Source organism: Nocardia sp. NPDC052254 (assembly GCF_040679495.1).
Classification (GTDB): Bacteria; Actinomycetota; Actinomycetes; order Mycobacteriales; family Mycobacteriaceae; genus Nocardia.
Genome location: NZ_JBFAUW010000008.1, coordinates 287,649 through 345,319 on the forward strand (window position 1 = coordinate 287,649; position 57,671 = coordinate 345,319).

Consider the following 57,671-nt stretch of genomic DNA (forward strand, 5'->3'; position numbering starts at 1 on the left):
AGGTCGTCTGTCATCCTCGCTCGCTTCGAGATCGGTGGTACCCGGGCCCGCACCCGAGAATTAGGTGAATCCTCCCATGAATCGTGGCGAACGTGCCGATACCGCTACGTTATACGGGAATTCGGACAGGGCGTGCGCTGGTGTGGCCCGGTGACGGGAAAGGGCCCGGGTGCGGATGGCGGGTTGCGGACGCGGTCTGGCATTAGTTGACCAGAGCGAGATAGGCTCCGGGTGATCGCCGAATCAATCCGAGCGGCCGCGGGGGTCGTTCTCGTCGAAAGGGGACCGCTGTGTCGGTGCCGGCCGCGGTGAAATCCGAGATCCAGACCATCGGGGGCGCGTTCATGTTCTCCCGCGAGACGAAGGCGTTCGGTGCGAGGACCGGGGTGGCGGGTTTCATCGGCCCGTACACCCGGGGCCGCGGTGGTGTGCTCGGTGATGTCGACGCCGATGTGGTGACTGCGGCGTTCGGGTTCTTCGAACCGGCGACCGTGCGTGCCGCGTGGGAGTCGGTGTCGATGCCGGCGGCCGAGGCCGCGGCCGGCTATCTGGCCGCGTGCCAGGATTTCGGCCGCCGCACACTGGCCGGATTCGATTCCGCCGAACGGCTGGCCGAACTGTTGCGGGTCGTGGTCGCCGGTGCCGATGTCGCGGGGGTGGGCTTGTTCGCGGGCTGGCGGGCGCTGCCGGCGGCGACGGATGCGCCCGGGCAGGTGCTGCAGCTGATCCACTGTCTTCGGGAATTGCGCGGTGGTGTGCATCTGATGGCGGTGCGAGCCGTGGGATTGTCGCCCTTCGAGGCGGTCCTGATCGGTGGTTCGCCGTTGGCCGACGGTCCCACACAGGCGCGCAGGTTCGGGTGGGGGCAGCGGGTCGACTCGACGGAGGTGACCGCGGCGATGCGACAGCGCTGGGAAGCGGCGGAGTCACTGACCGACGAGCTGATCGCACCGGCGTTCGCGGAGCTGGACGAAGCGGCCGCCAAGGAGCTCGTCGCGCTGTTGCAGGAGGCGAACGCCACGGTGTTCACGCGCTGACGGCGCGCCGGTGCCGACCCCCGGTGACCTGCGGCCACACCTCGCCATACTGACGTACGCTGACAGTATGGCGGAGACGAAGAAGGTGACGATCTCGGTCCCGAAGGAGGATGTGTCCACCCTGCAGCGGTGGAAGGCCTCGGGGCGGATCGACAATGTGTCCGCGTACGTGTCGGCCGCGCTGCGCGACCGGATGGATCGCGACATCTCCTTGGACGCGATCGAATCCACCTTCGGGGGTGTACCGCCGCTGGACCTGGTGAATCAGGCTCGTGGCATGCAGGGATTGCCGCCGTTGACGGTGGAGGATCTGCGGCGTCCCAGCGCCGGCGCCGCGTGAGCCCGGCTGCTCTGGGCGGCGTGGTGTTCGACACCGCCGCGGTGGTGGGTTGGACACGGCGGCTGCCGTATGTGCACGCGGTGGCGTGGGCGACGGCGGAGGCCGGGCACACGATCGTCGTACCCGCTGCGGTCGCGGCGGCGGGTCAGGCTCTGATTCGACCGGATCGACTGGATATCCTCACGGTGTTGCTGAAGTTGCCGCACACCGTGGTCACCGGCCTGGACACCGGGGCGGCGTCGCGGGTGGCGGCTCTGCTGGCCGGCCGGTCGGACGCCGACGCGCTGATCACGGCCGGACAAGCCGCCGGTGAAGCGGTGGCGCGCAATTGGCCGTGTCTGACCGCACGGCCGGATATGTTGCGGCGCATCGACCATCAGGTTCTGGTCGATCCGCTGCCCTGACGACGGCCGCGTGAGCAAGAGGAGAGGACCGCGATGATGGCACCGGCCCTGAGCCCCAGGATTTCCCGGTTGCGTCGGCTGATCGACCATCCAGCCACACCGCCGGCCGAACGCGATGCGGCCCAGCGGATGCTGGATCGTATCCTGGCCAAACATCCGTCGTCGGGGCCGGTGGGCGATCGCGACTACGGGCAGCGGTATCACCGGATCGGCCGGCATGCCACGTTGGCGAGCATCGCCGAGATGATCGGTCAGGACATCGCTTTCGCGAAGATCTTCAGCATGCCGCAGCATCGTGCCGAGATCGCCGAGCGGTCACCGATCCGCGACGCACCGGTGGAGATCGGATATTCGGTGGCAGCGCCGTATGTCGGCAAGATCATCGTGACGATCGAGGGGGTGCCGCGGGAGTGGGGATGGGTGAGCGATTGCGGGATCGACGATCCGAGTCCGGCGCTGCAGGACCTGGCCGACGAGGTGGCCGAGATCATGAACTCCTACAACCACGACGGCAGCGATATCGGCAAACGTTTCTTCGCCGGGGTGCGCGTTCCGGAGCGCACGCTGATCTGGTGAGCCGCCGGGAATCACACCACTGCCCGATTGGGTAATACCCGCGTATTATGGTGGCTGCGTGGAATACGCATGGTGGATCGGAGTCCACTCGTTCCTGGCTCGGGCGGATGTGGCGCCCTGGGAGGTGATGGAGGTGCTGTACTCGTCTCGGCGCTGGCCGCGCCCGGCCCGCACCGCCTCCGGACTTCCGGTCGCCACGGTGTGGGGTCGTACCGAGGACGGACGGCCGCTGGTGGTGTTGCTCCGGGAGCTGCCGATATCCGCCCATATTCAGCAGATACAGTCTCGGGGCACGTGGGAGATCCTCATGGCCGCACAGATGCGCTCGCAACAGCTCGAGGAATTCACGGCATGGGAGGCGAACCGATGAGCGACGAACACACCTTCGAACCGAACCCCGGCGCCGACCCGCAGTCGCTGGTGGACGCGCTGGTATTCGACGACACCGCGCCCGCGCCCGTGTTGCCGCCGACCGGTGCGGAGATCGAGCGCGGCATGGTGACCACGTCACTGAAGTTGCCGAAGGAACTGCGCGACCGTGTCCGCGAGGCGGCCGCCGAGCATTGCATCACGCCGTCGATGCTGATCCGCCAGTACATCGAGATGGGGTTGCTGGCCGAACAGCCCGGCCGGATGATTCCGCTGTCGGATGCGATCCGGGTACTGAGCAGCCTGCGTCCTTCCGCCTGAGCGCGTTCCTCACATCCGGGCGAGGATGTCGAGCGCGATCCGGGTCGCCGCCGCATTGCTCTGCTCGTCGTCGAGGTCCAGATCGCCCATCATCGACAGGCTCCAGCTCACCGCGAGCAGTGCTTGGCGGGCGTGGAACACCGCCAGTGGTGACTGCTGCGGTGCCGCGACCAGGTCGCCCAGTACCCGGAACTGGTAGCGCAGCCCGGTGCCGATGTCCAGTGCCCGGAACGCGGACTGGTTCTCGGTCCAGAACCGGATCATGCTCTTGCCGAGATCGTGCAGCAGCGCGCCGTAACGCAGCACGATCTGCTCGGACCGCCGCGGGCCCGGCGATTCGGCGCGCGCCCAGGCGACGATGTCGTCGATACCGTCGCGCAGATCCTGCGACAGGCTGACGACGATGTCCTCCTTGCTGCGGAAGTGGTAGTAGAGCGCGGCCTTGGTCACCCCGAGCCGCTCGGCGATCTCACGCAGCGAGGTCTTGTCGTAGCCGTGTTCGGCGAACAGTTCCATGGCCACCGCGCGGATCCGTTCCCGCGTATCACTGCGACGCCTGTCCATCGACCCTCTCAGATTACTTGACGACCGGTAAGGCAAATATTACCGTGGCCGCAACGACGCAGCGGAATCGGAGGGGCGATCATGACCGGGCAGACCTCGAATGTGCCGGTGGCTGGTGTGGCGATGACCGCCGTGGGGGTCGCGGTCATCAGGGCGCGCGAAACCGCGCGTGCCGACCGGCTCTACGCCGACCCGCTGGCCCAGGCGTTCGCCGACGCGGCGCGGGCCGGATTCGGCGAACAGCGGTGGGCGCGGCTGACAGCGCTGGCCGATCAGTTCTACGAGGGTCGCACCGTCGGCGTCCGACTGGTCGACGACCGGTTCCGTGCCGCGGTCGATGCCGGTATCGGCCAGTTCGTGCTGCTCGGTGCCGGGCTCGACACCCGGGCGTTCCGGATGGATCTGCCGGCGCGGGTGCGGATCTTCGAAATCGATCTGCCCGAGACCTTCGCCTTCAAGGAGCCGGTGCTCGACCGGGTGGGAGCGGTGGCGAGCTGCGGGCGCCACGTCGTGGTCGCCGATCTGCGATCGGATTGGCAGAAAGCTCTGCTGGACAGTGGCTTTCGCACAGATCTGCCGACCTCGTGGATCGACGAGGGGAGCCTGGGGCGGCTGACGCAGCAATGGAATCAGCGAGTGGTCACCACGCTGTCGGGACTGTCGGCGCCGGGCAGTCTGTTCGGGGCGAGCCGGCTGATCGCCGAGCCCGATGGTGCGCGATACCGGGAGCTGCGACGCATGGTCGCCGATGTCGCTCCCGATGTCGAAGTGCCCCTCGAGCCGGTCGCCGAAGCGGACTTCGATATCGAGCGGTGGCTGGGAGAACTGGGCTGGGATACCGAATTTCGCAGCTGGAACGAGATGGTCGCCGGGCTCGGGCGCCCCGTGACCCTGCCCGACCCGCGCATCGGCACCATCGCCGCGGTTCGCCGCGCCGACTGACTTCGCGGGCTCGATAGTTATTAAGCCAACTGTTCAGCTGGCTTAATAAAGTGTACGGTGGAGACATGAGCCGAGAACCCGTTGTGACAGCGTCCGCGGTGGCCGGTGACCTCCGCGTCGCCGTCAGCGGACTCCTGCGGCAGTTGCGTGCCCAGGCCGAGGGCAGCGATCTCACCAAATCGCAGAGCTCGGTACTCATCCGCCTCGAACAGGGCGGGCCCGCCACCGCCACCGAACTCGCCAATGCCGCCGGGATGCGCCCGCAATCGATGGCGAAAATCGTTCGCACACTGGAAGATGCGGGCTTGATCGCCGGGGCACCGGATCCCGCCGACGGCCGCAAAACCGTTCTCGACCTCACCGACGCCGCCCGCGAGGAATTCCGCACCGGACGCCGCGCCAAAGAGGACTGGCTCACCCGCGTCATCGAAGCGGAATTCGACGACGCCGAAATCGAGCAGCTCGCCACCGCGGTCGCTCTGCTCGAACGCATCGCCCGCGCCACCTGAGCGGGCTACCGACGACCCCAGCGCGCCCCCATCCCGGGCCGCGCCGATCGACGCTGCGCGCCACCGCTGGTGACGCCACAAAAACCTCAGCACAGCAAAGGAATTCGTCATGCCCATCAGCACCCTGGACGCCAACACCGCGCTCATCGTCATCGACCTGCAGCACGGCATCGTCGGCCGGGTGCCCGCCGAGGGGGTCGTCACCCACGCCACCACTCTGGTTCAGGCATTCCGGCACCGCGACCTGCCCGTCGTCCTGGTCAACGTCGCGGGCACGCCGCCCGGGCGCACCGATGCCGGCCCCACCGGCCTGGGGGACCTGCCCGCGGACTGGGCCACTCTCATCCCCGAACTCGACCAGCAGCCCGGTGACATCCTCGTCACCAAATATGCCCGCAGCGCCTTCGCCGGCACCGGACTGGCCGACCGTCTGCGCGCCGACGGCGTCACCCAGGTCGTGGTCATCGGCATCGCCACCGGCGCGGGAGTCGAATCCACCGCCCGTGACGCGCACGAACTGGGTTTCCACGTGACCCTGCCCGTCGACGCCATGATCGATCCCGATACCGAACGTCACGACCACAGCGTCGCCCACATCTTCGGTCGCATCGCCGAAACCGGCACCACCGACGACGTGCTACACATCCTGGCGGCGCGCTCGTGACAGCAGCTTCGATCGACACCACCGCATCCGCCCGCAGCGACCCGTTCACCACCCGTTTCGTCGGTCCGCTGCTGCTGGGCTCCACCCTCAATCCGATCAACACCTCCACCATCGCCACCGCCCTGGTCGGAATCGGGGTGGACTTCCACCGCGGTCCGGCCACCACCGCCGTGCTCATCTCGGTGCTGTATCTGTGCAGTGCGGTCGCGCAACCCACCATGGGCAAACTGGCCACTCTGTTCGGGCCGCGCCGCATCTTCGTCAGCGGACTGATCATCCTCATCGCCGCGGGCGTCATCGGTACCGCCGCACCGGCTTTCGGATTCCTGGTCGTGTCGCGCGCGCTCATCGGCATCGGTACCTCGGCGGCGTTTCCCACCGCGATGGCGCTGGTTCGCCGGCGCGCCGACACCACGGGCACCGGTGTGCCCGCGCGGGTGCTGGGAAACTTCTCCATCGCCGCACAGGTCACCACCGTCGTCGGTCTGCCGCTCGGTGGTGTGCTGGCCGGTGTGTTCGGCTGGCGCGCAATCTTTTTCGTCAACATACCGCTGGCGGTCGTCGCGCTCGTGGCGACCCTGCGCGGGGTGCCCGAGGACGAGCACACGCCCGCCCGCCCGGCCTCGCTGCTGGCCGCGGTCGATCTCGCCGGGATCGCGCTGTTCGCCGGCACCGTGATCAGTGTGCTGATCCTGTTGTCGGATCTGGACTCACCACACTGGGCGCTGCTGCCGATCGCGATCGTCCTCGGCGCCGCGCTGATCGGATGGGAACTGCGCAGCCGCAGCCCGCTCATCGACGTGCGCATGCTCAGCCGCCACAGCAACCTGCTACGCACCTACCTGCGCCAGGCCGTCGTCTCGCTGGGCACCTACACCGCGCTCTACGGCACCAGTCAATGGATGGAACAGGCCGCGGGGTACAGCGCCTCCCAGGTCGGGCTGATCCTGCTGCCGCTGTCGGCGATCAGCATCGTCGTGGCCCGGCTGGTGTCCGACCGCGGCTGGATCCGCTGGCCCCTGATCGTCAGCGGTATCGCGCTGGCCGCCACCGGTGTCATGATGCGGTTCATCACCCACGCCTCGCCGGTTCTCGTGCTGATCGCGATGTCGCTGCTGTTCGGGTTGGCCAGTGGGTTCTCCGGATTCGCCAACCAGGCCGCACTGTATGTGCAAGCGCCCGCCGATCAGGTCGCGGTGGCCTCGGGGCTGTATCGCACCTTCGCCTATCTGGGGGCGATCTTCTCCTCGAGTCTCATCGCGCTGACCTTCGGCCCGGCCACCACCGATGCCGGACTGCACGCCATCGCCTGGGTCATACTGGGGCTCGGCGCCGCGATCGGGCTGATGACGGTGCTGGACAACAGAATTCCCGCGCGTACGGGTGCCGCCCACGCTCAGGCATCGGCGTAGGTGGCGGCCAGCTCGGTGACTCGCTGCTGCGGCCACGGGCATCGGATCACATCGCGGCACGCGGCGTAGAACAACTCCAGGTGCACCTGCCATACCGCCAGTAATCGGGCCCGCTGCTCATCGAAGCCGCGGGGCAGCGTGTGGGTGAACTCCAGTCGGGTTCCGGTATCGGGATCGGCTAGGAACTCCCACCGCACCCGCCCGGCCGGTGCACCGCCGATCGTGCTCTCGTACTCCAGCGCCCGCGCGGGGTCCGCCGCTGTCACCGGGCCGGGCGCGACCGACGGATTGTCCGCTCGTACCGGCGCCTCCGCGCCGACATCCGGCGCCGAGTCCTGGACCAGTACCGCCCACGCGCCTTCGGCGTTCTGCGGCACCAGATCCCGGGTGAATCGCAACCGCATCCCGCCCCCGGGGGCCGGTTCGGCGTGGCCGCGGGCCAGCCCGAACGCGTCGGCGTACCCTTCCGCGCGCGCCAGCCAGTCCTGTTGTGCGGCCTCGGCGTCGACCCCGGTTCCGTCGAGCGCGTCGGCCAGGACCGACAGGCAGCCGTCCCAGCCGGCCGCGGTGCGTGCGGCGCCCCACCGGCCCCGCGCACCGTGGCCCAGCCCGTGGGTGAACACCAGCCGGCAGCCGGGGTCCTCCGCGATCAGTTCGAAGCGCAGCACATCGCGATTCCAGCGGAACATGAACACCTTCGGCGGGTCGACTTCGAGCACCTCGCCCTCCCAGGGGGCCTCGGCGCCCGGCTGCCCGCCGAAGGTGAACCGCATCGGCGCACCGGACCGCAACTCGACTTCGACCGCGGCCGGGAACCATGCCGCGAGCTGGGCGGGATCGGTGATCGCCTGCCACACGAGGTGCGGGGGATGGGGAAAATGGCGAGTGAATCGCAGCGTCGGTACGTCACCGACGGTGATCAGTTCGGCAGTGCCTTCCTCGTTGCTCACGGCTGCTCACTCCTGCTCTGTGTCCGCCGCACCGGCCGGTCCGGTGACGGTGTGCTCGATATGCGCACGGCTCACATCCGCAGCGGACGACCCGCCCGGATCCGTGCCATCCGATCTTCGTGCACCACATGTGCGCGATCGAGCAACCGCGCCAGGTCGTCCGCGCGGAACCGATGCACGTACTTCTCCGGCAGACCGGCAAGCACCCGTTCGGCGGCCAGTAACCGTGCATACGTCTTCTCCCGCACCGCCTGATCGGCCTCGTAGCCCAGATCCAGATAGCGCTCCGCGTATCGGCGCGCACCGCCCACCGCGGTCTGCGCGCGCCCCGCCGGGCTCCACAGTGAGACCGTCACCGTCACCACGAGCACCGCGACGATCACCACCAGCGACCACACCGTCGATATCTCGCTCACCGGCACCGGATCACCGTCGTTGATGAACGGAACGCCGTTGTGATGCAACGCGTGCAGGATCAGCTTCACCCCGATGAACCCCAGGACGACCGCCAGACCGAAACTCAGATAGATCAGCCGGTCCAGCAATCCCTCGAGCAGGAAGAACAGCTGCCGCAACCCCAGCAGTGAGAACGCGGTCGCGGTGAACACGAGGAACACGGTCTGCGTCAGGCCGAAGATCGCCGGAATCGAATCCAGGGCGAACAGTACATCGGTGCCGCCGATCGCGATCATCGCCGACACCATCGGGGTGAGCCTGCGTCGGCCACCCACCGTCGTGGTCATCGCATCACCGTCGTAGAAATCGGTGGTGTGCAGCACCTTTCGAGTCAACCGAGCCACCACGCCGTCACCGGCATGCTCGTCCTCACCTTCGGAGCGCAGCATGTTGCCCGCCGTCACCAGCAGCACCGCGCCGAAAATGTAGAACACCCAGGCGAACCGGTTGATCAGCGTCGCGCCCAGGAAGATGAATCCGGTCCGGGCCGCCAGTGAGATCACGATCCCCACCAGCAGAACCTTCTGCTGCGCGGCCGCCGGCACCCGGAACGCGGTGAAGATCACCAGGAAGACGAACAGGTTGTCCACCGACAGCGCCTTCTCGGTGATGTAGCCGGCGAAATACTCGACACCCATCTCCGAACCACCCCACCCCCACACCGCGAACCCGAACGCCACCGCCACTCCCACATAGGCCGCCGACCACACCGCCGACTCCCGCAGCGACGGCGAATGCGGTGTGCGCACATGGAAAAGGAAATCGAACAGCAGCAATGCGACGATCAATGCCAGCGCGCCCAGCCAAGCCGGCAGCGGAACGGCCACAGCGACCTCCTGTACCCGAAGGGTCTCGCGGTGACTGTAACCCGCACCACCGACGGCGAGCCGCTATCGACATGCACCCGCCGCGAACACGCCGATGCCCCGCGAACCGGGACCGGTTCGCGGGGCATCGGCATCCAGGGTCAGTTCAGATCGAACCGATCCGCATTCATCACCTTCGTCCACGCGGCCACGAAATCGTCGACGAACTTCTGCTTCGCGTCCGCGGTGCCGTAGACCTCCGACACCGCCCGCAGCTGCGAATTGGACCCGAGCACCAGATCCACCCGGCTCGCGGTCCAGCGCTGGGCGCCCGTGGCCCGATCCGAACCCACATAGGTGCCGTCATCGGCGGCCGCGGGCTTCCATTCGGTGCTCATATCGAGCAGATTCACGAAGAAATCGTTGCTCAGCACACCGGGATTCGCGGTGAGCACACCCAGCTGCGACTGCTTGTGATTGGCGCCCAGCACCCGCAGTCCACCGACGAGCACCGCCATCTCCGGCGCCGTCAGCCGCAGCAGATTCGCCTTGTCCACCAGTAGATATTCCGCCGGCAGCCGGGTGGCTTTACCGAGATAGTTGCGGAAACCGTCGGCCTTGGGCTCGAGATGGGAGAACGACTCCACATCGGTGAGCTCCTGGGTGGCATCGGCACGGCCCGGCGTGAACGGCACCGTCACCGTGAAACCACCGTCGGCGGCGGCCTTCTCGATCGCCGCGACGCCGCCGAGTACCACCACATCGGCGAACGAGACCCGCACCGGTCCGCTCTGTTCGGCGTTGAATGCCTCCTGCACCCCTTCCAGCGTGCGGATCACCTGCGCCAGTTCGTCGGGATCGTTTGCCTCCCAGCCACTTTGCGGCTGCAAGCGCAACCGGCCGCCGTTGGCGCCACCGCGCTTGTCACTGCCGCGGAACGACGACGCCGACGCCCATGCGGTCGACACCAGCTGTGCCACGGTCAGGCCCGAGGCCAGGATCTTGGCCTTGAGCGCGGCGATGTCGGCATTGCCGATCAGCTCGTGATCGACCGCCGGAATCGGGTCCTGCCACAGCAGCGTCTCCTCGGGCACCTGCGAACCCAGGTACCGGACCTTGGGTCCCATGTCGCGGTGGATCAGCTTGTACCAGGCCCGGGCGAACTCGTCGGCCAGCTCTTCGGGATGATCGAGCCAGCGGCGGGTGATCGGCCCGTAGATCGGGTCCTCGCGCATGGACAGGTCGGTGGTCAGCATCGCCGGAGCGCGAGTGGCGCCCGCTTCGAAGGCGTCGGGGACGGTGGCGGTGCCGTCCTTCGGCGTCCACTGCCACGCACCGGCCGGGCTCTTGGTCTTCTCCCACTCGTTGCCGTAGAGGACCTCGAGGAAGGTGTTGTCCCACGTGGTCGGGGTCGGCGTCCACGTCACCTCGATACCACTGGTGATCGCGTCCTTGCCGACACCGGTGTTGAAGCTGGACTTCCAGCCCAGGCCCATCTGCTCCAGCGGCGCCGCCTCCGGCTCGGGGCCCACATCGTCGGCCGGGCCCGCGCCGTGGGTCTTGCCGAAGGTGTGCCCGCCGACGATCAATGCCGCGGTCTCGACGTCGTTCATCGCCATCCGGCGGAAGGTCTCGCGAATATCGATCGCCGCCGCCAGGGGATCGGGATTGCCGTTGGGCCCTTCGGGATTGACGTAGATCAACCCCATCTGCACCGCGGCCAGGGGATTCTCCAGGTCGCGCTGACCGGAGTACCGCTCGTCACCCAGCCAGGTGTCCTCCGGGCCCCAATACACCTCCTCGGGCTCCCACTCGTCGACGCGGCCGCCACCGAAACCGAACGTCTCGAAGCCCATCGACTCCAGGGCGACATTGCCGGTGTAGACGATGAGATCCGCCCACGACAGCTTGCGCCCGTACTTCTGCTTCACCGGCCACAACAGCCGGCGCGCCTTGTCCAGGCTCGCATTGTCGGGCCAGCTGTTCAGCGGGGCGAACCGCTGCATACCCGACCCGGCGCCGCCGCGGCCGTCCTCGATGCGGTAGGTACCCGCGGCGTGCCACGCCATGCGGATGAACAGCGGACCGTAGTGACCGAAGTCGGCCGGCCACCAGTCCTGCGAGGTCGTCATCACCTCGATGATGTCGGCCTTCACCTGTGCCAGATCCAGGGTCGCGAACTCCGCGGCGTAATCGAAATCCGCTCCCAGCGGATTGATCTCGGCCGGATTGTGCGCCAGGATCCGCAGATTCAGTTGTTCCGGCCACCAGTCCCGGTTGCCGCCACCTTCGACCGGGTACTTGCGCTGACCCACGACAGGGCAGCCACTGGATGCGGGTTCGGTATTGGCCTCGGCGATGGGCGGATGTTCCTCAGGCACGGTATTTCCTTTCCGGATGCGTGAATCGGGCTGTGATCACGGCTGTGATCGAGAGGGGGACGACGGGGAACAGACAGGGCACAGACCCCAGTAGATGACCTCGGCCTCGTCGAGCCGGAATCCGTTGTCGTCGGCCGCGGTCAGGCATGGCGCTTCGCCGACGGCGCAGTCGACATCGGCGATCACACCGCAGGAGCGGCATACGAGGTGATGGTGGTTGTCACCCACCCGCGTCTCGTAACGGGCCACCGAACCCATCGGCTGGATCCGGCGCAACAGGCCCGCCTCGGTCAACGCACGCAATACGTCGTACACCGCCTGATGAGACACCGTGCCCAGAGTGCCCCGAACCAGACCGAGGATGGTGTCGGTATCGGAATGCGGGTGCTCGTGCACAGCGGCCAGTACCGCGATCCGCGGGGCGGTGACCCGCAGCGCGGCGCGGCGCAGCATGCGCTCGAAATCCGCCGTAGTGGACACGATCCGAAGTATGACTCATTCCAGTAATCGGCACATGCGGAACCGAGAATCGAGTTTCCGAGCCCGTCGGTGACGGGTCCCCGGCGTCGGGCGGCCCGCGGGGGGAGCCGGCCCGCCCGATGGGCGAAGTGGTTTTCGTGGGGTTCCTGTGAATGCTGTTACCGGTGACCGATTCGATATCGAAAACTGCGCGGGCCTCGTTTTCGTAACGGCACCCCGCGCATCCCCACGTCATCACCGGGAATGTTCTGCAGCAATTTCGCAACGGTGCCTGCCGAAGAGCGCGAAAACGTCGGATCGCGAGAATCCTCTAAAATAATTTTTATCCGCCGGGCGTTCGGCACCGAATAGAAGAAGGATGTATCGAGGTGAGGTACGCAAGGTACCGGAAGGTTGATCGGTGGACCCGATGAATGTCAACGAAGTCGTCAATCGACTCGCCGGATCCCACCTGCACGGGGGACTCGACACCGTGCCGGATGCATTGTGTGACAACAGCACCGGCGATATCCTCGAAGACCGCCGCAATCACGAGTTCACACCGCGGCGGCCGCGAAACCACCGGCTGCGACGGAAACGCCCCGTATGACCCTGCCGGCCTCACTTCATAGGCGTTCGTTCGAACACGAATCACCAATCATGCGCGACGGCGATGTGCCGCGTCGGACGTGCGTGTAACCGACCGATTTTCACGGCATTTTCCACCGCAGTGACCGGACAATTGCCTGATACCCGGCGCCGCACGGAGGTAAACCCACCCGATGGAGGACCGGTGACCCAACTCGACAATCCTTTCGGCGGCGGCCGGCGCGACTCCGATCCATCGGCGCAAGGTTCCGCCACCTCGGTCACAGAAGACCATCGGACCTCGGGCGACGAGTCGCACGCGGACGCTCAGGATGACCCGGGGACGCCGTCGCGGCCCGGGGAGGTATTCGCGCTGACCGCGGCGCAACGAGGAATATGGTTCGCGCAGCATCTCGCCGGATCATCACCGATTTCGGTGGCGCAGTACGTCGACATCGCCGGTGAATTGGATACCGATGTGCTCGTCGATGCCTGCCAGACGGCCAGCCTTGAATTCGGATCGGGCCATCTGCATCTGATCGAGGTCGACGGTGAACCTCGACAATTCGTCGACGAGTTGCGTGGTGCCCCGGTATCGGTCGTGGATCTCCGTGGACACAACGATCCTGTGGCAACCGCTCGTCGAATGATGCGGGACGACTATTCCGCGCCCTTGAATCTGCTGCGCGACCCGCTCATGAATTGCGTGATATTCCACGTCGGAGAGAGCCACTACCTGTGGTACCAGCGCGCTCACCATATCGCACTCGACGGATTCGCGGCAGTCACGATGCTGCAACGAATAATCGAGCTGTACAACGCGTCGGTGCGGGGCGAAAAGGCGCCGCCGGCCGGGGCGAAAGACCTTTCCGAAATCACCGAACAGGACCTCGCCTACCGGGATTCGACCCGCTTCGGCAATGATCGCCGATACTGGACCGAACATCTCGCCGGAGCACCGGCGGTGGTCGGCCTGGCCGGGCGCATCGGAAAACCCACCATCCATCCGGCACTGGTGAGCGAATCGATGTCCGGCGAGACGGCGCGACTGCTCGACGCCGTCGTCGCCGAGCGCGGCACCAGCGTCACCCCGGTCATCGTCGCGGCCTTCGCCGCCTACCTCGCCCGCATGACCGACAGCACCGAAGTGCTGCTGAGCCTGCCGGTATCGGGACGGCACTCGGCGGTACTGCGCCGCTCCGGCGGCATGGTCGCCAACGTGGTGCCGCTGCGGGTGGCGGTCGGCGAGCGCGACGCCGGCGAACTGATCACCGCCGTCCAGGGCGAACTGACCAGCGCGCTGCGCCGGCAGCGCTACCGGCAGGAAGACATCTTCGGTGACATGGGCATCGCCCGCGACGAGACGGCGTCGTTCGGGCCGGCGGTCAACTTGATGATGGTCGACAACGACGTCGTCCTCGGCGAGACCACCGGGCGGCTGCACGTCCTGACCTCCGGTCCGACCGCCGATCTGTTCGTCAACATCTACCCCGGCGCCGGAAAAGACAGCACCCACATCGACTTCCAGGGCAACCCCGACACCTACAGCCACGACGAACTCACCGGACATCATCGCCGCTTCCTGATGTTCCTGCACGAATTCCTCGCCCGCGGCGCCGACCATCCGATCATGGCGCTGCCGCTGCTGGACGCCGGCGAACGCGCCGCCCTGCTGCCGGTGCACGGCCCCGGTGGCGTGCGCACCCGAGTGCTGGCCGACATCCTCGCCGACAGCGCCCGCCGCCACCGCGACGCCGAAGCGGTCGCGGCGCCCGGAACGCGCCTGAGCTACGGCGAACTCGACGCGCGATCGACACAACTGGCCCGCCACCTCGTCGACCGGGGCTGCGGGCCCGACGGCGCCGTCGCGATCATGCTCGCGCGTTCGGTGGAATCGGTCGTCGCCGCCTGGGCGGTCGCCAAGGCCGGCGCCGCCATCGTCCAGATCGATCCGGAATATCCCGCCGCCCGGATCGAGCACATGATCACCGACAGCGGCGCCCGGGTCGCGCTCACCGACATCGCGCACCGCGACCGGCTGCCGCATCCGGTACACGCGATCGCCGTCGACGACCCGGCCGTCGCCGAGGTCTGCGCGGGCGCCTCGACCCGCCCGATCACCGACGCCGACCGCACCCGCCCGCTGCGCCCGGACAACCTCGCCTACATCACCTACACCTCCGGATCCACCGGAACCCCGAAGGGCGTGCAGGTCACCCACACCGGCCTGGCCAACCTCATCGCCGACCGCACCGAAACCTGCGATGTCGACGCCGACGCCCGGGTCTCCTACGCGCTGTCGCCGAGCTTCGACGCCGCGCTCGAGCAATTCCTGGTGTGCTTCGCGAACGGATCGACCCTGCTGATCGTGCCGCCGGAGGTGATCGGCGGCGAACCTCTCACCCTGCTGCTGGCCGCCCAGCACGTCACCCACCTGACCCTCACTCCGGCGATGCTGGCCACCGTCGACCCGAGCCGGCTGCGCGACCTGCGTGTGGTCGTCGTCGGGGGAGACGTGTGCCCGCCGCACGTCATCGAACGGTGGGCTCCCGCGGTCACCATGTACAACGAATACGGTCCCACCGAAACCACCGTCACCGCGGCGGCGGCCGCGATCGAAGCACATCGCACCCCGACCGTCGGCGGTCCGCTGCGCGGAGTGTCGGCGATGGTGCTCGACCACGCGTTGCAGGCCGTCCCGGCCGGCACCGCGGGGGAGTTGTATCTGGCCGGGCCCGCGGTCGCGCGCGGCTACAGCCGCCATCACGGCGACACCTCGGCCCGCTTCGTCGCCGATCCCTACGGCACCCCCGGCACCCGGATGTATCGCACCGGCGATATGGCGCGCTGGACCGGTGACGTGACGGCGCCGGCCCTGGAACTGCTGGGCCGCAGCGACTTCCAGGTCAAGGTCCGCGGCTACCGGATCGAACCCGGCGAGATCGACGCGGCACTGACCGCGCATGCCGACGTCGACATCTCGGTCACCGTACCGGTACCCAACGCGGCGGGTACGACCGTGCTGGCCTCCTATGTCGTCGCCGTGCGCGGGCACCGCGTCGACCCGCTCGAATTGCAGCGGTTCGCCCGGGAATCGCTGCCCCCGCACATGGTTCCGACGGTGATCACACCGCTGGACAGCCTGCCGACCAACTCGTTCGGCAAATTCGACCGCTCCGCACTGCCGGCCCCCGAATTCGGTACCTCGCCCGCCGGACGAGAGCCCGCCACACCGCGCGAGCAGCTCATCGCGGATCTGTTCGCGCAGGTGCTGGGCCTTGCACGGGTCGGCGCGGACGACAGTTTCTTCGCCCTCGGCGGTGACAGCATCCTGTCGATCCAACTGGTCGCTCGGGCCAAGGCCGCCGGTGTGAATCTGTCCACCCAGGACGTGTTCGAACACAAGACCGTCGCCGGGCTGGCCGTCGTGGCGACCGACACCGACACCGAACGCCAACCCGACGAACTACCCGGCGGGGGAGTCGGGCCGATGCCGCTGTCGCCGATCATGTACGCCATGCTCGAGCGCGGGCACTTCGATCGCTTCGCCCAGGCCACCCTCATCCAGTTGCCCGAAGAGGTCGAACCCGAACATCTGGAACGCGCGCTGGCGGCCGTGCTCGAACGCCACGACATGCTGCGGGCGGTCCTGCGCGACGTGGCCACGCCCGACCGCCACATCGATGTCGCGCCCGCCGAGACCGTCGACGCGGGCGCGGTCCTGCGGCAGGTCCGGTTGTTGCGCCGCGACGACAGCGAGATCGACTCCGTCCTGCAGCAGGCCGCCGACCGGCTCGACCCCGGCAACGGCGTGCTGGTGCAGGCGGTGTGGTTGCGCGATACCGGTGAACGCGGACCCGACCTGATGTGGCTGGTCATCCACCACCTCGCCGTGGACGCGGTGTCGTGGCGGATCGTTCTGCCGGATCTGGCGCAGGCATGGCAGCAGATCGCCGCCGGTGGCGAACCGCGCTTCGGCGCACCGTCGACCTCGGTCCGGCGCTGGAACCACGGACTGTCGGACCTGGCCGGGACCCGGCGGGCGAACGAACTCGACCTGTGGACCGGCATCCTCGCACCGGGCGAACCCGTCCTCGGCACCCGGCGCCCCGATGCGGGACGCGATATCGCCGCGCGCTCCGGCCGCATCCGCGTCCACCTGCCCGCCGAGGTGTCCGAGGCCGTGCTCACCACGATCCCGGCCCGGTTCCACGGCACCGCCAACGATCCGCTGCTGACCGCGCTCGCACTCGCGCTCGGACAGTGGCGCCGCCGCCGCGGCGTCGCCACCGAGACCGAACTGATCGCGCTGGAAGGCCACGGCCGCGAGGAACAGGCCGTGCCCGGCGCCGATCTCAGCGCCACCGTCGGCTGGTTCACCACCCGTTTTCCGGTCCGGCTGGATCTGCGTGACATCGACACCGACGATGCCTTCACCGGCGGCCCGGCGGCCGGACGCGCGATCGAACAGGTCAAGGAACAGCTGCGCGCGCTGCCCGGTAACGGCATCGGCTACGGCATGCTGCGCCACCTCGACGCCGAAGCCGCCGCCGTCCTCGGCGACATGCCCGAACCGCAGATCGCGTTCAACTATCTCGGCCGCGTCGGCGCGCACGAACACACCGGCCCGTGGACGCCGACCACCGAATTCACCTCTCTGACAGCGACGGTCGACCAGCGCATGGCCCTGCCCGCGGTCCTGGACATCAACGCCATCGCCGAACCCGGACCCGACGGCCTCGAACTCGACGCGACGTGGGAATTCGCCACCGGCATCCTGACCGCCGCCGATGTCGAGGAACTCGCCGGGTTGTGGACCCGCGCGCTGGGCGCGCTGGCCGGTCACGTCGAATCCGATTCGGCGGGTGGCTTCACCCCGTCGGACTTCCCGCTGGTCACGGTCGCCCAGGACGACATCGATCGCTGGCTGGTGCAATACCCGAGTGCCACCGACGTGTGGCCGCTGACCGCACTGCAGGCCGGGCTGATGTTCCACGCCGTCTACGACACCGCCGGCGAGGACGGCTACACCGTGCAGGCCGAACTGACACTGCGCGGCGATCTCGACACCGACCGGATGCGCCGCGCTGCCCAAGCCCTGCTCGAGCGCCACGACAGTCTGCGCACCGCTTTCGTCGACAGCACCGCGGGCCCCCGTCAGATCGTGGTGGGCGCGGTGCGCGCGGACTGGCACCAAGTCGATCTCACCGGACTCGGTGACAATGCCGCACGTGCGCGCGAACGTGTCGCCGCCGCCGCGTCGCGGCCCTTCGACACCGCCCGACCGCCACTGCTGCGATTCCATCTGATCCGCACCGGCGCAGCGGAATTCGCGCTCCTGGTGACCAACCATCACATCGTGCTCGACGGCTGGTCGATGCCGCTGCTGGTGCACGAGCTCCTCACCCTCTACATCGCCGACGGCGGCCCCGCCGACCTGCCGGCCGCCGGTACCTACCGCGACTACCTGCACTGGCTGCACAACCAGGACCGCGACGCCGCGGTCACCGCCTGGCGCCGGATGCTCGCCGGTATGGAGGCGCCGACCCTGGTGACCGGTCGTCCGGATCGGACGGCGACCGCCACCGCCGGGATCATCACCCGCACCCTCACCCCCGAGGTCAGTGACGCGATCGCCGAACTGGCGCGCACCCACGGCGTCACCGCCAACACCACCGTGGAGGTGGCGTGGGCGGTGCTGCTCGGTGTCGTGACCGGACGCTCGGATGTCGTCTTCGGCAACACCGTCACCGACCGGCCGCCGGATCTGCCCGGTGTGGAGAACATGATCGGGTTGTTCATCAACACGCTGCCCGTGCGGGTGCGCATCGACCCCGCCGAAGCGGTCGCCGAACTGCTCGCGCGCGTGCAATCCGAACAGGCCACCACCCTCGCCCATCGCCACCTCGGACTCGCAGAACTGCAGCGCGCCACCGGATTCACCGACATGTTCGATACGGTGACCGTGCTCGAGTCCTACCCCCTCGACCGGGAGTTGCTGACCCACACCCTCGATGAGGCCGGTCTGCGGCTGGTCGACATCGACGCCCGCGATGCCACCCCGTATCCGCTGAGCCTGCAGGTGACCCCGCCGCGGCCCGGTCACGCCGGGCCCACCGGAGGCGAAACCCACACCATCACACTGCGTTTCGCGCACGACCGGTTCGACGCCGCCGACGCCGCGGCCCTGCTGGACCGGTTCGAGCTGATCCTCGCGGGGATCGCCGCCCACCCGGGCGGCACCGTCTCCGCGATCAGCGCCCTGCGCACCGGCGAACTCGCCGAACTGCTACGTGCCGGATGCGGCAGCGCGCCCGCCACCGAACGCACCCTGCACGACATCCTCGCCGGCACCGCGCAACGATTCCCCGACGCGGTCGCGGTCCGCGACGGTGGCCACACCCTGACCTACCGTGAACTCGCCGCCCGCGCCGACGATCTCGCCGCGCGGCTCGCCGCACGTGGCGCCGGGCCCGAAACACTGGTCGCGGTCGTGGTGCCCCGATCCGCCGAACTCGTCATCGCGATCTGGGCCGTCGCGGCAACCGGCGCCGCGTTCCTACCATTGGACCCCGCGAACCCGGCCACCCGGCTGCGGGACCTGCTCGCCGACTCGGGCGCCTTCCTCGGCGTCACCACAGCCGCTGTGGCACACGATCTTCCCGGCGTCGTCGACGGACTGCGCATCGACTGGACGGCGGTCGAGGTGCCCGGCGCGCCTGCCCGCACCGGACGTGCCCCTGTCGCTCCCGTGCACCTGGACAACGCCGCCTATCTGATCTACACCTCCGGATCCACCGGCACGCCCAAGGCCGTTCACGTCGCCCACCGTGGCTTGGCCGGCATCGTCGCCGAACAGGCCGAAGCCTTCGACATCGACCCGTCCGCGGCGGTCCTGCAGGTCGCCTCACCCGGGTTCGACGCCTGCCTGTCGGAAATTCTGCTCGCCCACGGCAGCGGCGCCACCCTCGTGATCGCGCCGCCGCAGGTCTACGCCGGCACCGCCCTGGAAGATCTGCTGCGCGGCGAGTCGGTGACCCATGCGGTCATCACGCCGTCGGCGCTGGGCACCATGAATCCCGCGCACGTGCCCGCATTGCGCACCATCGCGGTGGTCGGCGAGGCCACCGGCACCGACCTGGTCGCGCGGTGGGCGCCGGGGCGGCGGCTGCTCAACCATTACGGGCCCACCGAAACCACCATCTGGGCCACGGCGTCGGACGCCCTGGAACCCGACCGGCCCGTCACCATCGGCCGCCCGATCCGCGGCCTGGCCCTGTCGGTACTCGACACCTGGCTGCGCCCGGTACCGGTCGGTGTCGCCGGTGAGCTCTACATCGGCGGGCCCGCGCTGGCCCGCGGCTACCTCGGGCGCCCGGGCATCACGGCGTCCCGGTTCGTCGCCGACCCGGAATCCCCACGCGGCGAACGCATCTACCGCACCGGCGACAGCGTGCGCTGGATCCGCACCCGCGACGGCCTGGAACTGGAATACCTCGGCCGCAGTGATCAGCAGGTCAAGATTCACGGGCAGCGGATCGAGCCGGGGGAGATCGACGCCCACCTGGCCCGTCACCACTCGGTCGCCACGGCCGCCACCGTCGCCCGGCGCGGGCCCGCCGGTGAACCGGTCCTGGTGTCCTACGTCGTGGCCGCGGCCGGCGCCACCATCGACCCGGACGAGTTGCACACCGCGCTGGAATCGTCGCTGGCCAACTACATGAACCCTGCCGCGATCGTCGAACTCGACGAGATGCCACGCACCCCGGTCGGCAAGATCGACCGCAAAGCGTTGCGGGAGATCGCATTCCAAGCACAACAGGCCGACGGGCGACCGCCGGTGACCTTCGACGAACAACTCATCGCGAAACTGTTCGCCACCGTCCTGCACCTGGACTCCGTCACCGCCGAAGCCAACTTCTTCACCCTCGGCGGTGACAGCATCGTGTCCATGCGCCTGGTCGCCCTGGCCCGCGAGGCCGGTGTCACCCTGAGTCCCCGCGACATCTTCGAGCGCAAAACCGTTGCCGCACTGGCGGAACTGATCCACAGCGCGACCGCGACGGAGACCGGGCCGGCCCCGCGGCCCTCCGCCCCCCGTCGCGTCGAGGGCCGGCCCGCACGGCCTGCGGACTTCCCGCTGGTGGCCCTCAGCCCGCTCGATGTCGAACGCCTCGACCAGCGCTACCACGACCTGACCGACGTGTGGCCCCTGTCGCCGATGCAGGCCGGCATCCACTTCCACTCCACCTACAACGCCGGGGCCGACGACAACTACACCGTGCAGACCGCCATCGACTTCTCCGGCACCGTCGACGGCGACCGCCTGCGCGAGGCCGCCCAGCTCGTCCACGACCGCCACGACATCCTGCGCACCGCCTTCGCCGACACCACCGACGGCCCCTGCCAGATCGTGACCGGTCACGCCGAGGCGCGATTCCGCGAAATCGACCTGCGCGAGCACGCCGACGCCAAGGTCGAGGCCGGCCGGATCGCCGCGGCCGACGCGTCCGAGAGTTTCGACCTCAGCACCGCGCCGCTGCTGCGATTCACCCTGATCCGGTTGCGTGACAATGCCTTCCGGCTGCTGATCACCAACCACCACATCATCCTCGACGGCTGGTCCATGCCACTGCTGATGCGCGAACTGCTCGACTACTACGCCAGCCCCGCGCACGCCGGTACCGACGCACCCGCACCGACCTATCGCGACTACCTCGCCTGGCTGCGGCGCCAGGACCGCGACGCAGCCGAGGCCGCGTGGGCACACGAATTCGCCGATGTCGAGCAACCCACCCGCGTCGCCCGCGCCGACGCCACCACCCGCGACGTCAGCGCCGGCGAACTCGACGCCCACCTGCCCGCCGCCCAGGTCGACCGGCTGCGCCGCGTCGCCGCGGACAACGCCGTCACCCTCAACACCGCGGTCGCGGCCGCCTGGGCACTGAACCTGCGCACCCTCACCGGCGACACCGACGTCATCTTCGGCAGCGCGGTGTCGGGGCGGCCACCCGAACTCGCGGAGGTCGACCGGACACTGGGCATGTTCCTCAACACCATCCCCGTGCGCGTACAACTCGACCCCGCCCTGACCATCGAGCAGTTGCTGACCCGCATCCAGGCCGACCAGGCCCGCATGCTCGACCATCACTTCATCGGCCTGCCCGACATCCACCGCAGCGCGGGTGTCGGCGCCCTGTTCGACACCGCGATCGCCTTCCAATCCTTCCCTGTCGACCGCGCCGCACTCCAGCAACTCGTCGACACCGCGGGTCTGCGCGTCGAGGCCCTCACCGGCGTCGACGCCACCCCGTATCCGCTGAGCCTGGTCGTGGCGCCCGAACCCGACCAGGGGCTCGCGGTCACCCTGCGCTATCTCGACAACGAATTCGACGGCGACCACGCCCGCGCGATCCTCGACGGATTCCTCGACCTGCTGCACCGCATGGCGACCCAGCCGACCGCCCGCCTCGCCCGGCTGACACCCGATGCCGAGCCACACCCGCCTCGCCCCACCACCGGGCGCCACCACATCCCCGCAACCCTCGGCGCCGTCCTCACCGCCTCGGCGGCCGCGGTCCCCGACGCCGACGCGGTCACCTTCGGATCCGACACACTCACCTACGCCGAACTCGACCGGCGATCCAACCGCCTGGCCCGGCTGCTGCTGGCCCGTCGCGGCCCCGCGGGCGCCGTGATGGCCTGCGCGCTGCCACGCTCCCTCGACGCCATCGTCGCCGTGTGGGCGGCCGCCAAGGCCGCCATCACGTTCATGCCGATCGACCCCGGCCTGCCCCCCGACCGGATCGGGTTCCTGTTGTCGGACTCCGGCGCCGCACTCGGGCTGACGAATGCCGATGCGGCCCACCGGCTCCCGGGCCACGTCGACTGGCTGGTCCTCGACGACCCCGCCACCCGCGACGCCCTCGACACCGTCTCCGGCGCCGCCGTCACCGACAGCGAACGCGCCGCCACGACAACTCCGGATCACACCGCCTACCTGATCTACACCTCCGGATCCACCGGAACACCCAAGGGTGTCCCGGTCACCCACCGCGGCCTCGCCGATCTGGTGGCCGCCCAGCGCCGCCTGCTCGGTGTGGACCGCACCTCGGTCGTCCTGCAGGTCGCCTCGCCCAGCTTCGACGCCTCGCTGTTCGAGATCCTGCTGGCGCACGGGTCGTGCGGGCGGCTCGCCATCTCCCCGCCCGATGTCTACGGCGGACCCGAACTGGCCGATCTGATCCGGCGCGAACACATCTCACACACCGTCCTGACCCCGTCGGCACTGGCCACCCTGCCCGCCGGTGACCTGCCCGACCTGCGTGTGCTCGCCACCGCCGGTGAACCTCTCGGACGCGAACTCGTCGACCGCTGGGCCGGCGAACACGCCATGATCAACCTCTACGGCCCCACCGAATCAACCATCTGGGCCACCGCCTCCGACCCCCTGACCCCCGGCGCCCCCATCACCATCGGTACCGCCGCCGGACCCGTCGCCGTGACCGTCCTCGACACCTGGCTGCGACCCACTCCGCACGGCGTCGCGGGCGAGCTGTACCTGTACGGGCCCGGTCTCGCCGAGGGCTACCTCGGCCGCACCGCCCTGACCGCGGCCCGTTTCGTCGCCTGCCCCTTCGGTGAGCCGGGCATGCGCATGTACCGCACCGGCGACATCGTGCGCCGCGGCGCCGAAGACACCCTGGAATTCGTGGGCCGCAACGACTTCCAGGTCAAGGTCCGCGGCAACCGCGTCGAACTCAGCGAGATCGACGCCGTCCTGGGAACGCACCCCGACGTCACCTTCGCGGTCACCGTGCCCCGCACCGACGACGACCGGCCCGTCTATCTGGCCTCCTACGTCGTGGCCGCGCCCGGCGCCGAACTCACCGCCGCCCCGCTCGAGACGATGCTCGCCGACGCGCTGCCGTCCTACATGGTGCCCGCCGTCGTCACCGTCCTGGACCGGATACCGCTCACCCCGACCGGCAAGCTCGACCGCGCCCGGCTCCCGCACCCCGACCTGCCCACCCGCGGCTACCGTGCGCCCTCCACCTGGCTCGAAGGTGTCGTCGCCCGCGCCTACGAACAGGTCCTGAACCGCGATCGTGTCGGCGCCGACGACGACTTCTTCGCCCTCGGCGGCGACTCGCTCAGCGCCGCACTCGTCGCCGCCCGTATCGGGGCCACCCTCGACATCCGCATCCCGGTGCGCACCCTGTTCGAGGAACCCACCGTCGCCGAGCTCGCCCGGCACGCCGGCACCCGCACCACCGGCACCCGCGTACCACTGACACCGGCCGTCCGTCCCGAACCCGTCCCGCTGTCGCTGGCCCAGCAGCGCATGTGGTTCCTCAACCGCTTCGAACCCGATTCGGCCGCCTACAACATCCCCGTGATGCTGCGCCTGTCCGGACGGCTCGACACCGCCGCGCTGACCGCCGCACTCGACGACGTCGCCGCCCGCCATGAAGTCCTGCGTACCATCTACCCCGAAACCGCGGGTGAACCCCACCAGCTCGTCCTGCACCACGCCCGCGTCCCGGTCGAAACCGCCGATCTGACAGACGATTCCATCGCCGCCACCATCGGCGAGTTCGTCCGCCGCGGATTCGACGTCGCCACCGAGGTACCCATCCGCGTCGGACTGTTCGGCCTCGGCACCGACCGGTACATGCTGGTGCTGGTGGTGCACCACATCGCCGGTGACGGGCAATCCATGGGACCGCTGGCCCGCGACGTCATGAGTGCCTACGCGGCCCGGCTCTCCGGACAGCCCCCGCAGTGGGAGCCCCTCGCGGTCCAATACGCCGACTTCGCGCTGTGGCAGCGGCAGGTTCTCGGCGCCGCCGACGACCCCTCATCGCTGATGTCGGCCCAGCTGCGCTATTGGAGCACCACCCTGGACCGCTCCCCGGATCTGCTCGACCTGCCCACCGACCGCCCCCGGCCCACCGTCGCCACACTCGCCGGCGGCCGCATCCCACTCGACATCGACGCACAGCTGCACGCCCGGCTGCTGGATGTGGCACGCGCCCACAACTCCACCCTGTTCATGGTCGTCCACGCCGCCCTCGCGGTCCTGCTGGCCCGGCTCGCCGACACCGACGACATCGTCATCGGCACGCCCGTCGCAGGCCGCGGCGAACCCGGCCTCGACGACCTGGTCGGGATGTTCGTCAACACCCTCGCGTTGCGCACTCCGGTCGACACCGGCGAATCGTTCACCGGCCTGCTCGCGCGCACCCGCGAAACCGATCTGCAGGCACTCGAACACGCCGACGTTCCCTTCGAACGGATCGTGGAAGAACTCAATCCGCATCGATCCACCGCACAGCACCCCCTGTTCCAGGTCGCACTGGCCTTCCAGAACATGGCCGACGTCGACGTCGCACTCCCCGAGGTCACCGTGACCCGCGGCAACGTCGACACCGGCATGTCGCAATTCGACCTGCAGCTGATCCTGTCCGACTCCTACGCCGAATCAGGTACCGCACAGGGCATCTCGGGAACGATGACCTATGCCCACGACCTGTTCGACGAAACCACCGTCGTCCGCTTCGCCGATCGCCTGCGCCGCATACTCGATGCCGTCGCCACCGCACCCACCACTCCCGTCGGCGACCTCGACTGGCTCGACCCCGGCGAACGCGACGCCCTCGTCGCCACCGTCGGCCGGCACGCCGCGGACCTCACCCGGCCGTCGCTGCTGCCACAGATTTTCGCCGACGCCGTCCAGCGCAACCCGCACGGTGTGGCCGTACACACCACCGACGCCGGCCTCACCTATACCGAACTCGACGAACAGTCCAACCGGCTGGCCCGGCTGCTCATCGAACACGGCGCCGGACCCGAAACTCCCGTCCTGGTCGCCGTGCCCCGCTCGCATCGATCCGTGCTCGCCTGGTGGGCCGTCGTCAAGACAGGTGCCATCTATGTCCCGGTGGACCCCGCCTACCCCGCGGGCCGCATCGCCCACATGGTCACCGATTCCGGTGCCACCCTGGGGATCACCGTCACCGCCGCCGAGGCGGGCCTGCCCGGCACCGCCCGCTGGATGGTGCTCGACGACCCCGGCACCGCCGCCCGCATCGGCGACCGGGCCGCCGGGCCGATCGACGACACCGACCGGCTACGCCCGCTGCACCCCACCGACACCGCCTACGTCGTTTTCACCTCCGGATCCACCGGAACGCCCAAGGGTGTCGCCGTCACCCACACCGGCATCGCCGACCTCGTCGCCACCCAGCGCACCGACTACGGCCTCGAACCCGGTTCCCGCGTCCTGCATTTCGCGTCCCCGTCGTTCGACGCCTCACTGCTGGAAATCCTCTACGCCGTCGCCGACGCCTCCACCCTCGTCGTGGCGCCCACCGGCACCTACGGCGGCGCGGAACTCGCCGACCTGCTCCGCACCCAGCACGTCACCCACGCCTTCGTCACCCCCGCGGCACTCGCCTCGGTCGATCCCGCCGGCCTCGACGACCTGCGCGTCGTACTGTCCGGCGGTGAAGAGGTCCCCACCGAACTCGTCAACCGCTGGGCCGGCAGCGACCGTGCCGGCCGCCGCGAATTCCGAGTGCTGTACGGGCCCACCGAATCCACCATCCTCGCCACGGCGACGATGCCCATCCGGCCCGGACAACGTCCCAGCATCGGTACCCCGCTACCCGATATGCGGGCCCTGATCCTCGACAGCCGGCTACGACCGGTGCCCGCCGGAGTCGTGGGGGAGCTGTACCTCGCCGGACCCGGCCTGGCCCGCGGCTACCTCAACCGCACCGCCACCAACGCCGCGCGCTTCGTCGCCTGCCCGTTCGCCGGACCGGGGCACCGCATGTATCGCACCGGCGACCTCGTCCGCTGGAACAGCGACGGTGACGTGGAATTCGTGGGCCGCAACGACTTCCAGGTCAAGGTGCGTGGCTTCCGCATCGAACTCGGCGAGATCGACGCCGTCCTCGGTGCCCGCCCCGACATCGCCTTCACCGCCACCATCCCGCACCGTGACGGCACCGGTCCCACCACACTCGTGTCCTATGTCGTCCCCGCACCCGGTGCCGTCGTCTCGAGCGCCGCTCTGACCACCGCACTCGCCGAGGCGCTGCCCGCCTACATGGTCCCGGCCACGGTGATGATCCTCGATGACATTCCACTGTCACCGAACGGAAAGCTCGATCGCAAGGCGCTACCCGCACCGGTATTGCAGGCCAAGCACTTCCGCGCACCGGCCTCGCCGGTCGAGGAAATCGTGGCCGGTGTCTTCGCCGACGTTCTCGGCCTGCACACCACCGTCGGCGCCGACGACGACTTCTTCGAACTGGGCGGCAACAGTCTCGTCGCGACCCGGGTCGCCGCGCGCCTCGGCGCCGCACTCGACACCCGCGTACCCGTGTCGATGATCTTCGAGGCACCCACCGTCGCCAAACTCGCCGCTCGCGCCGAATCGCACACCGACACCGCGCGCATCGCCCTGACCGAACAGCAACGCCCACAACACATCCCGCTGTCCTACGCCCAGCAGCGCATGTGGTTCCTCAACCGGTTCGAGCCCGATAGCGCCGCCTACAGCATCCCCATCGTCATCCGGCTGACCGGACATCTCGACATCGACGCGCTACGCGCCGCCCTCGGCGACGTCATCGAACGCCACGAAGTACTGCGCACCATCTACCCGGCCGTCGCGGGCCGGCCCACCCAGCAGGTCCTCTCACCCGCCGAAGCCACCCTGCCCATCGCGGTGACGCGACTGTCGGAAAGCGAACTCGCCGAAACGATCTCAGAGCTGGTGACCACCGTGTTCGATGTCACCGACACCCTGCCGATCCGAGTGCGGCTGTTCGACCTCGGCGACGACAACTGGGTCCTGGCCCTCGTCGTCCACCACATCGCCGGCGACGGTTCCTCCCTGGGACCACTGGCCCACGACATGACCACCGCCTACTCCGCGCGCCTGGCCGGTGACGGGCCGACCTGGCACCCACTGCCGGTCCAGTACGCCGACTACGCCATCTGGCAGCAGACCGTCCTCGGCAGCGAAAACGACCCGCAGTCGCTGCTGCGCTCGCAAATCGACTACTGGACGACACAACTGGACGACTCGCCGGCCCTGTTGACGCTGCCCGCCGACCGGCCCCGCCCCGCCGTGCAGAGCTACGCCGGCGCCACGGTGCCGATCACCGTCGACGCCGACCTGCACGCGAGTCTGCACCGCGTCGCCCGCGCCCACAACACCACCCTGTTCATGGTCTTCCACGCCGCCCTGGCCGCCGTGCTCGCCCGCCTCGCCGGTACCGACGACATCACCATCGGTACCCCCTACGCCGGCCGCGGCGAACCCGAACTCGACGACCTCGTCGGCATGTTCGTCAACACCCTGGTTCTGCGCACCCGCCTGGACCCCGCCATGTCGTTCACCGAGCTGCTCGAACAGGTCCGCGACACCGACCTGGCCGCCTTCGGTCACGCCGACGTACCGTTCGAACGCCTCGTCGAGGAACTCAACCCCGCCCGATCCCACGCTCATCATCCGCTGTTCCAGGTCATGCTGGCGTTCCAGAACCTCACCGCCACCGAATTCGACCTCCCCGACCTGACCTTGTCGGCGGTGGAGGCCGACATCGGCACCTCGCTGTTCGACCTGCAGGTCACCGTGTCCGATTCCTACAGCCGCACCGGAGATCCCACCGGTATCACCGGAACTCTCACCTACGCCCGCGACCTGTTCGATCCCGACACCGCCGGCGGTATCGCCGACCGCATGCTGCGGATGTTGTCCGCGCTGGCCGCCGATCCCGCCCAACCCGTCCACGACGTGGATCTGCTCGACGGGGACGAACGCGACAACGTCCTGGTGCACTGGAACTCCACCCACCACGCCCTCGCCGACGAGGACACCGTCGCCTCGATATTCGCCCGGGCCGCACAGCGGCACGCGCACCGCATCGCTGTCACCGACGGCGAGCGGTCACTGACCTACGACTGGTTCGCCGCCCGCGTCAACCGCGTCGCCCGCAGCCTCATCGCCCGGGGAGTGGGACCGGAATCGCTGGTGGCGCTGCGCATGCGGCGCAGCATCGACCAGGTCACCGCCATGTACGCCGTGCACGCCGCCGGCGGCGGCTACATCCCCGTCGACCCGGACCTGCCGGCCGAACGCATCGACTACATGCTCACCACCGCGGCACCGGTCGCCGTGCTGACGACACTGGACGAACTCGATTTCGACGAATACGCCGACACCCCGGTCACCGACGCCGACCGGATCGCACCACTGCGGCCGCACAACGTCGCCTATCTACTGTTCACCTCCGGATCCACCGGCCGCCCCAAGGGTGTCGCCGTCACCCACGGATCCGCCGTCAACCAGCTGCACTGGATCATCGACCGGTACGCGCTCACCCCCGACGATGTCGTCCTGCAGAAGACACCGGCAACCTTCGACGTCTCGGTCTGGGAACTGTTCGCCACTCTCGCCGCCGGCGCGCGACTGGTGATCGCCCGTCCCGACGGCCACACCGATCCGGCGTATCTCGCCGAAACCATTGCCGCCCATCAGGTCACGATCACCTCCTTCGTTCCGTCGATGCTCGCGGTGTTCGCCGACACCGCACCCGCCGACGCACTCGCATCGCTGCGCACCCTGCTCGTCGCCGGTGAGGCGTTCGGTGCCGACACCGTCACCGCGGTGCGGCGCGTCCTGCCCGAGGTCGAGCTGCACAACCTCTACGGGCCCACCGAATTCACCGTGCACGCCACCGCGCACGAGGTCACCCCTGCCGACGACGGCGCCATGCCGATGGGGACACCGGTCTGGAACGCGCGCGCCTACATCCTCGACCCCCGCCTGCGTCCCGTCCCACCCGGCGTGGCGGGCGAGCTGTACCTGGCCGGTACCCAGGTCGCGCGCGGCTACCACGCCCGCCCCGGCCTGACCGCCGAACGCTTCGTACCCGATCCGTGCGGCAACGGCGAACGCCTCTACCGCACCGGCGATCTCGCCCGCCGCCGCCGCACCGGTGAGCTGGAATACCTGGGCCGCACCGACTTCCAGGTCAAACTGCGTGGCCTGCGCATCGAGCTCGGTGAGATCGAAACGGTGCTCGGCGAGCATCCCGGCATCGCCCGCGCGATCGCCGCGGTGCACTCGACCGGGGCCGCGGGCCACCTGGTCGGTTACCTCGTCCCCGAGAGCGGCGCCACCGTCGACACCGACTCGGTGCTGGCGCACGCCGCCACCGAACTGCCCAACTACATGGTGCCCACCACGATCATGGTGCTCGACACGGTCCCGCTGACCGCGTCGGGCAAACTCGACCGCAAACGACTACCCGAACCGGTCGCCGCGGTCCGGGAATTCCGGGCGCCGTCGTCGTGGCTGGAACACGAGGTCACCCACGCCTTCGAGCACGTCCTCGGAGTGGACCGGGTGGGCGTCGACGACGACTTCTACGCCCTGGGCGGTAACTCGCTGCGTTCGGTACAGGTCGTCAGCGAGCTGAGCAAGGAACTCCATTTCGACGTACCCGTCGGCTGGATGCTGTCGGACCCCCGCCCGGCCGATCTCGCCAGGCGCATCGAATCGGGGATGCGTTCCGGCCATCGCGAGACCACCACGCCGACGTTCGGATTCGAGGTCCTGCTGCCCATCCGCACCGCCGGTGACAAACCTCCGCTGTTCTGCATCCACCCCGCCTCCGGATTGTCCTGGTGCTACCGCCCGTTCGACGAATATCTCGCCGAAGGACGCCCGATCTACGGCCTGCAGGCACCGCAGATCGGTGGAGAGGTACCGGGGCCGAGAACGTTCGAGGAGATCGCCCGCCGCTACGTCGACGCCATCCGCACCGTGCAACCACACGGCCCGTACCATCTGCTCGGCTGGTCCCTGGGTGGTCAGCTCGCCCACGCCGTCGCCGCCGAAATCCGTTCCACCGGTGCGGAAGTGGCGCTGCTGGCACTGCTCGACGCCGAAGCCGACGGCATCGACCCCTCCGAGGTCTCGACCGTCACCGCCGGCGAGCTGGTCAGCAACCTCGGCCCCGTGATGGGTATCGACTTCGTGGACGCCGACGCCAGCGCCGAGGAAGCGGCCCGGCTGATCTCCGAGCGTCTGGGTGACAGCCTGCACATCGACGCCGCGACCATCGAGCGCATGACCGACGCCTACAACCTGTCGATCAACGCCGCCGGCAACTGGCATCCGCCCGAGGTCGACACCGACATGTTGTATTTCACCGCGACCAAGGACCGGAGAGCCGGGGCCACCGGACACCAGGGCTGGGCCGGTTTCGTGCACGGGCAGATCCGCAATGTCGACATCGACGCGACCCACCTGGCGATGACCGAGCCCGCCGTGGTCGCCGACATCGCGCGCGTCCTCGACGCCCACCTCGACGGCGCGACGACATCGGTTGCCGGCCAACGATGAGGGGATGATGCCGCCGGTCCTCGCCCGGCCGGGCGTGACGCGAGCCCGCGGCGGGCACCGGAACCCGCTCAGGTGAGCGCGAGCACCCGGCACGGACCGCCGGTGCCGCCGCCGCGTTCGGGCGCTCCGATCACGACGGTCGCGCCGGTCGGCGCGACGGTGCCCAGTGCGGCGAGCATCTCCACGCCGTAGCGGCCCGCGCCCAGCAATGCGGTGTGCGCGCCGTAGTCGAGATCGGCGCCGCGGTCGAGGCTGAGGGTGTCTACGCCGGCGCCGACGATATCGCGTTGTGCCACCAGGTATTCCGTGGCGTCGGCGGCGAAGCCCGGTGTATGCGGTGTGCCGTGATCGTCGAGGTTGACGAATGCCGCGGGTACCGCGAGCCGGCGTTCCCAGCCGGAGTACATGGCGACGAAGGCACGCTCGGGAATCCGGCCGTAGATCCGCTCGAAGGCGTCGATGTCGTCGATGGTCACCGTGGCGTCGACATCGAAGGCCGCCTTCGCGCTGATATCGATGACGATCAGCGGCGCCACCAGATCGGTCACCGACAATGATTCGGCCGATCCGCCGAGCGGTGCGTCGAGATGCGTTCCGGTGTGCTCCCACAGTGCGATCGCGTTCTGGGCGAAACCGCCCAACGCCTGTGGGGCCACGGGGACCATGGCGAACGGCGGATTACCCGGCCAGACAGGGGTGTCCGGCCCCGGTGCGTGGGTGAGGTCGATCACCGATCCGCTGTGCGCCGCCGCCCGGTGCGCCGTCGTGGCGACGGCGAGTGCCGCGAGGCCGGCCGCGCCGCGCAGTGTGCGTCGTGGCGGCCGGGGTGCGTGGTCGGCGCCGTCGTGGGCGAGCTGGACGATGCGAGGTGCACACATACTCCGCGCAGTGTAGCGGCCGGCCGGCCGTCGGTGATGAGGTCATTCCAGATCGTGGGCGGTCGGGTGCGGCGGTTCGTACCGACCGATATCCGCGGCCCCCGGGACGGGGAGAGTGATCAGGCGTCCCCGCCGCTGTTCGCCGACCGCACCGGTGAATTCGACGCCCTTGCCACGGCGCTCGTGATCGTCGCGGCCGGATCGTCACACATCGAATACGGTTCCAGCTTCTCGCCCGCGGCGTCCGGAGCGCGGTGCATCACGGCTTGCGGGCCAGTGCGCACGAAATCAAGTGCTCCCACAGCGTCGGTTCCCGCTCGGCCGGACCGATACGCGAAATGCTCTCGTCGGGTTCGGCGGGCCGCCAACGGGTGCAGATCTCCAGGCCCGGCTCGAGGATCTCGAGATCGCCGAACAGGGCGAGGATCTCCTCGTCCGAGCGCCAGCGTCCGCGACCGAAGGTGGCCTGGAGCTTCTCCTCGGCCGCCTGGGTCTCCTCGTTGAACCCGGACCGGAAATGCGAGATGTAGACCTGTGATCCGGGCGCGAGCCGCTCGGTCCACCACCGGACCAGTTCGGCGGGATCCTCGTCGTTGTTGAGGTGATGCAGGATCGCGCTGAAGATCACGGCCACGGGCTGATCGAAATCGATGAGCCGGCTCAGTTCCGGGTGGTCGAGGATCGTCGCGGGTTCCCGCAGATCGGCGTGGACGACGGTGGTGTTGTCGTCCTCCGACAGCAGTGCGCGGCCGTGGGCCAGCACGATCGGATCGCTGTCGACGTACACCACGTGCGGTGCGTCGAGATGGCGCTGCGCGACCTGGTGCACATTGTCGACGGTGGGCAGGCCACTGCCCATGTCGATGAACTGGCGCACACCGGAATCGGCGATCGCGCCCACCGCGCGGATCATGGCCTGCCGGTTGGCGTAGGCGATCGCGACCGAACCGGGCAGATCGTTGATGAAGTAGTCGCCGACCTCTCGATCGACCGCGTAATTGTCGCGGCCGCCCAGTAGGTAGTCGTACACGCGGGCGATGCTCGGCTTGGACTGATCCACCTGGGTGGCGTTGTCGGACATGACACCTGCTTCTGTGGGGGGCGGCGTATGCCGGTCGATCCTAGAGCCACCGTTGCCGTTTCGGAGCAGCGTTCACGAGAACCGTTGCGGGCCCGGCGGTCGGCACGTCAGCCGCTGACGAAACCCACCGCCCGATCCGCCAGGTCGAGCAGGGGCTGCGGCGCGATGCCGAGTGCGAGGGTCACAGCGCCGGTGACGGCGATGACGACGGTGGTGACCGGTGCCGCCACCACCACCGGTGGTGCGTCCGGCGGATCGGTGAAGAACATCTGCACGATGACGCGGATGTAGAAGAACGCGGCGATCGCGCTGGCCACCACACCCACGATCACCAGGGCCACCGCATTTCCGCCCGCGGCCGCGGCGAACACCGCGAACTTGCTGACGAATCCGCTCGTCAGTGGAATACCGGCGAAGGAGAGCAGAAACAGCGCGAAAACCGTGGCGAGCCACGGAGATCGGCGTCCGAGCCCGGCCCATGCGGACAGCGCGGTCGCCTCGTCGCCGACGCGGTCACGCACCAGAGTGACCACCGCGAACGCGCCGATCGTGCTCACCCCGTAGGCGGCCAGGTAGAACAGCACCGACGACACGCCGTCGGAATTCGCTGCCACCAGTGCGGTGAGAATGAATCCGGCGTGCGCGACCGACGAATACGCGAGCATCCGCTTCACATCCGTCTGGGTGACCGCCATGACGGCTCCGAGCACCATGGTCGCGATGGCGACCGCGCCCAGAATCGGCCGCCAGTCCGCGCTGAGCCCGGGCACCGCGACATACAGCACCCGCAGCAGTGCTCCCACCGCGGCGATCTTGGTGGCCGCCGCCATGAACGCGGTGACCGCGGTGGGCGCGCCCTGATACACGTCGGGTACCCAGGACTGGAAGGGCACCGCGCCGATCTTGAACAGCAATCCGACCACGAGCATCGCCACGCCCAGCACCGCAAGGGTTTTCGAGCCGGAATCCCGGGCCACCGCCGCGGCGATCCCGGACAGGCGCACCGTCCCGGCGTAGCCGTACAGCAGGGCCATGCCGTAGAGGAAGAAGGCCGAGGCGAAGGCACCCAGCAGGAAGTACTTCAGTGCCGCCTCCTGGGAGAGCAACCGGCGCCGCCGCGCCAGACCGCACAGCAGATACAGCGGCAGCGACAGCACCTCGAGCGCCACGAACATCGACAGCAGATCGTTGGCGGCGGGGAACAGCAGCATGCCACCGACCGCGAACAACGTCAGCGGGAACACCTCGGTGGTGGTGAAACCCGCACGCGCCGCGGCGATCTCGTCGGAGCTGCCCGGAACCGCGGCGGCCTGCGGCGTGAACCCGTCGATCACGACGGCGCCGGACGACAGGGCCGCGGCCCGGCTCCAGGTACCCGGCCCTTCCCGGCTCGCCCGGGCGAGCCGTGGTTCGACACCGCGTTCGGCCATCAGCGCGACCGCGAGGAGGGCCACCACGAGGATGGTGCCCTGCAGCATCAGTGTCACATTGTCGATCGCCACCGCCCCGACCGCGACGGTGGCATGGGTACCCCGCAGCGCGATCACCGCGACCAGGGCCGCCACCAGCCCGCCGAAGGCGAGGACCAGGTGCACCGGATAGCGCCACGAACGCGGCAGGAACGCCTCGGCGATGACACCGGCCACGGCCACACCGAACACGACCAGCATCGGTGACAGGGCGTGGTATTCGATCGAGGGCGCCGGAACCGTCGCCGCCAGAATCTGATTCACCGCTGGTTACCTCCGCTCGGGGTGGTGGCGGCCGGTCCGGTCGCCGCCTCCGGGGTGACGGTGGGCGCCGGATCGTGTTTGCCGATCGTGGTCAGGGTGCCGGCCACCGCGGGATTGATGCGATCGAGCACCGGCTTCGGATAGGCGCCCAGCAGCAGCAGCGCCAGGATCAACGGCACCACGACGACCAGTTCGCGGGGCAACAGATCCGGTAGCCGCTCCATGCCCTTGCGCACCGGCCCGGTCATCATGCGCTGGTAGAGCCACAGCACATACAAGGCCGCCAATACCAGTGCGCCCGTGGCGAAGACGGCCGCGACCGGATATCGGGTGAAGGTTCCGGCCAGGACCAGGAATTCGCTGACGAAAGGCGCGAGACCCGGCAGCGACAAGGTGGCCAGACCCGCGATCAGGAAGGTACCGGCCAGCACGGGAGCGACCTTCTGCACACCGCCGAACTCCGCGATGACCCGGGTGCCGCGGCGCGAGACCAGGAAACCGGCGATCAGGAACAGCGCGGCGGTGGAGATGCCGTGATTGACCATGTACAGCGTCGCACCCGAGCCACCCTGGTTGGTCATCGCGAAGATGCCCAGGATGATGAATCCGAAATGCGAGATCGAGGTGTAGGCGATCAACCGCATCACATCGGTCTGCCCGATCGCCAGCAACGCTCCGTACAGGATCCCGATCACCGCCAGCGCACTGATCAGCGGTGCGTAGGTGCTCGAGGCGGACGGGAACAACAGCAGGCAGTAGCGCAGCATGCCGAAGGTGCCCACCTTGTCCACCACCGCCATCATCAGTACCGCGCTGGCCGGGGTGGCCGATACCGCCGCCCCCGGTAGCCAGGTGTGCAGCGGCCACAGCGGCGCCTTGACCGCGAAGGCGAACATGAATCCGAGGAACAGCGCGTTGAGCACCGCGGGCGCCGCGCCGAGCTGGCCGGAGTTCGCGGCGGCACTGACCGCGCGGAAATCGAAGGTCCCGTTGTCACCGCCGAGATGTGCGCGCGCCGTGAGGACATACAGTCCGATCACCGCGGCCAGCATGATCAATCCGCCGAACAGGTTGTACAGCAGGAACTTCACCGCCGCGCGCGAACGCTGCTGGCGCTGGGCCAGTTCCGCGGCCGCCGATCCGTCACCGGCGGCGCGGGGGCCGAATCCGCCGATGAGGAAGTACATCGGGATCAGCATGACCTCGAAGAACACGTAGAACAGCAGAATGTCGAGCGAGACGAACGAGATCAGGACCATGGACTCGACGACGAGCGTCAGTGCCACATAGATGTGGGCGACCCGCCGCCCGGTTCCCGCGGCCCGGTCGTCCTTCCAGCCCGCCACGATGAGCAGCGGGACCAGCGCTGCGGTCAGCAGCAGCAACACCAGTGCGATGCCGTCCACACCGAGGGTGTAGCCGGCGCCGAAAGCCGGTATCCAGCGGTGGGATTCGACGAGTTGATACTGCGGCCCGCCGGGATCGAATCGCACCGCCACCACGATCGCGACCGCCAGTGTCGCGAGCGCGATCACCACACCGGTGGCACGGGCCAGGGTGCGGCGTGCGGCCGGAACCACCAGCACGACAGCGGCACCGGCCAGGGGCAGCAGCCACAGTGTGGTCAGCCAGGGATACTCCGTCACAGCAACCTCACCGCCAGCAGGGCCGCGACCACCAGGGCCGCGCCGGTGAACATGGACAGGGCGTAGGACCGCACGAATCCGGTCTGTACGCGCCGGATTCGAGCCGACAGCCCCCCGATCACCGCGGCGACGGAATTGACGACGCCGTCGATACCGCGATTGTCGAGGAAGACCAGCGAACGGGTCAGATGGGTGCCGGGGCGCATGAACGCCGCCTCGTTGAACGCGTCACCGTAGAGATCGCGGCGCGCGGCCACCGTCAACGGCGTCACCCGCTCGGGTGCGGTGCGCGGCACCGGCGCCGTCGCGTAGGAACGGTAGGCGATGCCCACCCCGATCGCGACGACCACCAGCGCGGCGACGGTGACAACCCACGCCGGGACGGCACTCTCGTGATGTTCGGTGCCGACGACCGGGGCCAGCCAGTCCTGCAGCGAGGAACCGAAGACGAAGATGCCACCGGAGAACACCGATCCGAGTGCGAGCACGATCATCGGCCCGGTCATCGAGGCCGGTGCTTCGTGTGGATTCGGCTCCGCGCCGGTATCGGTTGGCGCCCAGCGCTTTTCGCCGAAGAACGTCAGCAGCACCACCCGGGTCATGTAGAACGCGGTGATCCCGGCGCCCAGCAGGGCCGCCGCGCCCAGAGTGATGCCCGCGGCGCCGCCGTATCCGAACGCCGCCTCGATGATGCGGTCCTTGGAGAAGAACCCCGCGAACGGCGGAACGCCGATGATCGCCAGATATCCCAGACCGAACGTGACGAAGGTGATCGGCAGATAGGTGCGCAATCCGCCGTAGCGCCGCATATCGGTCTCGTCGTTCATGGCGTGCATGACCGAGCCCGCGCCGAGGAACAACCCGGCCTTGAAGAAGCCGTGGGTGAGCAGATGCATGATCGCCACCGCGTATCCGGCCGGGCCCAGTCCCGCGGCCAGCACCATGTAACCGATCTGGCTCATGGTGGAGGCGGCCAGCGCCTTCTTGATGTCGTCCTTCGCACAACCGATCACGGCGCCGAAGAGCAGGGTCACCGCGCCGACGACGAGGACCGCGGCGCGCGCGGCGGGCGCGGCATCGAAGAGGGGATTGGACCGCGCGATCAGGTACACGCCCGCGGTCACCATGGTCGCCGCGTGGATCAGCGCCGACACCGGGGTCGGACCCTCCATCGCATCCCCGAGCCACGACTGCAGCGGTACCTGCGCCGATTTACCGCAGGCGCCGAGCAGCAGCAACAGTCCCAGTGCGGTGAGGGTGCCCTGGCTCGCCTGGCCGACGCCCGCGAACACCTGCCCGAAGTCCACCGAGCCGAAGGTCGCGAACATGAGGAACAGCGCGATCGCCAGCCCCATGTCACCGACCCGGTTGACGATGAACGCCTTCTTCGCCGCCGCTGCGGCACTGGGCTTCTCGTGCCAGAACCCGATCAGCAGGTAGGACGCGAGGCCGACGCCCTCCCAGCCGAGATAGAGCACCAGATAGTTGTCGGCCATGACCAGGACGAGCATCGCGGCGAGGAACAGGTTGAGGTAGGCGAAGAATCGCCGCCGCGCCGGATCGTGGGCCATGTAGCCGACCGAGTAGATGTGGATGAGCGAGCCGACGCCGGTGATCAGCAGGACGAAGCACATCGTCAGCTGATCGAGCTGCAGGGCGAACTGGGCCTGCAGTCCCGCCACCGGCACCCAGTCGAAGAAGTTGTGCGCGATGGGGCGGGCCGTGTCCGCGCGCCCGAGCATCGCCACGAACGCCCACACCGCGACACCGAACGCGCCCAGGGCGGTGCCACATCCGAGCCAGTGTCCCCAGCGGTCGCTGATCCGTCCCGTGAGCAGCAGGACGAGGGCGCCGGCGGCGGGGAGGGCCGGCAGCAGCCACAGCAGATTCCCGGTATCCACGTCAGTACTTCAACAGGTTGGCGTCGTCGACCGAGGTCGAGCGGCGGGTACGGAAGATGGTCATGATGATCGCGAGCCCCACCACCACTTCGGCGGCGGCCACCACCATGGTGAAGAAGGCGAACACCTGGCCGTCGAGGTTGTGATGCTGGCGAGCGAAGGTGACGAAGGCCAGATTCACCGCGTTGAGCATGAGCTCGATGCACATGAACACCACGATCGCGTTGCGCCGCACCAGTACCCCGGCCGCGCCGATGGTGAACAACAGTGCGGACAGATACAGGTAGTTGTCCGGATTCACCGCGGAGCCTCTCTCTCAGCCGTGTGTGGAGGGGGAATCGTCGTCGGCCCCGGCCCCGGTCCCGGGAGCGTTCCCGGAATCGTTGTCGCCGTTGCCGGTTCGCATACCGATGAGGGCGGATTCGGTGTGCGCCCGGCGGAGTCGATGACGCAGGATGGTGCTCACCGACTCCTCGGCGAAGGAACCGTCGGGCAGCCGGGCCGGTACGTCGACCGCGTTGTGCCGGGCATACACGCCGGGGGTCGGCAGCGGCGTGATTCGCCGGCCCTCACGCAGCCGGCGCTCGGATTGCTCGCGCTGACCGGTCCGCGGGCCGAACCGTTCCCGGTGGGCCAGCACCATCGCGCCGATGGTCGCCGTGATCAGCAGTGCGCCGGTGAGCTCGAAGGCCCATACGTAGCGGATGAACAGCAGATCGGCGAGCGCGGAGATGGGATCGGTGCCGAAGCCGGGCCCGGTGACGGCGACCGAATCGTCACGTACGCCGCGCGCGATGGCCGCGATCAGCAGCAGTCCGAAGCCGATGCCGACCACGATCACCGCCAGGCGATGCCCACGCAGGGTCTCCCGCAGCGACTCGGCCGAATCCACGCCGACGAGCATCAGTACGAACAGGAACAGCATCATGACCGCGCCGGTGTACACCACGATCTGCACCACGCCCAGGAACAACGCGTCCTGCGCGATGTAGAACACCGACAGCGTGATCATGGTGGCCGCCAGGCACAGTGCCGAATGCACGGCCTTGCGCGCGCACACCATGCCCAGGGCACCGGCCACCGCGATCACCGCGAGCACCCAGAACAGCACGGCCTCACCGGTTCCGGTGCGGGCGACCGCCTCGGCGGCGAGGATGTCGGCGGGATTCATCGCGCACCTCCCTGCGCCGCGACGGCCGCGCTCGCCGTGCCGGGGTTTGCGGGCGCCGGTGCGGCGGTGCGGAGTCCGGTGTCGAGGTCGGTGCCGGGTGCGGCGGGAACCGCACCGAGGTAGTAGTCGGCCTCGGTGGCACCGGGATAGGCCGCGTGCGGGGGCGCGATCATGCCCTCGGCCAGCGGGGCCAGCAGCCGGTCCTTCTCATAGATCAGATCGGCGCGATTGTCATCGGCCAGTTCGTATTCGTTGGTCATCGTCAGCGCCCGGGTCGGGCACGCCTCGATACACAGTCCGCAGCCGATGCAGCGCAGATAGTTGATCTGGTACACGCTGCCGTAGCGTTCGCCGGGGGAGTACCGCTGCTCGTCGGTGTTGTCGGCGCCCTCGACGTAGATCGCGTCGGCGGGGCACGACCACGCGCACAGTTCGCAGCCGATGCATTTCTCCAGTCCGTCCGGATGCCGGTTGAGCTGGTGGCGGCCGTGATAGCGGGCGGCGGTGGGTACCTTCTGTTCGGGATAGAACTCGGTGTTCTTCTTCTTGAACATCGTGGCGAAGGTGACCCAGAATCCCGCCAGCGGTGCCAGCAGACCGGCTTTCGACCCGGACGGCGCCGCGTCCGCGGGCATCGGCGGCACCGGGAAATCCGCGAACTGCTGCGATGTGGAGGATTCCGGGAGCGGCGGATTGTCACCGGCGTGACCGGCACGCAGCATGATGGCCAGCAGGCCGATCGAGATGATCACCCCGGCGACGACCAGACCCGTGGTCTGCACATCGTGGCCCTCGTTCTGGATCACCTTCAGCGTCGCCACGATCATCACCCACAGCAGCGACACCGGAATGAGCAGCTTCCAGCCGAGATTCATGAACTGGTCGTAGCGCAGCCGTGGCAGTGTGCCGCGCAGCCAGATGAAGACGAACAGGAACGTCCACACCTTGAGGGTGAACCACAGCAGCGGCCACCAGCCCGCATTCGCCCCGTCCCACAGATTGACCGGGAACGGTGCATGCCAGCCGCCGAAGAACAGCGTGGTCGCCAGCGCCGAGACGGTGCCCATGTTGATGTACTCGGCCATCATGAACATGGCGAACTTCAGCGAGGAGTACTCGGTGTGGAAGCCGCCGACCAGCTCACCCTCGGCCTCGGGCAGATCGAACGGGGCACGGTTGGTCTCGCCGACCATCGATACCGCGTAGACGAGGAACGACGGCAGCAACAGCCACACGTTCCAGGTGCCCCACTGGCGTTCGACGATGCCGGAGGTCGACATCGTCCCCGCCAGCAGGAACACCGCCGCGAAACAGGCCGCCATCGCGATCTCGTAGGAGATCACCTGGGCGGTGGAACGCAGCCCGCCCAGCAGCGGATAGGTCGATCCGGACGACCACCCGGCCAGCACGATCCCGTACACGCCGATGGAGGCCATGGCCAGGATGTAGAGCACGCCGACGGGCATGTCGGTGAGCTGCAGGGGAGTGCGGGTGCCGAAGATCGACACCTCCGGGCCGAGCGGGATCACCGCGAAGGCCATCACGGCCGGAATGAGTGCGACGATCGGCGCCAGAATGTAGATCGGCTTGTCGACCATCGCGGGGATGATGTCCTCCTTGAGGAGCATCTTCACACCGTCGGCGATCGATTGCAGTGACCCGCGCGGCCCGACCCGGTTGGGGCCGACCCGCATCTGCATCCACGCCACGACCTTGCGTTCGATGACGACGCCGAGCAGCGGGATCAGCAGCAGGAAGACGAAGATCCCGATGGATTTGACCACGACCAGCCACCATGGATCGTGGCCGAAGGCCGTCAGATCGGCGGGCGCCGCGAGCAGCCCCGCCGGCGACATCTCACTCATGGTGATCCTCCCGTTGGATGCGCACCCGGTGCCCGAGCGCGGCCGTGAGGCGGTCGTTGACCTGCGAGTCGCCCGAATTCCACGGCAACCACACGACGCGATCGGGCATGTCGGCGATTTCGAGTGGCGCCACGATGCGGCCGTGCCCGGTGCTCACCCGCACCGAATCGCCGGTGGTGACACCGATTTCGGCGGCGGTGGCGGCGGAGAGTCGCACCACCGCCGGCCGCGCGGTGCCGGCGAGATTCGGTTCGCCGTCCTGCATGCGGCCGTTGTCGAGCAGCATGCGCCAGCCTCCGAGAATCGCGGTGCCGGTCTCGGTGGTGGGCACCCGCACCGGCGGGTAGGACGGCAGCTGCGGGCGGGGCCCGTTCCAGCTGCCCAGCGCATCGAGTTCGGCGCGGACGGATTCGACGGTGGGCAGGGCCAGCCGCACGCCCATCTCGTCGGCCAGTGAATGCAGGACCCGATGGTCGGCCAGTGGTGCCGCTTGCCGCCGGACCGTCGCATCGGCGAGGGCGGCGCCGAATGGGCGCGGCCGGCCCTCCCAGGTGAGGAAGGTGCCCGCTTTCTCCATCGCGGACGCGACCGGGAACACCACGTCGGCCAGCTCGGTGACCGCGCTGCGGCGCAGTTCGAGACTGACCACGAACCGCGCGGCCGTCACGGCGGCGAGTGCGGCGCCCGGATCGGGCAGGTCGCCGAGTTCGACACCGCCGATCAGCAGGGCGCCCGGCTGCCGGGCGGGGGAGAGCATCGAGCGGGTGTCACGGCCCGGCGCCGACGGCAGCTCGTCGACCTGCCAGACACGTTGAACCTGCTGTCGTGCAAGCGCATTCGCGATCGGGCGGCCACCGGGTAGCAGTTGCGGCAGCGCGCCGGCCTCCAGTGCGCCGCGTTCGCCCGCGCGCCGGGGCACCCACGCGATCGTGGCCTCGGTGGTCTCGGCGAGCGCCGCCACCGCCGACAACGCACCAGGTATCGCCGCGAGGCGCTCTCCGGCCAGGATCACCACGCCGGGGGTGCGCAGGGCGCGCGCGAGTTCGTCCAGTCCGGGTGGATCGGGCGGACATTCGTATCCGGCGCCGGATACCGCGAGAGCCTGCAACAGCCGGCCCTCGTCACCGGGAACCGTCGGGATCAGCCGGCCCGAGAGCCGCCGGAGTCCGCGGGTGGTGCAGGCGGCCAGCGAGTAGATCGTGGTGGCGGATCTGCGGACGGCCTTGCGCAGGCGCAGATGCAGGATCGGGCATTCGTCCTCGGGCTCGAGCCCCACGAGCACCACGACCGGCGCCGTTTCGAGTGCGGTGTAGTCCACGGACACACCGCGCCCGGCGACCGATGCCGCCAGGAAGTCCGATTCCTCGGCCGAGCAGGCCCGCGCCCGGAAGTCGATATCGTTGGTGCCCAGTGCGATTCGGGCGAATTTCGCATACGCGTAGGCATCTTCGACGGTGACCCGGCCACCGACCAGGACACCGGCGTCACCGTGCGCGGCGGCCAGTCCGGCGCCGGCCCGGGCGAGTGCCTCCGACCAGGACGCCGCGACGAGCTGACCGTTCTCGTCGCGGACCAGCGGGGTGGTGAGGCGATCCGGTTCGGTGGCGTAGGCGAAGGCCCAGCGGCCCTTGTCGCAGTTCCACTCCTCGTTGACCTCCGGATCGTCACCGGCCAAGCGCCGCAGCACCTTTCCACGCCGATGATCGGTGCGCTGCGCGCAACCGGCGGCACAGTGCTCACACACCGCGGGACTCGATACCAGGTCGAAGGGCCGCGCCCGGAAACGGTAGGTCGTGCCGGTCAGCGCGCCGACCGGGCAGATCTGCACCGTGTTCCCGGAGAAGTACGAGTCCATCGGCTCGCCCTCGGCGATCCCCACCTGCTGCAGTGCGCCCCGGTCGAGGAGTTCGATGAACGGGTCACCCGCGATCTGCTGCGAGAATCGGGTGCACCGGGCGCACAGCACACACCGCTCCCGATCCAGCAGGACCGCCGGTGACAGCGGAATCGGCTTGGGGTAGGTGCGTTTGACGCCCTCGAATCGCGATTCCGGCCGGCCGCTGGACATCGCCTGGTTCTGCAGCGGGCATTCGCCGCCCTTGTCACACACCGGGCAGTCCAGCGGATGATTGATCAGCAGCAGCTCCATCACCCCGGCCTGCGCCCGCTGCGCCGCCGGTGAACCGAGCTGGGTGTGCGCGACCATTCCCTCCGCGACGCCCATGGTGCAGGAGGCGACGGGTTTGCGCTGCCCATCGACCTCGACGAGGCATTGGCGGCACGCCCCGACCGGTTCGAGCAGGGGATGGTCGCAGAAGCGGGGGATCTGGATCCCGGCGAGTTCCGCGGCGCGGATCAGCAGGGTTCCGGCGGGGACCGACACCGTCGAGTCGTCGATGGTGACGGTGACCAGATCCTGGGGTATGACGCCACTGCTGTCGTGGCTGACGGTCGCGGTCATCGCACTCCTCGGTCGGGCGTGGCATCGGCCGTATCGGAGGAGGCGGCCCATGCGGTCGAGCGGGCGGGATCGAATGGGCACCGGCCCAGCCGGATGTGGTCGTCGAATTCGTCGCGGAAGTATCGGAGCGAGGAGATGATCGGGCTGGCCGCACCGTCACCGAGCGCGCAGAAGGATTTGCCGTTGATGTTGTCGGCGATATCGAGCAGCGTCGCGATATCGGTGTCGGTTCCGGCGCCGGACTCGAGGCGCTGCAGCAACTGGACGAGCCAGTAGGTGCCCTCGCGGCAGGGGGTGCATTTACCGCAGGACTCGTGTGCGTAGAACTCGGTCCAGCGCAGCACCGCGCGTACCACGCAGGTGGTGTCGTCGAAGATCTGCAGCGCCTTGGTGCCCAGCATCGACCCGGCCGCGCCCACGCCCTCGTAGTCGAGTGCGACATCGAGGTGCTCGTCGGTGAACAGGGGCGTCGAGGATCCGCCGGGCGTCCAGAACTTGAGCGTGTGCCCGGCCCGCAATCCGCCGGCGTGTTCGAGCAGTTCGCGCAGGGTCACCCCGAGGGGGGCCTCGTACTGTCCGGGCCGGGTGACGTGCCCCGACAGCGAATACAAGGTGAAGCCGGGCGATTTCTCCGATCCCATCGACCGGAACCACTCGATGCCGTTGGTGAGGATCGCGGGCACGCTGGCGATCGATTCCACATTGTTGACCACTGTCGGGCAGGCGTACAGGCCCGCGACCGCCGGGAACGGCGGACGCAGCCGGGGCTGGCCGCGGCGGCCCTCGAGCGAGTCGAGCAGCGCGGTCTCCTCACCGCAGATGTAGGCTCCGGCGCCGGCGTGCACGATCAGCTCGAGATCGAATCCGGAGCCGAGGATGTCACGGCCGAGATAGCCTGCCGCATAAGCCTCTTCGACCGCCGCCTGCAACCGGCGCAGGACCGGTAGCACCTCACCGCGGACATAGATGAACGCATGCGATGCGCGAATGGCGTAGGCGGCGATGATCGCGCCCTCGATGAGTACGTGCGGTGTCGCCATCATCAGCGGCATGTCCTTGCACGTTCCGGGCTCGGACTCGTCGGCATTGACGACCAGATAATGCGGCTTGCCCGCGGCAGGGGAGCCCTCGCGGTCCTGCGGGATGAAACCCCACTTCATCCCGGTCGGGAATCCGGCACCGCCGCGACCGCGCAGACCGGCGTCCTTCACCATGGCGATGACCTCGTCGGGAGCCATGCCCAGCGCCCGCGACAGCGCGCGGTAGCCGTCGTACCGGCGGTAGGTGTCCAGTGTCCAGGAGCGGGGTTCGTCCCAGTAGCGGGTGAGTACGGGCGCCAGTGTCATCGCTGTTCCCCCGCATCGGACCGGGGAGCATCCGCGTCCGGCATCGGTTCGCCCCGCGCGACACGCAGCCCGGCCAGGGTGGCCGGGCCGGGCTCGCCGTCGTTGGCACCCGCGCGCCGATCGGGAAATCCGGCGAGAATCCGGGCGGTCTCGCGGAAGGTGCACACCGGAGCGCCGCTGCGGGATCCGGTGACCTGCTCACCCGCGCGCAACGAGTCCACCAGAGCCCGTGCCGATTCGGGTGTCTGATTGTCGAAGAACTCCCAGTCGACCATCACCACCGGGGCGTAGTCACAGGCGGCGTTGCACTCGACATGGTCGAGGGTGACGGTGCCGTCGGCGGTCGTCTCGCCCGCGGCCGTGCCGAGATGTGCTGCGAGAGTTGCCAATATCTCGTCGCCACCCATGACGGCGCACAGCGTGTTCGTGCAGACGCCGACGTGATGCTCACCGGTCGGGGTGCGGCGGTACATGGTGTAGAAGGTCGCCACGGCGGTGACCTCGGCATCGGTCAGGCCGAGTTGTTCTGCGCAGAAGGCGATTCCGGTACTCGACACGAATCCTTCGACGCTCTGCACCAGATGCAGCAACGGGAGCAGGGCCGATCGGGATTGCGGATAGCGGTCGATGATGACGCGGGCCTCTTCGCGCAGACGCCGCTCGACCTGGGGCGGGAACGGCACCGGGCGGCGGGACAACTCCAGCGCCACGATGTTCGGCCGGGCGGAGGTGGCCGGGATCGGTTCGGCGGTCATCGGTCCACACCACCCATCACCGGATCGATACTGGCGACCGAGGCGATCACGTCGGCGACCATGCCGCCCTCGCACATCGCCGCCACCGCCTGCAGATTGGTGAACGACGGATCGCGGAAGTGCACGCGATAGGGCCGCGTGCCGCCGTCGGAGACCATATGCACTCCCAATTCCCCACGCGGTGATTCGACCGCCGTGTAGACCTGGCCCGGCGGGACTCGCATCCCCTCGGTGACCAGCTTGAAGTGGTGGATGAGCCCTTCCATCGACGTGCCCATGATGGTGCCGATGTGCTCGGGCGAATTCCCGAGCCCGTCGGGTCCGAGCTTCAGATCGGCGGGCCACGCGATCTTCTTGTCGCTCACCATCACCGGACCGGGGCGCAGGCGGTCCAGGCACTGCTCGGCGATCTTCAGCGACTCCTTCATCTCCTTGATCCGGATCAGATAGCGGCCGTAGCAGTCGCAGCCGGCATCGGTCACGACATCGAATTCGTAGCTCTCGTAACCGCAGTAGGGCTGGGACCTGCGCAGGTCGTGCGGCAGGCCGGTGGATCGCAGCACCGGCCCGGTGACACCGAGCGCCATGCACGCGGGCAGATCGAGATATCCGATGCCGCGGGTGCGGGCCTTGAAGATCGGATTCTCGTTGAGCAGCAACTCCATGTCGCGCAGCCGTTTCGGCATGAGCGCCAGCAGATCCCGGATCTTGCCGACCGCGTCGTAGGGCAGGTCCTGTGCCAGTCCGCCCGGCCGGATGTAGGCATGGTTCATACGCAGGCCGGTCACGTTTTCGAAGATGTCGAGAATCAGCTCGCGCTCGCGGAATCCGAACAGCATCGGAGTCAGCGCACCGAGTTCCATACCGCCGGTGGCCAGCGCCACCAGATGCGAGGAGATGCGATTGAGCTCCATCAGCATGACCCGGATGATGCTCACCCGATCGGGAATGTCGTCGGTGATGCCGAGCAGCCGTTCCACCGCCAGGCAGTACGCGGTCTCGTTGAACAGGGGGGACAGATAGTCCATGCGGGTCACGAAGGTGACACCCTGCACCCAGTTGCGGAATTCGAGGTTCTTCTCGATTCCGGTGTGCAGGTAGCCGATTCCGCACCGGGCCTCGGTCACCGTCTCGCCCTCGATCTCGAGGATGAGGCGCAGCACGCCGTGGGTGGACGGGTGCTGCGGGCCCATGTTGACCACGATGCGTTCTTCGGCGGCGCCGTCGAGGGCCTCGCGCACATCGTCCCAATCCTGGCCCACCACCGTGACCATCGACGAGCGTGCGGGCGATTCGGTATCGGAATTTGTTGTGGCAGAGGTTGTTTCGGTGTCCTTCATCAGCTGTATGTCCTCCGCTGGTCCGGCGGCGGTATCCGCGCGCCCTTGTACTCGACCGGGATCCCGCCGAGCGGGTAGTCCTTGCGCTGCGGATGTCCACGCCAGTCGTCGGGCATCATGATCCGGGTCAGCGACGGATGCCCGTCGAAGACGATGCCGAAGAAGTCGTAGGTTTCGCGCTCGTGCCAGTCGGTGGTCGGGTACACCGCGAACAGCGACGGCAGATGGGGATCGTCGTCGGGAACCGACACCTCGATCCGCACCCGGCGGTTGTGGGTGATCGACTGCAAGTGGTACGCCGCGTGCAGTTCACGCCCGGTGTCGTCGGGGTAGTGCACGCCGTCCACTCCGAGACACAGCTCGAACCGCAGCGCGGGATCATCGCGCAGGGCTCGTGCCAGGGCGAGCACATGCTCGCGCCGCACATGCAGTGTCAGTTCCGCCGCGAAGACGACGATCTTCTCCACCGCTGCCCGGAAATCCTGTTCGCCCAGCGCGGTGCGCAGCGCGTCGACCACCTCGTCGAACGGTGATCCGTACGGCGGCGGGGTGCCACCGGGAATGCCCACCGTGCGCACGAGCCGGCCGTATCCGGAGGTGTCACCGGTGCCCCGGATGCCGAACATTCCGTGACGCACGCCGATGATCTCGTCGTCGGGGGCGCCGGTGGTGGGCGGCGCCGGATCCGGCGAGGCGCCGGATCCGGTTGCCGCGGTGTCGTTTCCGGATGTGTCGCTGTCGGGAGGATCCCCGGCGTTCCTGGGTGTGTCCACGGTCATCGCAGCAGCCCCTTCATCTGGATCGTCGGGGTGGAGGCGAGGGCGGCGGCCTCGGCGGCACGCACCGCCTCGGCGCGATCGACGCCGAGCGGCATCTGCTGAATCTTGTCGTGCAGCGTCAGGATCGCGTGCAGCAGCATCTCGGGCCGGGGCGGGCAGCCGGGCAGGTAGATGTCCACCGGCACCACATGATCCACCCCCTGGACGATCGCGTAGTTGTTGAACATGCCACCGGAGGAGGCGCAAACCCCCATGGCCAGAACCCATTTCGGCTCGGTCATCTGGTCGTAGACCTGCCGCAGCACCGGAGCCATCTTCTGGCTGACCCGCCCGGCGACGATCATCAGATCGGCCTGTCTGGGCGAGGCGCGGAACACCTCCATACCGAACCGCGCGCTGTCGAAACGGCCCGCGCCGGTGGCCATCATCTCGATCGCGCAGCAGGCCAGCCCGAACGTGGCGGGCCACAACGACCCCTTACGCAGATAGCCGGCGAACTGTTCGACCGTGCTCAGCAGGAAACCGCTGGGCAATTTTTCCTCGAGCCCCATCTCGGATCTACTCTCACTTCCGTGTGCGAATCCTCGGTCCCGGCTGTTGCCGGGACGACGGGTTGGGTGTGTGGTGCCGGGCCGCTGTGCCCGGTCGCGTTCAGTCCCAGCTCAGGCCGCCGCGCCTCCACTCGTAGGCATAGGCCACCGAGACGTTGAAGATGAACAGCGCCATGGCAGCCAACCCGAAGACGCCGAGGGCATCGAAGTGCACCGCCCACGGATACAGGAACACGATCTCGATGTCGAAGATGATGAACAGCATCGCGGTGAGGTAGTACTTCACCGGAAAGCGTTGTCCAGCAGTGTTTCCGGGCCCGCCGCCGATGGCGTGCGGAGTGGGCTCGATACCACACTCGTAGGCCTCGAGTTTGGCGCGGTTGTAGCGCTTGGGGCCGACCACGGCCGCCAGCAACACCGAACCCAGCGCGAACGCGGCAGCGATCGCGCCGAGCACAAGAGTCGGCACCTGGGTATTCACAACGGCACAACCCCTCTCCCTCGCCGGCAATTGCCGAGGCGGGGCTGACATCGTCGTCTGCCGGGCCAGTCTCACCCCGGGGCGCAGCTCGCCAGGAGCGCGGGCGACAGGCGGATGGCAGGGCGGCCACTCATATCCAGACCCGCGATCATGTGAGCTACAGCACAGCCTACAACCGCTCTTTATTAATGCTCCCGGTTCCGCCCCGGTGTTTGATCGAATTCGCAACTACCACTTATGACAGAAACGACGTAATGGGCGCCCCGCGTCCGGGCGCGGCGCGGCGAAGCCGACGGGGGTTCGCACATGCCGCGACGGCCGGCCGACAGAGGTCGACCGGCCAGGGGAAATTCGAGGTCAGGCGGCGGGACGCGGGGCCAGGGCGGCGGTGACGGCCGCGGTGAGTTCGAAGGGGTCCAGTGGGTGGGCGACAGCGGCCTCCGCGCGGGACCAGGCGGCCAGCCAGACATCATCGGCACGTCCGGTCAGCACGACGATCGGCGGGCAGTCGGTGATTTCGTCCTTGAGCTGTTTGGCCAGGCCCAACCCACCGGTCGGCGCCGCTTCGCCGTCGAGGATGGCCAGGTCCACGCCGCCGGTGTCGAGTTGCTCGATCACCACCGGCGCCGTCGCGGTCTGCTGATAGTCGAACCGTGGCAGATCGGGATGCGGGTTTTTACCCAGCGCCGAGATGACCTGATCACGAGTGTCGGCATCGCTGCTGTACACGAGCACCCGCAGCGCCGCGGGACGGTTCACATCGGACATGAAGGGATGTTACGTCGGCGAATGCCGCCCTGGTGGCAGCTCGGGCGGCACCGGTCCACGCGCCGGGCGTGGCGCGGTCGCGGGGACTTCATCGCACGGTTGACCATCCCGGACGGAATCTTTGCTGGTCAATGGCGCGCAAACGCGAGATCCTGGTAGTCGGCGGTAGTCCTGGGGTGGGCGGTCGCCGGGCAGGGCGAAACAACGACAGGCACAGGGCGGTGCACAATGCGAATTTCGGAGGTTCTACGCAACAAGGGTGGCGAGGTGGTCACGATCGAACCGACCGCGACCGTGGCGCGGCTGCTGGCGGTGCTCGCCGGGCACAATGTCGGCGCGGTGGTGGTGCGCGGTGCCGGCGGAACGCTGGACGGGATCGTCTCGGAGCGCGATGTGGTCAGATGTCTGCATCGAAAGGGTGCTCCGTTGCTCGATCGGCCGGTCTCGGAGATCATGACAGCCATCGTGCACACCTGCTCACCGCAGGATCGGGTGGAGAGTCTGCGGGCGACGATGACCGAGCACCGGATCCGCCATCTGCCGGTGATGGAGCGAGGCCGGATGGTCGGCATCGTCAGCATCGGTGACGTGGTCAAGAGCGCGATCTCGGAATTGCAGGACGAGCGTCGACACCTCGAACAGTACTTGCGCGGCTGACCCGGTGCGGGGTCGTCGGCTCCGAATCAGGTCGGAATCAGGCCAGACCCCACGCCTGCAACAGGTAGGTGACGTTGGCGGCGAGCGAGGTCACGGTATTGGCCAGATTGAGCACGGCGGAACCGGCGTCGAGGATCGGCACGGGGAGAACTCCATTTCTCTTGGAACCAAGTGCTGCCCAACGGTAGGGCCGGAGCGCGTGGGCGGCAATGTGGGCATTGCGGCTGCCCGGATGCCGGACGGTCCGTTCGTGGGTTCCTGATGGATTGGGGCCGTGAAGCTTTCGCCTGTCCTCCGGTACCGGCTCGGCCGGGTGGCCGATGGTGCGGGTGTGGCAATTCACAGTGGGAATCAGAGGTGTTCCCCGTCGCTCGAACCCGTTCTCGCCGCGTTGCCGGGGACGCCTTCTCGCACGGCGACCGGAAATTCATCGGTTCGTGACCACGAAAGCTGTTGTACCGAACGAGTTTCCGAGGCAGAATTCAGGGCTGGCGGTTCGTTCGGAACCACGAGGTCGCTGGTGCCGGCATCGGTGTATCGGGTGGGATTCGAGGCGTGCGCAGTCCCTCGGAGCCCACCGCCCGGCTTGTGCGCTGTGGAGGTGTTCCGAACGGCCGCCGACCAACCAACGGGGCCGTGCCGACATCGGTCGTACCGAAATGCGCTGGGGCGCAACGATATCGGTACGACCAGCGGGCCGGAACGGATTCCGGCCCGCTCATCGCGTCGGGAGGATCCCCTTCCCTACTTGCCGGCGGCGCGAGCCAGGTGTTCGGGGTATCGGGCCCCGACGAAGGCCGCCGCCGGCGCCGCGGCGTCGATACGGGCCAGATCCGCCGCGCTGAGCTCGATGTCGACGGCCGCGACATTCTGCTCCAGGTAGGTGCGGCGCTTGGTCCCCGGAATGGGCACCACGTCCTCGCCGCGGGCCTGCACCCAGGCCAGCGCGAGCTGACCTGCGGTCAGACCCTTCTCCTCGGCCATCGCGCGCAGTTCGGCGACGACGGCGAGGTTGCGGTCGATGTTCTCGTCGGCGAAGCGGGGGAGTCCGCGGCGCATGTCGTCGGCGGGCAGATCGGCGGTGGAGGTGATCGCGCCGGTGAGGAACCCGCGGCCCAGTGGCGAGAACGGCACGATACCGATGCCGAGTTCGCGGCAGGCGGGGGCGACCTCGGCCTCGATGCCGCGGGTCCACAGCGACCATTCGCTCTGCAGCGCGGTCACCGGATGTACCGCGTGCGCGCGGCGGATGGTGTCGGCGGCGGCCTCGGAGATGCCGAGATGACGCACCTTGCCGGCGGTGACCAGGTCGGCGAGTGCGCCCCAGGTCTCCTCGATCGGCACGTTCGGGTCGACCCGGTGCTGGTAGTAGAGGTCGATGTGGTCGACCCCGAGGCGGCGCAGCGACTCGTCGCAGGATCGGATGACGTACTCGGCGTCGCCGCGTGCGCCCATCGAGCCGCCCTCACCCCAGACGATGCCGAACTTCGTCGCGAGCACCACGTCGTCGCGCCGCCCGGCGATGGCGCGGCCGACCAGTTCCTCGTTCGCTCCGGCGCCGTAGACGTCGGCGGTGTCGAGCAGCGTGACACCGAGATCGAGAGCGCGATGGATGGTGGCGATCGATTCCTCGTCGCTGTCGCGCACACCGTAGGCCTGGCTCATGCCCATGCAGCCGAGTCCCTGTGCGCCGACGGTCAATTCACCGAGTTTCCTGGTCGCGTTCATGCGAGCCGTCCTCCTGAAGGTGGCATCGGATTGGATCGTGAGGCATCGTTGCCGTGCTCACCGCGATGACGCTACGACCTGGAGCGCGCTCCAAGTCAAGCGTCTTTCGGCGTACCTCAGTCGTCGAGCCGCTCGATCAGGATCGCCAAGGCTTCGCCCAGTGCCCGTCGGTGTTCGGGCCCCAGATCGTCGAGCGCATCGGCGAAACGCTGAATACGAGCCGAAGTGAGCCCGTTGACCAGCGACTTCGCCGGCTCGGTCGCGGTCAGCAGCTGAGCGCGACCGTCCGCGGGATCGGGGGTGCGTTCCAGGTACTCGTACTTCTCCAGACCGGAGACGATCCGGGACATGGTCGGTGCGGTGACGTGTTCGGTGGCGGCCAGATCGCCCAGGCGCATCGGCCCGCACCGCACGAGTGTGCCCAGCGCCGCCGCCGATCCGGGACTGAGCGCGCCGATGTCACCCGAACGACGCAGCAGCCGGGTCATCCGGCCGAGTGCGAGATACAGGTCGGCGGCCTCGGCGAGCTCCTCGGCGCTGCGCGTGCGCTCGTCATGAGTCATCCGATGCCGCTCCTACGCCTGTCGCCGTGCCGCCGACGGCCGGGCCGGCGACGATATCCGATGTAGCAAGTATGCCCGGCCTGCCCATGACCTCCGTGACGGCCCGGCCGCACCGAGGCGAGCCGGTCAGCCGGTACTCGGATGCGCCGATCGCTGGGCCGCTGATTCTGCGGTCGATGGACAAGCACCCCGAAGCGCGCGAATGAGCAAGCGGCGCACCGTCATCCGGACTGCGTGGGCCTCCGCGATCATTCCTGGGGGGTCTGGCGCCGAACCCAGCTCAGGTCGGCCCGCCAGGTGTAGGCGGCCACGATCGCCGACGCGATGACAGCGGCGTACAACATGTCACCGCCTTCCACGACCAGGCTGACCAGTCCGCCGATCAAAGCGCCGAGAACGAACGACAGCCACTGCACCGCATAGCCCAGCCATTCGCGGTGCGTGCCGCCGGCGAGGTGCCGCTCCACACCCTGAGCGAGTTTCACCAGGGTTCCGGTCACATAGGTGACCGGGATCGACACCTCACCGTTCTTGACGAACGAGGTGTTCAGCGAACCCATGGCGAAGGCGACGAACAGAATGGGGATCAGGCTCAGGTCCGCCTCACGCTCGTAGGCGGCGGAATCGACGACGGCGGCCACGGTGAGAGCGGCGGTGGCCAGCATGGTCGCGCCGTGCGGATGATTGCGCCACCAGTGCCGCCGGCACAGCGATGCCACCAGCACGCCCGCCAGAAACGACACGATCAGTGTGAACGCGCCGAAGGCGAGGGTGTGGTCACCGAGGAATCCGCCGATCACGGCCCGCTCGGTGTTACCGGTCATGAACGTGACGAAATAGCCCTCGGAATGGGTGTAGGCGGCGGCGCCCACGAATCCGGCGAGGATCAGCAGGGCCGAGGCCAGCCTGGTCTCCAGATTCCAGAACGGCTCGGGGGAGTCTTCGGAGTTCGGAGTCACGGGCAACAGCCTAGCAATACATGCATGCGCGTGCATGTATCGAGGGTTACACGCTGATGCTGTCCGGACGGTCGCCGGTCTCGGACTGGTTCGGCGGGTCGAGGTGGCGGCCCAGCGCCGCCACCGTCGCGCGCCGGCCGACATCGAGAGCCTGCAGAAGCAGGGCCGGGTCGCGCGCGACCCGGCCCACGGTCGGCGCTCCCAGCGGCGGGCGGATCTGCAGAATTGTCGGATCGGCGGCGGTGGGTTGCTCGTCGGCCGCGAACTGGGCCGACCGCACCGACCAACTCTCGGCCAGCGGACGGCCGTAGCGGCCGAGGGCGCGCCCGACGACCCGGCGCTCGAATGCCGAAGGCGAGCTGGGTTTTTCGTCGGCACGTTTGGTGCGCAACACCACGATGTGGGTGGCGCCCTGGGCGCGGGCGGTGCGAATCGGCACCGACTCCGACAGTCCGGCATCGACATAGGGACGACCGGCCATGGTGACCGGCCGACCGGCCAGCACGGGCATGCACGTAGTGGCCCGCAGCGCGCGCTGCAGGGATGCGACGTCGGTGATGTGCGGGCGCAGATCGACCGCGCTGCCGTCGGTGATATCGGTACCGATCGGATGGAAGGTCACCGGATTGTCGAGAATCGCGGCGAAATCCATCGGGACGACGCGCTCGTATACGGTGTGCACCAGGTAGCGCGTATCCACCACCCGGCCGCCGCGCAGTGCCCGCAGCGGTGAGATCACCCGCCGCACCACATCCGAATGCCAGGCCCGCTCGGCCCGGATCGCCCGCCCGCACAGCAGCCACGCGCCGTTCAGCGCACCGGCCGAGGCGCCGTATACGGCATCGAAACACCGCAGGATTCCGAGTTCCTCCAGGCCCATGGCCATACCGTGCGAATAGGCGCCGCGCGCAGCACCGCCCTCGATCGCCAGCGCCAGCCGGGCGCCGTCGCGATGTTCGCCGGCGGGTGTGCCGGCCCGATGGCGTCGCGCAATGAGATCCATGGGGCGTACGAGGGGCTGCGCACTGTCCGACATCGCACCACACTTTCCGACCGGTGAGCTGGGTTCGTTCTATCACGTCGTCGCGTGGCGGTCGCGCCGAGTGGTGTCCGGGTGAGCTGCGTCGTCCGGCGGCCGAAAGGGGGCGCCCCGCGTGCCGGTGCATCGTTGCCGCCTCCGGGCGCTGACCCATTAGGCTGAGCGGATGCGGATCCAGCCGGCACGGCGGCTCATCGACACCGTGGCGTGGGTGCTGATCGAGGACGGGCGGATTCTGTGCGCGCGCCCGCGCGGTAAGGACGAGTTCTATGTCCCGGGCGGTAAGCGTGAGGGCGCGGAAACCGATCTCGAAACGCTCGTGCGCGAGATCGATGAGGAGCTGACCGTCGCGCTGCTGCCCGAATCGGTTCGGCACATCGGCACCTATGAGGCCGAATTGCCCGGTGCCGCAGCGATTTCGGTGCGCATGGCCTGTTACAGCGCGGAGTATGCCGGCACGCTCGCTCCGAGCAGTGAGATCGCCGAACTGGCGTGGTTCGGCTCCTGGCAGCGCGCGGAGGTACCACCGGTCGATCAGCTGTTGTTCGACGATCTGGTCGCGCGCGGACTGCTCCCGGTGAATTCCGCACCGCGGTCAGTCGGGCAGTAGCGGGACCGACAGACCCTCACCGCGTCCGAGCAGGGCGGCGCGGGTGACCGTACCCGCGCCGAAGCGGTCGCGCAGGGCGTCGAGGGTGGCGTCCAATGTGGTGTCGGGGCGGGTGTCGAGCGGCAGCATCAATTGCCGCGGGTCGGTGTTCTGCAGGTTGGTCAGTGCCAGCCCGATCAGTGTGAGACCGCGTTCGTCGATGAGCGGCTGTGCCGTGGCCAGCAGCGTGCGTGCCGCGCCGAGGATGGCCCGGCCGTCGTCGGTGGCGGCGGCCAGGGTGTGTGAGCGGGTGGCGCGGCCGAAATCGGCGAATCGCAGGCGCAGGATCACCGTCCGGCAGATGCGCCGGGCCGCGCGCAGCCGATGCCCGAGCCGGTCGGCCAGTCCGTGCAGGTACGCCTCGATCTCGTCCGGTGTGCGCGAGCGGGTGCCCAATGCGCGCTGGGCACCGATCGAGCGGCGGCGCCGGCCGGTGTCGACCCGCCGCGGATCGCGCGCCCAGGCCAGTGCGTGCAGATGACGACCGGCCGCGCGGCCGAGCAGGCCGCACAGGTCCGTGGGATCGGTGTCGGCCAGCTGGCCGATCCGGGTGATGCCGTGCTCACGCAGCGTCCGGGCGGTGACCTCGCCGACGCCCCACAGGCGTTCGACCGGTAGTGGATGCAGGAACTCGAGTTCGGCATCGGGCGCCACCAGGAGCAGTCCGTCGGGTTTGGACACCGCGCTGGCCACCTTGGCGAGGAATTTGCTGCGGGCCACCCCGACCGAGATGGGCAGGCCCACTTCGGCGCGCACCCGCGCGCGCAGGGTGGCCGCGATGTCGACCGGCGCACCCGAAATGCGGTGCAGCCCACTCACATCCAGGAACGCCTCGTCGATCGAGATGCTCTCGACCTCGGGCGTGGTGTCCCGGAAGATCTCGAACACCTCCCGACTGGCCTGCGAATAGGCCTTCATTCGCGGGGGCACCACGATGGCATGCGGACACAACCGCAGGGCCTGCCGGGCGTTCATCGGCGTCCGCACTCCGTACGCCTTGGCCTCGTAACTCGCCGCGAGCACCACGCCTCCACCGACGATCACCGGTTGCCCGCGCAGGTGCGGAGTGTCGCGCTGTTCGACCGAGGCGTAGAAGGAGTCCAGATCGGCGTGCAGAATCGCCGCCCGTTCACGCGGCGGCGGCACCTGCGCCTGATCGAACTCGAACACGTGTTCGATGGTAATGCATTCTAGCGAGTCACACTTCTTGGCAGGGTTGCTCGGTTTACGCTCCGGGCACATCGAGCCAGGAAGGAGCCGATCCGGTGGCGAGGTCACGGCGGTTGAAGATCCCGGTCGAGGACAAGGTTCGAGTCGTGTTGTCGGTGCTGTCCGGAGAACTGAGCGCCGCGGAGGCCGCGCGGCGGCGCGGGGTGAGTACGGCATCGGTCGGCAAGTGGAAGCAGGCGTTCCTGGAGGCCGGGACCAAGGCCCTGGACGAGGTGCCCGCCGGTCCGGCGCAGGGCACGCCGGAGCAGCGGCGGTTGCGGATGGAGAACGAGCAGCTGGCGCTGGCGCTGGCGGAGGCGACGGTGCAGTTGCGGGTGTGGCACGGTGCCGCGTTGGTGGATCAGGTCCCTTCGCTGACCTCGAAGCCCTGAGAGCGGCAGAGGGACTGCCGGTTTCGAGGTTCGCTCGTCTGACCGGCATCCCGGAACGCACCTACCGGAGGCGGTTGGCTCGGCTCCGTGCGGGTGACCCACCGTATGGTCCGTGGCCGTCACCGAAGGTCGACCGGTGCGAACCGATCGCGGCCAAATACGCCGAGGAATGGCCTGTATGGGGCCATCGCAAGATCGCGGCATTGATGCGTGCCGACGGCCACGAGGTCTCCACCTCGACGGTGCAGCGGGCCCTGCGGCGGCGCGGGTTGCTGCTGCCGCTCGGGTATCGCGCCGACCGCAAGTCGTGGGCAATGCTGCGGCGCAGGGTGTTCCACGATCCACCGACGCACCGCAACCGAGTCTGGCAAACCGACTTCAGCGAATTCGAAACCACAGGCGGCGGGATCTGGCGGATCTGCGCGGTGATCGACTACGCGACGAAGTATTGCCTGGCCATCACCGTGACTCCGACCGCTCGCGGCGCCGACGCGCTGGCTTGTCTGCGGCT

The 57,671-nt window shown here is 68.5% G+C and carries 42 protein-coding genes and 1 pseudogene (2 of these 43 cut by a window edge); 15 read left to right on the forward strand and 28 right to left on the reverse strand.

Going from position 1 to position 57,671, the window contains the following annotated elements:
• Window positions 1-14: the beginning of a serine/threonine-protein kinase gene (locus tag AB0L57_RS21675; RefSeq protein WP_364964912.1), read on the reverse strand. It extends 2,161 nt beyond the left edge of the window; the window shows 14 of its 2,175 coding nt (coding positions 1-14); the start codon lies at window positions 12-14; its stop codon lies off the left edge, out of view.
• A 276-nt stretch (window positions 15-290) separates the two neighbouring features.
• Between AB0L57_RS21675 and AB0L57_RS21680 the strand changes: the two genes are divergently transcribed.
• The 6 genes from AB0L57_RS21680 to AB0L57_RS21705 all read left to right on the forward strand — a co-directional run bounded on the left by AB0L57_RS21680 (window position 291) and on the right by AB0L57_RS21705 (window position 3,047).
• A complete protein-coding gene (locus tag AB0L57_RS21680) occupies window positions 291-1,037 on the forward strand; it encodes a hypothetical protein (RefSeq protein WP_364964915.1) in 747 nt (248 codons plus the stop codon).
• A 67-nt stretch (window positions 1,038-1,104) separates the two neighbouring features.
• Window positions 1,105-1,377 carry a hypothetical protein gene (locus AB0L57_RS21685; RefSeq protein ID WP_364964918.1) on the forward strand — a complete coding sequence of 91 codons (273 nt, stop codon included), beginning with the start codon at window positions 1,105-1,107 and terminating at the stop codon, window positions 1,375-1,377.
• The gene (locus AB0L57_RS21690) at window positions 1,374-1,781 is read left to right on the forward strand and encodes a hypothetical protein (protein ID WP_364964921.1); all 408 of its coding nucleotides are present in this window, start codon (window positions 1,374-1,376) and stop codon (window positions 1,779-1,781) included. The genes AB0L57_RS21685 and AB0L57_RS21690 overlap by 4 nt, the downstream gene beginning before the upstream one ends.
• Before the next feature lie 33 nt (window positions 1,782-1,814).
• Window positions 1,815-2,357, forward strand: coding sequence for a hypothetical protein (locus AB0L57_RS21695; protein ID WP_364964924.1), 543 nt, complete (start codon window positions 1,815-1,817; stop codon window positions 2,355-2,357).
• A 58-nt stretch (window positions 2,358-2,415) separates the two neighbouring features.
• Window positions 2,416-2,727 carry a hypothetical protein gene (locus AB0L57_RS21700; RefSeq protein ID WP_364964926.1) on the forward strand — a complete coding sequence of 104 codons (312 nt, stop codon included), beginning with the start codon at window positions 2,416-2,418 and terminating at the stop codon, window positions 2,725-2,727.
• Entirely contained in the window at window positions 2,724-3,047 is a 324-nt protein-coding gene (locus AB0L57_RS21705; protein ID WP_364964929.1) for a CopG family transcriptional regulator, read from the forward strand. Before AB0L57_RS21700 ends, AB0L57_RS21705 begins: the two co-directional genes overlap by 4 nt.
• A gap of 9 nt (window positions 3,048-3,056) precedes the next feature.
• Here AB0L57_RS21705 and AB0L57_RS21710 read toward each other — a convergent pair whose 3' ends face one another.
• Window positions 3,057-3,611, reverse strand: coding sequence for a helix-turn-helix domain-containing protein (locus AB0L57_RS21710; RefSeq protein WP_364964931.1), 555 nt, complete (start codon window positions 3,609-3,611; stop codon window positions 3,057-3,059).
• An 81-nt stretch (window positions 3,612-3,692) separates the two neighbouring features.
• Between AB0L57_RS21710 and AB0L57_RS21715 the strand changes: the two genes are divergently transcribed.
• The 4 genes from AB0L57_RS21715 to AB0L57_RS21730 all read left to right on the forward strand — a co-directional run bounded on the left by AB0L57_RS21715 (window position 3,693) and on the right by AB0L57_RS21730 (window position 7,138).
• Window positions 3,693-4,553 (forward strand): SAM-dependent methyltransferase, encoded by an 861-nt coding sequence (locus tag AB0L57_RS21715; RefSeq protein ID WP_364964934.1) that lies wholly within the window; start codon window positions 3,693-3,695, stop codon window positions 4,551-4,553.
• 65 nt (window positions 4,554-4,618) lie between these two features.
• Complete coding sequence (locus AB0L57_RS21720) at window positions 4,619-5,062, forward strand: MarR family transcriptional regulator (RefSeq protein WP_364964937.1); 444 nt, start codon at window positions 4,619-4,621, stop codon at window positions 5,060-5,062.
• A 109-nt stretch (window positions 5,063-5,171) separates the two neighbouring features.
• Complete coding sequence (locus AB0L57_RS21725; protein WP_364964940.1) at window positions 5,172-5,726, forward strand: isochorismatase family protein; 555 nt, start codon at window positions 5,172-5,174, stop codon at window positions 5,724-5,726.
• Window positions 5,723-7,138, forward strand: coding sequence for an MFS transporter (locus AB0L57_RS21730; protein ID WP_364964943.1), 1,416 nt, complete (start codon window positions 5,723-5,725; stop codon window positions 7,136-7,138). Before AB0L57_RS21725 ends, AB0L57_RS21730 begins: the two co-directional genes overlap by 4 nt.
• Here the strand turns inward: AB0L57_RS21730 and AB0L57_RS21735 are convergent.
• The 4 genes from AB0L57_RS21735 to AB0L57_RS21750 form a co-directional block, all read right to left on the reverse strand.
• Window positions 7,123-8,088: an SRPBCC family protein gene (locus tag AB0L57_RS21735; RefSeq protein ID WP_364964946.1), complete on the reverse strand. Its 966-nt coding sequence runs from the start codon at window positions 8,086-8,088 to the stop codon at window positions 7,123-7,125. The two genes, AB0L57_RS21730 and AB0L57_RS21735, sit on opposite strands and share 16 nt — an antisense overlap.
• A gap of 71 nt (window positions 8,089-8,159) precedes the next feature.
• Window positions 8,160-9,371 carry a TerC/Alx family metal homeostasis membrane protein gene (locus AB0L57_RS21740; protein ID WP_364964948.1) on the reverse strand — a complete coding sequence of 404 codons (1,212 nt, stop codon included), beginning with the start codon at window positions 9,369-9,371 and terminating at the stop codon, window positions 8,160-8,162.
• Window positions 9,372-9,511: 140 nt separating this feature from the next.
• Window positions 9,512-11,731, reverse strand: a complete 2,220-nt coding sequence (katG, locus tag AB0L57_RS21745; RefSeq protein WP_364964952.1) for a catalase/peroxidase HPI — start codon at window positions 11,729-11,731, stop codon at window positions 9,512-9,514.
• Between the two features lie 36 nt (window positions 11,732-11,767).
• Window positions 11,768-12,211, reverse strand: coding sequence for a Fur family transcriptional regulator (locus tag AB0L57_RS21750; RefSeq protein WP_364964955.1), 444 nt, complete (start codon window positions 12,209-12,211; stop codon window positions 11,768-11,770).
• 772 nt (window positions 12,212-12,983) lie between these two features.
• Here AB0L57_RS21750 and AB0L57_RS21755 point away from each other — a divergent pair.
• Window positions 12,984-31,208: an amino acid adenylation domain-containing protein gene (locus tag AB0L57_RS21755; protein ID WP_364964957.1), complete on the forward strand. Its 18,225-nt coding sequence runs from the start codon at window positions 12,984-12,986 to the stop codon at window positions 31,206-31,208.
• A gap of 68 nt (window positions 31,209-31,276) precedes the next feature.
• Here the strand turns inward: AB0L57_RS21755 and AB0L57_RS21760 are convergent, their stop codons facing one another.
• The 17 genes and pseudogenes from AB0L57_RS21760 to AB0L57_RS21840 all read right to left on the reverse strand — a co-directional run bounded on the left by AB0L57_RS21760 (window position 31,277) and on the right by AB0L57_RS21840 (window position 49,964).
• A complete protein-coding gene (locus AB0L57_RS21760) occupies window positions 31,277-32,086 on the reverse strand; it encodes a cyclase family protein (protein ID WP_364964960.1) in 810 nt (269 codons plus the stop codon).
• 259 nt (window positions 32,087-32,345) lie between these two features.
• Window positions 32,346-33,167 (reverse strand): SAM-dependent methyltransferase, encoded by an 822-nt coding sequence (locus AB0L57_RS21765; RefSeq protein ID WP_364964962.1) that lies wholly within the window; start codon window positions 33,165-33,167, stop codon window positions 32,346-32,348.
• A gap of 107 nt (window positions 33,168-33,274) precedes the next feature.
• Window positions 33,275-34,900, reverse strand: coding sequence for an NADH-quinone oxidoreductase subunit NuoN (nuoN, locus tag AB0L57_RS21770; protein ID WP_364964965.1), 1,626 nt, complete (start codon window positions 34,898-34,900; stop codon window positions 33,275-33,277).
• Window positions 34,897-36,546: an NADH-quinone oxidoreductase subunit M gene (locus AB0L57_RS21775; protein WP_364964967.1), complete on the reverse strand. Its 1,650-nt coding sequence runs from the start codon at window positions 36,544-36,546 to the stop codon at window positions 34,897-34,899. The genes nuoN and AB0L57_RS21775 overlap by 4 nt, the downstream gene beginning before the upstream one ends.
• Window positions 36,543-38,447 (reverse strand): NADH-quinone oxidoreductase subunit L, encoded by a 1,905-nt coding sequence (gene nuoL, locus AB0L57_RS21780; RefSeq protein ID WP_364964969.1) that lies wholly within the window; start codon window positions 38,445-38,447, stop codon window positions 36,543-36,545. The genes AB0L57_RS21775 and nuoL overlap by 4 nt, the downstream gene beginning before the upstream one ends.
• Before the next feature lies 1 nt (window position 38,448).
• Window positions 38,449-38,748 carry an NADH-quinone oxidoreductase subunit NuoK gene (gene nuoK, locus AB0L57_RS21785; protein ID WP_025350204.1) on the reverse strand — a complete coding sequence of 100 codons (300 nt, stop codon included), beginning with the start codon at window positions 38,746-38,748 and terminating at the stop codon, window positions 38,449-38,451.
• A gap of 15 nt (window positions 38,749-38,763) precedes the next feature.
• Complete coding sequence (locus AB0L57_RS21790; RefSeq protein WP_364964974.1) at window positions 38,764-39,618, reverse strand: NADH-quinone oxidoreductase subunit J; 855 nt, start codon at window positions 39,616-39,618, stop codon at window positions 38,764-38,766.
• The gene (gene nuoI, locus AB0L57_RS21795) at window positions 39,615-40,253 is read right to left on the reverse strand and encodes an NADH-quinone oxidoreductase subunit NuoI (protein WP_364965087.1); all 639 of its coding nucleotides are present in this window, start codon (window positions 40,251-40,253) and stop codon (window positions 39,615-39,617) included. Before nuoI ends, AB0L57_RS21790 begins: the two co-directional genes overlap by 4 nt.
• Window positions 40,227-41,474, reverse strand: a pseudogene (gene nuoH, locus AB0L57_RS21800) (NADH-quinone oxidoreductase subunit NuoH); the annotation flags it as partial. The pseudogene nuoH and the gene nuoI, both read right to left, overlap by 27 nt.
• Window position 41,475: 1 nt before the next feature.
• Window positions 41,476-43,944 (reverse strand): NADH-quinone oxidoreductase subunit G, encoded by a 2,469-nt coding sequence (locus AB0L57_RS21805; RefSeq protein ID WP_364964977.1) that lies wholly within the window; start codon window positions 43,942-43,944, stop codon window positions 41,476-41,478.
• Window positions 43,941-45,290 (reverse strand): NADH-quinone oxidoreductase subunit NuoF, encoded by a 1,350-nt coding sequence (nuoF, locus tag AB0L57_RS21810; RefSeq protein WP_364964980.1) that lies wholly within the window; start codon window positions 45,288-45,290, stop codon window positions 43,941-43,943. The genes AB0L57_RS21805 and nuoF overlap by 4 nt, the downstream gene beginning before the upstream one ends.
• A complete protein-coding gene (nuoE, locus tag AB0L57_RS21815) occupies window positions 45,287-46,045 on the reverse strand; it encodes an NADH-quinone oxidoreductase subunit NuoE (RefSeq protein WP_364964982.1) in 759 nt (252 codons plus the stop codon). Before nuoE ends, nuoF begins: the two co-directional genes overlap by 4 nt.
• On the reverse strand, window positions 46,042-47,319 hold the full coding sequence (locus AB0L57_RS21820; RefSeq protein WP_364965090.1) for an NADH-quinone oxidoreductase subunit D: 1,278 nt from the start codon (window positions 47,317-47,319) through the stop codon (window positions 46,042-46,044). Before AB0L57_RS21820 ends, nuoE begins: the two co-directional genes overlap by 4 nt.
• 65 nt (window positions 47,320-47,384) lie before the next feature.
• Window positions 47,385-48,164, reverse strand: a complete 780-nt coding sequence (locus AB0L57_RS21825; RefSeq protein WP_364964984.1) for an NADH-quinone oxidoreductase subunit C — start codon at window positions 48,162-48,164, stop codon at window positions 47,385-47,387.
• Entirely contained in the window at window positions 48,161-48,715 is a 555-nt protein-coding gene (locus AB0L57_RS21830) for an NADH-quinone oxidoreductase subunit B family protein (protein WP_364964987.1), read from the reverse strand. Before AB0L57_RS21830 ends, AB0L57_RS21825 begins: the two co-directional genes overlap by 4 nt.
• Before the next feature lie 100 nt (window positions 48,716-48,815).
• A complete protein-coding gene (locus AB0L57_RS21835) occupies window positions 48,816-49,196 on the reverse strand; it encodes an NADH-quinone oxidoreductase subunit A (RefSeq protein ID WP_364964989.1) in 381 nt (126 codons plus the stop codon).
• A gap of 357 nt (window positions 49,197-49,553) precedes the next feature.
• Window positions 49,554-49,964: a hypothetical protein gene (locus tag AB0L57_RS21840; RefSeq protein ID WP_364964992.1), complete on the reverse strand. Its 411-nt coding sequence runs from the start codon at window positions 49,962-49,964 to the stop codon at window positions 49,554-49,556.
• A gap of 228 nt (window positions 49,965-50,192) precedes the next feature.
• Here AB0L57_RS21840 and AB0L57_RS21845 point away from each other — a divergent pair, with 228 nt between their 5' ends.
• Window positions 50,193-50,621 carry a CBS domain-containing protein gene (locus AB0L57_RS21845; RefSeq protein ID WP_364964995.1) on the forward strand — a complete coding sequence of 143 codons (429 nt, stop codon included), beginning with the start codon at window positions 50,193-50,195 and terminating at the stop codon, window positions 50,619-50,621.
• Window positions 50,622-51,365: 744 nt separating this feature from the next.
• On the opposite strand, the gene AB0L57_RS21850 is transcribed toward AB0L57_RS21845, so the two are convergent.
• The 4 genes from AB0L57_RS21850 to AB0L57_RS21865 all read right to left on the reverse strand — a co-directional run bounded on the left by AB0L57_RS21850 (window position 51,366) and on the right by AB0L57_RS21865 (window position 54,874).
• Window positions 51,366-52,349, reverse strand: coding sequence for an aldo/keto reductase (locus tag AB0L57_RS21850; RefSeq protein WP_364964998.1), 984 nt, complete (start codon window positions 52,347-52,349; stop codon window positions 51,366-51,368).
• Window positions 52,350-52,465: 116 nt separating this feature from the next.
• On the reverse strand, window positions 52,466-52,912 hold the full coding sequence (locus AB0L57_RS21855; RefSeq protein ID WP_364965000.1) for a MarR family transcriptional regulator: 447 nt from the start codon (window positions 52,910-52,912) through the stop codon (window positions 52,466-52,468).
• A gap of 248 nt (window positions 52,913-53,160) precedes the next feature.
• Window positions 53,161-53,871, reverse strand: a complete 711-nt coding sequence (locus tag AB0L57_RS21860) for a YoaK family protein (RefSeq protein ID WP_364965003.1) — start codon at window positions 53,869-53,871, stop codon at window positions 53,161-53,163.
• Between the two features lie 46 nt (window positions 53,872-53,917).
• Window positions 53,918-54,874 carry a patatin family protein gene (locus AB0L57_RS21865; RefSeq protein ID WP_364965005.1) on the reverse strand — a complete coding sequence of 319 codons (957 nt, stop codon included), beginning with the start codon at window positions 54,872-54,874 and terminating at the stop codon, window positions 53,918-53,920.
• Window positions 54,875-55,076: 202 nt separating this feature from the next.
• Between AB0L57_RS21865 and AB0L57_RS21870 the strand changes: the two genes are divergently transcribed.
• A complete protein-coding gene (locus AB0L57_RS21870) occupies window positions 55,077-55,520 on the forward strand; it encodes an NUDIX domain-containing protein (RefSeq protein WP_364965008.1) in 444 nt (147 codons plus the stop codon).
• Here AB0L57_RS21870 and dinB read toward each other — a convergent pair.
• Window positions 55,506-56,729, reverse strand: coding sequence for a DNA polymerase IV (gene dinB, locus AB0L57_RS21875; protein ID WP_364965011.1), 1,224 nt, complete (start codon window positions 56,727-56,729; stop codon window positions 55,506-55,508). The genes AB0L57_RS21870 and dinB overlap by 15 nt on opposite strands.
• A 95-nt stretch (window positions 56,730-56,824) precedes the next feature.
• Here dinB and AB0L57_RS21880 point away from each other — a divergent pair, with 95 nt between their 5' ends.
• On the forward strand, window positions 56,825-57,160 hold the full coding sequence (locus AB0L57_RS21880) for a transposase (protein WP_364965014.1): 336 nt from the start codon (window positions 56,825-56,827) through the stop codon (window positions 57,158-57,160).
• A 203-nt stretch (window positions 57,161-57,363) separates the two neighbouring features.
• Window positions 57,364-57,671, forward strand: partial view of a hypothetical protein gene (locus AB0L57_RS21885; RefSeq protein WP_364965017.1) — the 5' portion only. The gene runs 238 nt beyond the window's last position; only the first 308 of its 546 coding nucleotides appear in the window; it begins with the start codon at window positions 57,364-57,366; the stop codon falls past the right edge of the window.

Excerpts from the sequence above, each read along its gene's own strand:
- AB0L57_RS21845 (WP_364964995.1), top strand. The coding sequence starts at position 50,193 with ATGCGAATTTCGGAGGTTCTACGCAACAAGGGTGGCGAGGTGGTCACG.
- AB0L57_RS21850 (WP_364964998.1), bottom strand. The coding sequence starts at position 52,349 with ATGAACGCGACCAGGAAACTCGGTGAATTGACCGTCGGCGCACAGGGA.
- AB0L57_RS21840 (WP_364964992.1), bottom strand. The coding sequence starts at position 49,964 with ATGTCCGATGTGAACCGTCCCGCGGCGCTGCGGGTGCTCGTGTACAGC.
- AB0L57_RS21820 (WP_364965090.1), bottom strand. The coding sequence starts at position 47,319 with ATGGTCACGGTGGTGGGCCAGGATTGGGACGATGTGCGCGAGGCCCTC.
- AB0L57_RS21865 (WP_364965005.1), bottom strand. The coding sequence starts at position 54,874 with ATGGATCTCATTGCGCGACGCCATCGGGCCGGCACACCCGCCGGCGAA.
- AB0L57_RS21695 (WP_364964924.1), top strand. The coding sequence starts at position 1,815 with ATGATGGCACCGGCCCTGAGCCCCAGGATTTCCCGGTTGCGTCGGCTG.
- AB0L57_RS21805 (WP_364964977.1), bottom strand. The coding sequence starts at position 43,944 with ATGACCGCGACCGTCAGCCACGACAGCAGTGGCGTCATACCCCAGGAT.
- AB0L57_RS21870 (WP_364965008.1), top strand. The coding sequence starts at position 55,077 with ATGCGGATCCAGCCGGCACGGCGGCTCATCGACACCGTGGCGTGGGTG.
- nuoE (WP_364964982.1), bottom strand. The coding sequence starts at position 46,045 with ATGACCGCCGAACCGATCCCGGCCACCTCCGCCCGGCCGAACATCGTG.
- AB0L57_RS21725 (WP_364964940.1), top strand. The coding sequence starts at position 5,172 with ATGCCCATCAGCACCCTGGACGCCAACACCGCGCTCATCGTCATCGAC.
- AB0L57_RS21710 (WP_364964931.1), bottom strand. The coding sequence starts at position 3,611 with ATGGACAGGCGTCGCAGTGATACGCGGGAACGGATCCGCGCGGTGGCC.
- AB0L57_RS21760 (WP_364964960.1), bottom strand. The coding sequence starts at position 32,086 with ATGTGTGCACCTCGCATCGTCCAGCTCGCCCACGACGGCGCCGACCAC.
- AB0L57_RS21720 (WP_364964937.1), top strand. The coding sequence starts at position 4,619 with ATGAGCCGAGAACCCGTTGTGACAGCGTCCGCGGTGGCCGGTGACCTC.
- AB0L57_RS21830 (WP_364964987.1), bottom strand. The coding sequence starts at position 48,715 with ATGGGGCTCGAGGAAAAATTGCCCAGCGGTTTCCTGCTGAGCACGGTC.
- nuoI (WP_364965087.1), bottom strand. The coding sequence starts at position 40,253 with ATGCCCGCGGACGCGGCGCCGTCCGGGTCGAAAGCCGGTCTGCTGGCA.
- AB0L57_RS21855 (WP_364965000.1), bottom strand. The coding sequence starts at position 52,912 with ATGACTCATGACGAGCGCACGCGCAGCGCCGAGGAGCTCGCCGAGGCC.
- AB0L57_RS21715 (WP_364964934.1), top strand. The coding sequence starts at position 3,693 with ATGACCGGGCAGACCTCGAATGTGCCGGTGGCTGGTGTGGCGATGACC.
- AB0L57_RS21685 (WP_364964918.1), top strand. The coding sequence starts at position 1,105 with ATGGCGGAGACGAAGAAGGTGACGATCTCGGTCCCGAAGGAGGATGTG.
- AB0L57_RS21825 (WP_364964984.1), bottom strand. The coding sequence starts at position 48,164 with ATGACCGTGGACACACCCAGGAACGCCGGGGATCCTCCCGACAGCGAC.
- AB0L57_RS21790 (WP_364964974.1), bottom strand. The coding sequence starts at position 39,618 with ATGAATCCCGCCGACATCCTCGCCGCCGAGGCGGTCGCCCGCACCGGA.
- nuoF (WP_364964980.1), bottom strand. The coding sequence starts at position 45,290 with ATGACACTGGCGCCCGTACTCACCCGCTACTGGGACGAACCCCGCTCC.
- AB0L57_RS21705 (WP_364964929.1), top strand. The coding sequence starts at position 2,724 with ATGAGCGACGAACACACCTTCGAACCGAACCCCGGCGCCGACCCGCAG.
- AB0L57_RS21765 (WP_364964962.1), bottom strand. The coding sequence starts at position 33,167 with ATGTCCGACAACGCCACCCAGGTGGATCAGTCCAAGCCGAGCATCGCC.